Annotated in this window: 47 protein-coding genes; 44 read left to right on the top strand and 3 right to left on the bottom strand. The window is 44.7% G+C overall.

Annotation, left to right across the window (positions count from 1 at the left end; genetic code table 11):
* A partial coding sequence (locus AS888_RS25540; RefSeq protein ID WP_260320135.1) for a transposase occupies positions 1 to 254 on the top strand: 254 nt, incomplete at its 5' end.
* Positions 255 to 405: 151 nt separating this feature from the next.
* Here AS888_RS25540 and uvsE read toward each other — a convergent pair.
* A complete protein-coding gene (gene uvsE / locus AS888_RS06245) occupies positions 406 to 1,359 on the bottom strand; it encodes a UV DNA damage repair endonuclease UvsE (protein ID WP_061141307.1) in 954 nt (317 codons plus the stop codon).
* A 23-nt stretch (positions 1,360 to 1,382) separates the two neighbouring features.
* Complete coding sequence (gene cls / locus AS888_RS06240; RefSeq protein WP_260320133.1) at positions 1,383 to 2,585, bottom strand: cardiolipin synthase; 1,203 nt, start codon at positions 2,583 to 2,585, stop codon at positions 1,383 to 1,385.
* A gap of 301 nt (positions 2,586 to 2,886) precedes the next feature.
* Between cls and AS888_RS06235 the strand changes: the two genes are divergently transcribed.
* From AS888_RS06235 to AS888_RS06195, 10 genes are all read left to right on the top strand, one after another.
* A complete protein-coding gene (locus AS888_RS06235) occupies positions 2,887 to 5,016 on the top strand; it encodes a (Fe-S)-binding protein (protein ID WP_061141810.1) in 2,130 nt (709 codons plus the stop codon).
* Positions 5,017 to 5,190: 174 nt separating this feature from the next.
* On the top strand, positions 5,191 to 6,381 hold the full coding sequence (locus tag AS888_RS06230) for an acetyl-CoA C-acetyltransferase (RefSeq protein ID WP_061141306.1): 1,191 nt from the start codon (positions 5,191 to 5,193) through the stop codon (positions 6,379 to 6,381).
* Positions 6,382 to 6,410: 29 nt separating this feature from the next.
* Positions 6,411 to 7,262 carry a 3-hydroxybutyryl-CoA dehydrogenase gene (locus tag AS888_RS06225; RefSeq protein ID WP_061141305.1) on the top strand — a complete coding sequence of 284 codons (852 nt, stop codon included), beginning with the start codon at positions 6,411 to 6,413 and terminating at the stop codon, positions 7,260 to 7,262.
* A 45-nt stretch (positions 7,263 to 7,307) separates the two neighbouring features.
* On the top strand, positions 7,308 to 8,438 hold the full coding sequence (locus tag AS888_RS06220; RefSeq protein ID WP_061141304.1) for an acyl-CoA dehydrogenase: 1,131 nt from the start codon (positions 7,308 to 7,310) through the stop codon (positions 8,436 to 8,438).
* 30 nt (positions 8,439 to 8,468) lie between these two features.
* Complete coding sequence (locus AS888_RS06215) at positions 8,469 to 9,608, top strand: acyl-CoA dehydrogenase (protein ID WP_061141303.1); 1,140 nt, start codon at positions 8,469 to 8,471, stop codon at positions 9,606 to 9,608.
* 113 nt (positions 9,609 to 9,721) lie between these two features.
* On the top strand, positions 9,722 to 10,372 hold the full coding sequence (locus AS888_RS06210; RefSeq protein ID WP_061141302.1) for a TetR/AcrR family transcriptional regulator: 651 nt from the start codon (positions 9,722 to 9,724) through the stop codon (positions 10,370 to 10,372).
* 11 nt (positions 10,373 to 10,383) lie between these two features.
* Complete coding sequence (icmF, locus tag AS888_RS06205; protein WP_061141301.1) at positions 10,384 to 13,650, top strand: fused isobutyryl-CoA mutase/GTPase IcmF; 3,267 nt, start codon at positions 10,384 to 10,386, stop codon at positions 13,648 to 13,650.
* A gap of 140 nt (positions 13,651 to 13,790) precedes the next feature.
* Positions 13,791 to 13,940 carry a hypothetical protein gene (locus tag AS888_RS26335; RefSeq protein WP_221408568.1) on the top strand — a complete coding sequence of 50 codons (150 nt, stop codon included), beginning with the start codon at positions 13,791 to 13,793 and terminating at the stop codon, positions 13,938 to 13,940.
* 198 nt (positions 13,941 to 14,138) lie between these two features.
* Entirely contained in the window at positions 14,139 to 14,732 is a 594-nt protein-coding gene (gene rpoE, locus AS888_RS06200; protein ID WP_311316466.1) for a DNA-directed RNA polymerase subunit delta, read from the top strand.
* Between the two features lie 413 nt (positions 14,733 to 15,145).
* On the top strand, positions 15,146 to 16,753 hold the full coding sequence (locus tag AS888_RS06195; protein ID WP_061141299.1) for a CTP synthase: 1,608 nt from the start codon (positions 15,146 to 15,148) through the stop codon (positions 16,751 to 16,753).
* 303 nt (positions 16,754 to 17,056) lie between these two features.
* On the opposite strand, the gene AS888_RS06190 is transcribed toward AS888_RS06195, so the two are convergent.
* Positions 17,057 to 17,590 carry a DUF2529 domain-containing protein gene (locus tag AS888_RS06190; RefSeq protein ID WP_061141298.1) on the bottom strand — a complete coding sequence of 178 codons (534 nt, stop codon included), beginning with the start codon at positions 17,588 to 17,590 and terminating at the stop codon, positions 17,057 to 17,059.
* A gap of 280 nt (positions 17,591 to 17,870) precedes the next feature.
* Between AS888_RS06190 and AS888_RS06185 the strand changes: the two genes are divergently transcribed.
* The 33 genes from AS888_RS06185 (at position 17,871) to AS888_RS06025 (ending at position 49,140) form a co-directional block, all read left to right on the top strand.
* On the top strand, positions 17,871 to 18,242 hold the full coding sequence (locus tag AS888_RS06185; protein WP_053348452.1) for a response regulator: 372 nt from the start codon (positions 17,871 to 17,873) through the stop codon (positions 18,240 to 18,242).
* Positions 18,243 to 18,488: 246 nt separating this feature from the next.
* On the top strand, positions 18,489 to 19,346 hold the full coding sequence (locus AS888_RS06180) for a class II fructose-bisphosphate aldolase (protein WP_061141297.1): 858 nt from the start codon (positions 18,489 to 18,491) through the stop codon (positions 19,344 to 19,346).
* Positions 19,347 to 19,533: 187 nt separating this feature from the next.
* Positions 19,534 to 20,184, top strand: coding sequence for a fructose-6-phosphate aldolase (fsa, locus tag AS888_RS06175; RefSeq protein ID WP_061141809.1), 651 nt, complete (start codon positions 19,534 to 19,536; stop codon positions 20,182 to 20,184).
* A 212-nt stretch (positions 20,185 to 20,396) separates the two neighbouring features.
* A complete protein-coding gene (locus tag AS888_RS06170; RefSeq protein WP_061141296.1) occupies positions 20,397 to 21,680 on the top strand; it encodes a UDP-N-acetylglucosamine 1-carboxyvinyltransferase in 1,284 nt (427 codons plus the stop codon).
* A 101-nt stretch (positions 21,681 to 21,781) separates the two neighbouring features.
* Complete coding sequence (glpX, locus tag AS888_RS06165) at positions 21,782 to 22,744, top strand: class II fructose-bisphosphatase (RefSeq protein WP_061141295.1); 963 nt, start codon at positions 21,782 to 21,784, stop codon at positions 22,742 to 22,744.
* Between the two features lie 326 nt (positions 22,745 to 23,070).
* A complete protein-coding gene (rho, locus tag AS888_RS06160) occupies positions 23,071 to 24,360 on the top strand; it encodes a transcription termination factor Rho (RefSeq protein WP_061141294.1) in 1,290 nt (429 codons plus the stop codon).
* Positions 24,361 to 24,510: 150 nt separating this feature from the next.
* The gene (gene rpmE, locus AS888_RS24910; protein WP_053348458.1) at positions 24,511 to 24,711 is read left to right on the top strand and encodes a 50S ribosomal protein L31; all 201 of its coding nucleotides are present in this window, start codon (positions 24,511 to 24,513) and stop codon (positions 24,709 to 24,711) included.
* A 138-nt stretch (positions 24,712 to 24,849) separates the two neighbouring features.
* A complete protein-coding gene (locus AS888_RS06150) occupies positions 24,850 to 25,455 on the top strand; it encodes a thymidine kinase (RefSeq protein ID WP_061141292.1) in 606 nt (201 codons plus the stop codon).
* 180 nt (positions 25,456 to 25,635) lie between these two features.
* Positions 25,636 to 26,091, top strand: a complete 456-nt coding sequence (locus AS888_RS06145; RefSeq protein ID WP_061141291.1) for a hypothetical protein — start codon at positions 25,636 to 25,638, stop codon at positions 26,089 to 26,091.
* A gap of 150 nt (positions 26,092 to 26,241) precedes the next feature.
* The gene (gene prfA, locus AS888_RS06140) at positions 26,242 to 27,321 is read left to right on the top strand and encodes a peptide chain release factor 1 (protein WP_185113040.1); all 1,080 of its coding nucleotides are present in this window, start codon (positions 26,242 to 26,244) and stop codon (positions 27,319 to 27,321) included.
* Entirely contained in the window at positions 27,314 to 28,183 is an 870-nt protein-coding gene (gene prmC, locus AS888_RS06135) for a peptide chain release factor N(5)-glutamine methyltransferase (protein ID WP_311316465.1), read from the top strand. The genes prfA and prmC overlap by 8 nt, the downstream gene beginning before the upstream one ends.
* A 133-nt stretch (positions 28,184 to 28,316) precedes the next feature.
* The gene (spoIIR, locus tag AS888_RS06130; protein WP_061141290.1) at positions 28,317 to 29,201 is read left to right on the top strand and encodes a stage II sporulation protein R; all 885 of its coding nucleotides are present in this window, start codon (positions 28,317 to 28,319) and stop codon (positions 29,199 to 29,201) included.
* A gap of 280 nt (positions 29,202 to 29,481) precedes the next feature.
* Entirely contained in the window at positions 29,482 to 30,534 is a 1,053-nt protein-coding gene (locus AS888_RS06125) for an L-threonylcarbamoyladenylate synthase (RefSeq protein ID WP_061141289.1), read from the top strand.
* A gap of 78 nt (positions 30,535 to 30,612) precedes the next feature.
* Positions 30,613 to 31,179, top strand: a complete 567-nt coding sequence (locus tag AS888_RS06120) for a manganese efflux pump MntP (RefSeq protein ID WP_061141288.1) — start codon at positions 30,613 to 30,615, stop codon at positions 31,177 to 31,179.
* 188 nt (positions 31,180 to 31,367) lie between these two features.
* Positions 31,368 to 31,811, top strand: a complete 444-nt coding sequence (locus AS888_RS06115) for a low molecular weight protein arginine phosphatase (protein WP_061141806.1) — start codon at positions 31,368 to 31,370, stop codon at positions 31,809 to 31,811.
* A gap of 22 nt (positions 31,812 to 31,833) precedes the next feature.
* Positions 31,834 to 33,123: a methyl-accepting chemotaxis protein gene (locus AS888_RS06110; RefSeq protein ID WP_061141287.1), complete on the top strand. Its 1,290-nt coding sequence runs from the start codon at positions 31,834 to 31,836 to the stop codon at positions 33,121 to 33,123.
* Between the two features lie 127 nt (positions 33,124 to 33,250).
* Positions 33,251 to 33,697, top strand: a complete 447-nt coding sequence (gene rpiB / locus AS888_RS06105; protein WP_057911903.1) for a ribose 5-phosphate isomerase B — start codon at positions 33,251 to 33,253, stop codon at positions 33,695 to 33,697.
* 81 nt (positions 33,698 to 33,778) lie between these two features.
* Positions 33,779 to 34,372: a TIGR01440 family protein gene (locus AS888_RS06100; protein WP_185113038.1), complete on the top strand. Its 594-nt coding sequence runs from the start codon at positions 33,779 to 33,781 to the stop codon at positions 34,370 to 34,372.
* A 521-nt stretch (positions 34,373 to 34,893) separates the two neighbouring features.
* Positions 34,894 to 36,135: a serine hydroxymethyltransferase gene (locus AS888_RS06095; protein WP_061141286.1), complete on the top strand. Its 1,242-nt coding sequence runs from the start codon at positions 34,894 to 34,896 to the stop codon at positions 36,133 to 36,135.
* A 219-nt stretch (positions 36,136 to 36,354) separates the two neighbouring features.
* Positions 36,355 to 36,984 (top strand): uracil phosphoribosyltransferase, encoded by a 630-nt coding sequence (gene upp / locus AS888_RS06090; RefSeq protein ID WP_061141285.1) that lies wholly within the window; start codon positions 36,355 to 36,357, stop codon positions 36,982 to 36,984.
* 24 nt (positions 36,985 to 37,008) lie between these two features.
* Complete coding sequence (wecB, locus tag AS888_RS06085; RefSeq protein WP_061141284.1) at positions 37,009 to 38,151, top strand: non-hydrolyzing UDP-N-acetylglucosamine 2-epimerase; 1,143 nt, start codon at positions 37,009 to 37,011, stop codon at positions 38,149 to 38,151.
* A gap of 305 nt (positions 38,152 to 38,456) precedes the next feature.
* Entirely contained in the window at positions 38,457 to 40,679 is a 2,223-nt protein-coding gene (locus AS888_RS06080) for a S8 family serine peptidase (RefSeq protein ID WP_081092358.1), read from the top strand.
* A gap of 286 nt (positions 40,680 to 40,965) precedes the next feature.
* Positions 40,966 to 41,334 (top strand): ATP synthase subunit I, encoded by a 369-nt coding sequence (locus AS888_RS06075; RefSeq protein ID WP_061141282.1) that lies wholly within the window; start codon positions 40,966 to 40,968, stop codon positions 41,332 to 41,334.
* 22 nt (positions 41,335 to 41,356) lie between these two features.
* Positions 41,357 to 42,073, top strand: coding sequence for a F0F1 ATP synthase subunit A (atpB, locus tag AS888_RS06070; protein ID WP_061141281.1), 717 nt, complete (start codon positions 41,357 to 41,359; stop codon positions 42,071 to 42,073).
* Between the two features lie 74 nt (positions 42,074 to 42,147).
* Positions 42,148 to 42,372: a F0F1 ATP synthase subunit C gene (gene atpE / locus AS888_RS06065; protein ID WP_061141280.1), complete on the top strand. Its 225-nt coding sequence runs from the start codon at positions 42,148 to 42,150 to the stop codon at positions 42,370 to 42,372.
* Between the two features lie 152 nt (positions 42,373 to 42,524).
* On the top strand, positions 42,525 to 43,043 hold the full coding sequence (atpF, locus tag AS888_RS06060; protein ID WP_061141804.1) for a F0F1 ATP synthase subunit B: 519 nt from the start codon (positions 42,525 to 42,527) through the stop codon (positions 43,041 to 43,043).
* Positions 43,040 to 43,576 (top strand): F0F1 ATP synthase subunit delta, encoded by a 537-nt coding sequence (locus AS888_RS06055; protein ID WP_061141279.1) that lies wholly within the window; start codon positions 43,040 to 43,042, stop codon positions 43,574 to 43,576. Before atpF ends, AS888_RS06055 begins: the two co-directional genes overlap by 4 nt.
* A gap of 24 nt (positions 43,577 to 43,600) precedes the next feature.
* Positions 43,601 to 45,109: a F0F1 ATP synthase subunit alpha gene (atpA, locus tag AS888_RS06050; protein ID WP_061141278.1), complete on the top strand. Its 1,509-nt coding sequence runs from the start codon at positions 43,601 to 43,603 to the stop codon at positions 45,107 to 45,109.
* A gap of 37 nt (positions 45,110 to 45,146) precedes the next feature.
* Positions 45,147 to 46,007 (top strand): F0F1 ATP synthase subunit gamma, encoded by an 861-nt coding sequence (locus tag AS888_RS06045; RefSeq protein ID WP_061141277.1) that lies wholly within the window; start codon positions 45,147 to 45,149, stop codon positions 46,005 to 46,007.
* 92 nt (positions 46,008 to 46,099) lie between these two features.
* The gene (gene atpD / locus AS888_RS06040) at positions 46,100 to 47,497 is read left to right on the top strand and encodes a F0F1 ATP synthase subunit beta (RefSeq protein WP_061141276.1); all 1,398 of its coding nucleotides are present in this window, start codon (positions 46,100 to 46,102) and stop codon (positions 47,495 to 47,497) included.
* 25 nt (positions 47,498 to 47,522) lie between these two features.
* Complete coding sequence (locus AS888_RS06035; RefSeq protein ID WP_061141275.1) at positions 47,523 to 47,924, top strand: F0F1 ATP synthase subunit epsilon; 402 nt, start codon at positions 47,523 to 47,525, stop codon at positions 47,922 to 47,924.
* Between the two features lie 338 nt (positions 47,925 to 48,262).
* On the top strand, positions 48,263 to 48,637 hold the full coding sequence (locus AS888_RS06030) for an NADH-quinone oxidoreductase subunit A (protein ID WP_061141274.1): 375 nt from the start codon (positions 48,263 to 48,265) through the stop codon (positions 48,635 to 48,637).
* Positions 48,628 to 49,140: a NuoB/complex I 20 kDa subunit family protein gene (locus AS888_RS06025; protein WP_061141273.1), complete on the top strand. Its 513-nt coding sequence runs from the start codon at positions 48,628 to 48,630 to the stop codon at positions 49,138 to 49,140. Before AS888_RS06030 ends, AS888_RS06025 begins: the two co-directional genes overlap by 10 nt.
* The last annotated feature ends 13 nt before the right edge of the window (positions 49,141 to 49,153 follow it).

Genomic DNA, 49,153 nt, shown 5'->3' with positions numbered 1-49,153 from the left:
ACTCAGAGGTAGGACGCCCAAGTATTGATCCAGTTATTTTAGTTAAACTGACTTTCATTCAATATACCTTCGGTATTCGTTCCATGCGTAAAACGATTGAGCGTGTATTCGCAGATGCAAAAGAAAAGCATGGTATGCGTTGGACTACTTTAAGGGGACTTAAAAAATTGTCGATGCAGGCGATGCTTACTTTCGCTGCCATGAATTTAAAGAAGATGGCCACTTGGACATGGCAAGGTCCTAAAACGGCTTAACATAGTGGCTCGAAGAGCCCAAATCTCGTAACCTTTGGTCAAAATTTCAAAGGAATTTCAAAAGGGGTTCGGGATTTTTTAATTCCGAACCCCTTTTGTCTACAAACTGTAGCGACTGTTCCTAATGGGAACAGTCGCTTTTTTTGGACTTTCAGCATTCGACGGAGCCACCGCTGACCCTTTTTACACCGCGGACCTTGGCGATTTCTTCGATCAGCTGCAGCATGGCCCGATCCTTCATCTTGGCTTCGATCATGAAATCGACATCCTGCCTAAGCTCCCTAAGTGCTTTGAACAGGGGCATGATGAATTCCATATCAATATAATCAGCATGCGAGCGAAATTCACTTAATGATTTCGGGGAAGAAATATGGATCTTTGGGACCACTCCTGCGTTGCTCCACGTCTTGATGACCTCGGTGAGCAGCTCGTTAAGGGGCTCATCTGATAGGTTGGCCAGATGGTGGTGGTAATCGAAGACGAGCGGGATGCCTTCCCTTTTACATACACGGAGGGTTTCTGAGGCTGTATAGGTTTTATCGTCATTCTCGAAGGTCATTCTTGCCTTGACATGCTTTGGAAGCAATCTAAGGTTGTCATGGACCCTTACTAACGCTGACTCTTTATCACCATAGGCCCCGCCGACATGGATATTGATGAAAGAGGAATCGGCAATTCCCATGGCATCGAACATGTTATAGTGAAACTCCATATCCTTTACGGCATTATGTGTAATTCCTGGTTTGGGGCTCGTGAACAGCGTAAACTGGTTGGGATGAAAGCTCACCCGCATGTTATGTGCGGTAACCCATTCGCCAAGCTGCTTCCATTCCTTTTTGAAGGGAGTGACGAAATCCCATTCCACATCTGGGTGTGTGGCTAAAGGAACGATGGAGCTGGACATCCGGTAGATTTCTATTTGGTGGGCCGTGTTATATTGAAGGACCCTAAGGGTATTTTCAATGTTCTGCCTCGTCACACTCAGGAGCCGGTCCATTCCCGCTTCCGGGCCGAGCTCGCTATATCGCTTGAATGTAAGCGTCTTTGCTGGGGAGGCCTCCCATAAACAGGTCGCGTTGGATACAAATCCAAATCTTATCTTCATTTGCATTTTCTCCTTATACGATGTTAAAGAAAAGGGGAAAGGATGGAAGCCAGCGATTCTTTGGCTGTACGAACAAGATTCATGGAAGAAAGCTTGTCCCCGTTCATCAGCTTCGATTCCGCAACGTCCACTGCCAATTCCTTTTCTACATCTTCTATGAATGTCCGGTCATAAATCAAACAGTTGATTTCCCCATTTAAAAAACAACTTCGTTTATCAAAGTTAGCTGTCCCGATATCACAAATTGTATCATCAATCAGTATCACTTTAGAATGGTAGAACCCTCTCTGGAATTGCATGATGGCAGCTCCTTCTTTTATCAATACCCGGAAATAGGGAAATGAAGCCTCTTTTACTAGGGCATGATCGGAATTTTCGGGAACGATGACCGTTACGGAAACATTGCGTGAAAGGGCCTCCCTTAATTCATGAAACAGGGAGTTGCTTGGAATGAAGTATGGCGTGCCGATGATGATTTTTTCTTTAGCCTGACGAATCAAGCCAATCAAGGTCTGTTCTAAATCGCATCCATTCGTGACAACGACCTGATGTGCCTGCGACCCGGCTTTCAGGTTGGGAAAATATGCCGGTGTTCCCCGAAGATCCTCGTTTGTATCGTGAAACCAGTCCGAAAGAAAGACTTCCTGAAGGTCCTTGACCCCTTCCCCCGTCATTTTTAAATGGTAATCCCGCCAAGGGTTCAGCTTGTCCCCTTGATTTATATATTCCCTGCCGATATTAAAGCCGCCAAGATAGCCGATTTTCCCATCAATCACCGTGATTTTTCGATGATTCCTTTTTTGTATCGTATAGAAAAGAAAGGGGAGTTTCGGTTTAAAGCTGAAAGAAAAATGAACGCCGCTTCGTTTGAGCTGCCGAATGGTTGTCCTCGATATTTGCTTGCTTCCAACCCAATCGGCCAAAAGCCGTACCTCCACGCCCGTTTCCGCTTTCGTTTGCAGCAGCTTCAAAAAGTCCTTGCTGAACTGATCGTTTTTCACGATATAAAAAAGGATATGGATGGAATCCTGAGCGCGTTTGATTTCTTCCGTGAAATCCTCAAACAGGATTTTCCCTGACGTGAACACGGTCATCTCGCTTTTCCGAGGCGGATAGTTCGTGTTCGCTGCCTCCTTCGTATATCGCTTATGCCCCAGCTTTAAATCTATCAAGCACCAAGTGAAGATCAATAATATAATGGAGGCAAGCGTCGTGATTATCTTCAAAAAAATCCCCCCTACATGATTTACATGTAGTTTGGCTCTAATTCCCTGTTAGTAACCATAGAATGGAGTGAAGGGAATAGGCTTTTTTTATGTTATGGAAGGGAAAATATCCAGAATTGTCGAACTATAATGATTAGGGTGGAGAAAATCACATTTATTTTATAAAGAAAAAAGTTGACTGAATGCTCATTCATTATATAATGGAGGTAATCAAATTTCAGGAAAATGCCAAATTTTCTATTTATTAAAATGGTTGCCTGGCATTTTACAATTTACGAAGAGGGGGAAGGACTGCATGGAAATGAATGGCTTACTGTGGATCAACTTGATTGCTTTTCTACTTGTAACCGCTTACGCCGCTGGTTTATTTATCTATTTGATTAGAACTCGTTTAGCATATATAAAACTTGGCAAAAAAGTGGAATTCGATAACCGTGTAAAAGATCGTTTGGTTAAAATTGGGGTTTATGTATTTGGTCAGAAAAAGCTCTTCAAAGATAAAAAGAGCGGAATCATCCATGCGATGCTATTTTATGGCTTCATTTTAGTGCAATTTGGTGCACTTGACTTTTTCATTAAAGGGTTAAGGCCAGGGTGGCATTTGCCGTTAGGACCTCTTTATCCAGCCTTTACCTTCTTCCAGGAAATCGTGACGCTCACGGTTCTGGTGGCAATCCTTTGGGCTGGTTACCGCCGTTATGTTGAAAAGCTTGTCCGCCTGAAAAGGGATTTCAAAGCGGGATTGGTTGTCATCTTCATTACCGGCATCATGATTACCGTACTGCTGGGGAATGGAATGGGAATGATTTGGCATGAACATGATGCAACCTGGTCAGAGCCAGTCGCATCAAGCATAGCCTTCCTATTCGGCTGGATGGGAACAGCCGCAGCTACTGCCGTGTTTTATGTAGCTTGGTGGATGCATCTAATGATCATCTTATCGTTCCTTGTTTACATCCCGCAATCGAAGCATGCACACTTGATTGCCGGTCCGATCAATGTATTCTTGAACCGTCTGGACAATCCAGGGAAATTGAAGCCGGTCGATTTGGAAGAAGAGATCCTGGACAAAGAAGGCAACCAATATTATGGTGCCAAATATATCGAGGATTTGACACAATACCAAATGGTCGATCTTTATGCCTGCGTGGAATGCGGGCGCTGTACGAATATGTGTCCGGCAACCGGTACCGGGAAAATGCTGTCACCGATGGATATCATCATCAAGATGCGTGACCATTTAACGAATACAGGAGCTGCTGTAACAACGAAGCAGCCATGGGTGCCATCCTTTGTGTTCGGCAATACCACTGGAAATAAGATCGCTCTTGCCAGCAGCGGCGAGGGAGCCCAGGAATCGGCCGCAGCAATTGAAAGCTACAGCCCGAGCCTTATTGGCGAAGTCATTACGGAAGAAGAACTATGGGCTTGCACGACCTGCCGTAATTGTGAGGATCAATGCCCGGTAATGAATGAACATGTCGACAAAATCATCGATATGCGCCGATATTTAGTGCTGACCGAAGGCAGGCTTGATCCTGATGCCCAACGTGCAATGACCAATATTGAGCGTCAAGGAAACCCTTGGGGGCTGAACCGTAAAGAGAGAGAAGATTGGAGAACCTTGAGGGAGGATGTCAGTGTTCCTACCGTGAAGGAATTGCAAAAGGCAGACGAAGAATTCGAATATTTATTCTGGGTCGGTTCAATGGGATCTTACGATAACAGAAGCCAGAAGATTGCCCTTTCCTTTGCCAAGTTAATGAATGAAGCGGGCGTCAAATTCGCGATTCTGGGAAATAAAGAGAAAAACTCAGGGGATACCCCGCGTCGATTGGGTAATGAGTTTGTTTTTCAGGAGCTTGCCATGAAGAACATCGAAGAGTTCCAGAAGAACGACATCAAGAAAATCGTGACGATCGATCCGCATGCCTATAATATTTTTAAAAATGAGTATCCGGATTTTGGCTTGGAGGCGGAAGTGTACCACCATACGGAACTGCTTGCAAAGCTCGTCAGCGAAGGCAGGCTGGTGCCGCAATATCCAGTTAATGAAACGATTACTTTCCACGATTCCTGCTACTTGGGAAGGTACAATGAGGTATATAGCCCACCGCGTGAAATCCTGCAATCGATTGCTGGCGTGAAACTGATCGAGATGGAGCGCAACCGTGAAAAGGGCATGTGCTGTGGTGCCGGAGGCGGTTTGATGTGGATGGAAGAGGAAACAGGAAACCGCATTAATGTGGCGCGTACGGAACAAGCACTTGCCGTCAGCCCGACCGTTATCAGCTCGGGATGTCCTTATTGCCTGACCATGCTATCTGATGGGACGAAAGCAAAAGAAGTCGAGGAAAACGTTAAAACGTATGATGTAGCCGAGCTTCTCGAAAAAGCGATCATTGGTGAAAGCAAACCGATCGCATCTTAATCAATATATGATTGCCTGCTTCTTATATGATCGCTTTGAGGAAGCAGGCGATTTTTTTATTTAAATATTTAAATTATTGTCAAAATTATGTAAGATAATATTAAGCGCTTACATAACGTTCGGCTCCTTATTGAGCGAGCGTTCAATCAATTTTAATTGAGGGAGGAAATAAGGATGGCAAAAACAGTGATAATCAGTGGTGTGAGAACGCCCTTCGGTAAATTTGGCGGAGGCCTTAGCAGTTTTACGGCATCACAGCTTGGCGGGATGGCGATCAAGGAGGCACTTGAACGGGCTGGAATCGAGGGCGGGCAGGTCGATGAGGTAATCATGGGGAATGTGCTTCAGGCAGGTCAAGGGCAAATCCCTTCACGTCAGGCAGCCCGACATGCCGGTATTCCTTGGGAAGTGAAAACGGAAACGATTAATAAAGTATGTGCATCAGGGCTTCGCAGTGTCACAATGGCCGATCAGATCATTCGTTTAGGTGATGAGGAAATCATTGTTGCCGGGGGAATGGAGTCCATGAGCAATGCACCTTACATTCTTCCGAAGGCACGCTGGGGCTTAAGGATGGGCGATGCGCAGATGAAGGATACGATGATATCCGACGGACTTAGCTGCAGTTTCACAGGGGTACATATGGGCACTTACGGAAACAGTACTGCCGAGGATCTTGAAATTACCCGTGAGGAACAAGATGGCTGGGCTTACGATAGCCATCAAAAAGCGCTTAAAGCGATGGATGAAGGCATACTGGCAGAAGAAATCGTTGCCGTACAGGTTCCGGTCAGAAAAGGGGATCCGATTACGATCGAACATGATGAAGGACCAAGAAAGGATACATCTGCCGGGAAGCTCGCCAAATTAGGGCCTGCTTTTAATAACGAGGGAACGATTACGGCAGGGAATGCACCAGGAGTCAATGATGGAGCGGCGGCTCTCATATTGATGAGTGAGGAACGTGCCGAAAAAGAAGGGAAAGCTCCATTTGCTTATATTTTGGCACATGCCGAAGTGGCAGTTGAAGCGAAGGACTTCCCGAAAACGCCTGGCTTGGTCATAAATGAAATCCTGAAGAAGGCAGGCAAATCGGTGGAAGACATCGATTTATTCGAAGTGAATGAAGCATTTGCAGCTGTGGCACTGGCCAGCGGGAAGATTGCCGGCGTCGAGGCGGAAAAAGTGAATGTCAATGGAGGTGCAGTGGCCTTAGGTCACCCGATCGGGGCAAGCGGTGCCCGCATCATCATCACGCTCATGCATGAGTTGAAACGCCGTGGCGGGGGACTGGGCATAGCAGCGATCTGCAGTGGCGGCGGCCAAGGAGATGCGATCTTAATCGAGGTGCCAAAGCAAAGTTGATAGTTTCATAGATGATGAGGAGGGTTTTCATGAACATTCAAAAAGTGATGGTCATCGGTGCGGGACAGATGGGGTCTGGCATCGCCCAGGTTTGCGCAATGGGGGGCTATGAGGTTCTCTTGCATGATTTACAAGCTGAATTTGTGGAAAAGGGCTTAGGAACGATCACCAAAAACCTTTCGCGACAGGTCGAAAAAGGGAAAATGAAGGCCGAGGATAAGGATGCAGCCCTTTCCAGGCTGACGTCATCGACTGATTTGCAAAATGCAGCCGAGGTGGATTTGGTGATTGAAGCTGCAGTGGAAAATATGGAAATAAAAACGAAGCTATTTGCCGAGCTGGACCAAATCGCGCCACAACATGCCATACTTGCCACCAATACTTCTTCACTGCCGATTACCGAAATAGCAGCGAGCACGAAAAGGCCTGCCAATGTCATCGGCATGCATTTCATGAACCCGGTTCCAGTGATGAAGCTAGTGGAGGTCATCCGCGGTCTTGCTACAGCCGATGAAGTATATCAAAAGGTGGAAAAGATGGCCGAATCCTTGAACAAGGTGCCGGTGGAAGTGAATGATTTCCCCGGTTTTGTAGCGAATCGGATTTTGATGCCGATGATCAACGAGGCCATCTATACGCTATATGAGGGCGTTGCCACTAAAGAGGCGATTGATGATGTGATGAAGCTCGGGATGAACCATCCGATGGGACCGCTTACGCTAGCTGACTTCATTGGACTCGACACATGCTTATATATTATGGAAACCCTTCATCAAGGGCTGGGCGATGATAAATACCGTCCGTGTCCGCTGCTAAGGAAATATGTAAAAGCTGGGTGGCTGGGCAGGAAATCAGGACGTGGCTTTTACGAATATAACTGATAACTGATCATTGAAAAGCATCTGCAGCTAGGGAGGAATGAAGGAATGGATTTCAAGTTTACAGAAGAACAGCAAATGATGCGGAAGATGGTAAGTGATTTTGCGGAGAAAGAAATTGCCCCTCATATCGACGCCATGGAAAAAGGCATGTTTCCGAAAGCGATCCTGCAAAAAATGGGCGATCTTGGCTTGATGGGAATTCCGATCCCCGAACAATACGGTGGCGCGGGGATGGACTTCATGTCTTATATCATCGCCATCAACGAGATTTCCAAAGTAAGCCCCACCCTAGGTGTCATATTGTCCGTCCATACTTCTGTTGGAACGAATCCGATCGTTTATTTTGGAACCGAGGAGCAGAAACGAAAGTATGTGCCTAAGTTAGCCGCAGGACAATATTTAGGCGCATTTTGCTTGACCGAGCAAAGCTCCGGCTCCGATGCTGCGAGTTTGAAATCGAAGGCTGTAAAAAAAGACGGTCTATATCGAATAAATGGATCCAAAGTATTCATCACGAATGGCGGTGAGGCGGATGTGTTTATCGTTTTTGCCTCAACCGATCCGAAGGCCGGCAGCAAGGGAATCTCTGCCTTCATCGTCGAAAAGGGGACGCCTGGCTTAATCATCGGTAAAGACGAGCGTAAAATGGGGCTTCATGGCTCGAGCACCGTGCAGGTGACCTTCGAAGATATGAAAGTGCCTGAGGGCAATCTGCTTGGAAAAGAAGGTGAAGGCTTCAAGATTGCGATGGCCAATCTGGATGCCGGCAGGATCGGGATTGCGTCCCAGGCGCTGGGAATTGCTGAGGGTGCCATGGAACATGCCGTCCAATATGCAAAGGACAGGGTGCAGTTCAACAAACCGATTGCATCGCAGCAAGGGATTGGCTTCAAGCTGGCGGAAATGGCCACCGGCATAGAAGCTTCCAGATTACTTGTCTACCGGGCGGCGTTTTTACGCTCAGAGGGCTTGAAGTGCGGCAAGGAGGCTGCGATGGCTAAGCTATTCGCTTCGAGGACGGCCGTCGAGGTGGCGATAGAAGCTGTCCAAGTATTCGGAGGTTATGGATATACGACGGAATATCCCGTAGAACGCTATTTCAGGGACGCAAAGGTAACGGAAATATATGAAGGCACCAGTGAAATCCAAAGAATGGTCATCAATAAGAATCTTTAAATACATCGAAAAGGGCAGGGGAAGAATATCATGCAGTTTAAATTGACCGAAGAACATGAAATGATCAGAAAAATGGTGCGCGATTTTGCGCAGAATGAAGTGGCTCCTACGGCTGCCGAGAGGGATGAAGAAGAACGATTTGACCGTGAAATTTTTGATAAAATGGCCGAACTTGGTTTGACGGGAATTCCGTGGCCGGAGGAATACGGGGGAATCGGGAGCGACTATTTGGCGTATTGCATTGCGATCGAGGAACTTTCCCGAGTCTGTGCTTCCACTGGGGTTACGTTATCAGCCCATACATCTCTTGCAGGCTGGCCAATCTACAAATTCGGATCCGAGGAGCAAAAGCAAAAATATCTTCGCCCGATGGCACAGGGTGAAAAAATCGGCGCGTATGGCCTGACTGAGCCTAGCTCAGGATCCGACGCAGGCGGCATGAGAACGACCGCGAAGCTTGTTGGTGATGAATATATCATCAACGGTTCGAAGATTTTCATTACGAACGGCGGAATTGCAGATACCTACGTTGTCTTTGCTTTGACAGATCCCGAATCGAAGCAAAAAGGAACGAGTGCTTTCATCATCGAAAGTGACTTCCCGGGTTTCAGTGTTGGTAAAAAAGAGAAGAAGCTGGGAATCCGTTCATCACCGACAACGGAAATCATTTTTGATGAATGCCGGGTGCCGAAGGCAAACCTGCTTGGCAAGGAAGGGGAGGGCTTTAAAATCGCGATGATGACGCTTGATGGGGGCCGTAACGGAATAGCCGCCCAAGCTGTAGGCATTGCCCAGGGTGCATTGGATGCCGCGGTCAATTATGCAAAAGAGCGCGTCCAATTCGGCAAGCCCATCTCTGCACAGCAAGGAATCGGTTTTAAACTGGCGGATATGGCAACCGGGGTTGAAGCATCAAGATTATTAACCTACCAGGCTGCCTGGTTGGAATCCGTGGGTCTACCATATGGAAAAGAGTCGGCCATGTCGAAACTATTCGCTGGTGATACAGCCATGAAAGTAACGACGGAAGCCGTACAGGTTTTCGGTGGTTATGGCTATACAAAGGATTATCCAGTAGAACGGTATATGCGCGATGCGAAAATAACCCAGATCTACGAAGGTACACAGGAGATTCAGAAGCTGGTCATTTCAAGGATGGTTACGAAATAGAGTTGAAAATGAGGTTTTCCGCTTGAGGCACCGCCTTGACGGAATGCCCTTTTCAATTTATTGGAGAATGTCTTTGTTGGGTATATGATTCGCTTCATAAAAGGGGTTTGAAAATGGAAAAAAGAGAAGTACTTGCGTCTGTGAAGGATGAGCGGCTGGTGGAAAAAAGACGTACCCAAATGATCAAAGGGGCGGTGACCCTTTTTAAGGAAAAGGGATTCCATCGGACGACTACCAGGGAAATTGCCAAAGCGGCTGGCTTTAGTATTGGTACGTTATACGAGTATATCCGAACCAAGGAAGATATTTTATATCTCGTTTGTGACTTTATTTACGATGAAGTTCAGGAAAAGCTTCAAAAAGAAATCGATCAGAGTGATGGGACACTTGATAGTTTGAAGATGACAATCGCCTATTTTTATAAAGTGATGGATGATATGCAGGACGAAGTGCTGGTGATGTATCAAGAGGTGAAGGCGTTGACGAAGGATGCCCTGCCTTACGTGCTGAACAAAGAAATCCGAATGGTGGGCATGTTCGAAAAGGTCATAACGAAATGTGTTGAGAACGGGGAACTTTTGCTGACGGAAAAACAAATCAGCCTTCTTTCGCATAACATCTTTGTCCAGGGACAGATGTGGAGTTTTAGAAGATGGGCTTTGCATAAAGAGTATACGCTTCAAGAGTACATCGATGTGCAGACGCAATTATTGATTCAAAATGTATCATTTCATAAAAGTGCTGATATCAAGTCGTTTCAATAAGGGGGAGCTATATGAGTACCGTTGAAGTGTATAGACCGAAAAACCATATCAGATTCGTGACAGCTTCGAGTTTATTCGATGGCCATGACGCATCGATCAACATCATGAGAAGGATCCTGCAGTCGAGCGGGGCAGAGGTCATTCATCTAGGTCATAATCGATCTGTTGAGGAGATCGTGAATGCAGCCATACAGGAAGATGTTCAAGGCATCGCGATGTCATCCTACCAAGGGGGCCATGTAGAATATTTTAAATATATGTATGACCTGTTGAAGGAAAGGGGAGCCGAGCATATTCGGATTTTTGCCGGAGGTGGCGGGGTCATCATTCCGAGGGAAATCAAGGAGCTGCATGAATACGGGATAGCCCGTATCTTCTCCCCTGATGAAGGGCGGGCATACGGCCTCCAAGGCATGATAAATGTATTGATGGAGGAATGTGACTTCTCCACGGTCAAACCTTCTTTGCAGGAACGCTTTGATGAGCTGATCACAGGCGGGACGAATGCGATTGCCCAATATATCACTTTCGCTGAAGGCAGGCTTGAGGCTACGGAGGAAGCAGCCGCAGCAGTGGAAAGCCTATTCGAACAAATCAAGACGTCTGAAAGGAAGGTGCCTGTTCTAGGGATTACAGGAACGGGCGGCGCGGGTAAAAGTTCATTGACCGATGAATTGATCCGGCGTTTCCTTAACGAAATCAAGGATAAGAAAATCGCCATACTGTCCGTCGATCCGACAAAACAAAAAACGGGCGGTGCCTTGCTGGGCGACAGGATCAGGATGAACGCGATTTTTTCAGAGCGTGTATATATGCGGAGCCTGGCCACGCGTCATTCGAAAAGTGAGCTGTCCTTGGCGATTAAAGATGCCATATCCGTCGTGAAGGCAGCTGGCTTCGATCTAATCATCGTCGAAACGAGCGGAATTGGCCAGGGCGATGCAGAAGTTGCCGAGATTTGTGATGTGTCCATGTATGTGATGACAAGTGAGTTCGGCGCACCTTCCCAGCTGGAAAAGATCGATATGATCGATTATGCAGACTTGATCGTCATTAACAAATATGAGCGCAAAGGCTCTGAGGATGCAAAAAACCAAGTTCAGAAACAATATCAACGTAGCAGGACCCTTTTTGATCAAGATCCATCGGAAATGCCGGTTTATGGCACGATCGCCTCCCAATTCAATGACCCGGGGACCAATGCATTATTCGCTGCCCTGATAGAAAAACTTAATGAAAAAGCAGGGACGGAATGGAGCACTGCCTTTTCGAAGGAAGCGGATGTTTACAAGCAAAATGTCATCATTCCGAATGACCGCCGTTATTATTTGCGGGAAATAAGCGATACGGTCCGGACGTATCATAAACGCTCGGCGGAGCAAGTCCGCATCGCCCGCAGGCTTTTCCAGCTTGAAGGTGCCATTGAGGCGGTAAAGGAAAATGATAACGACAAAGAAATTCTTGCGTCTTTGGAAGATTTGAAAAAAGAAACGGCTGCCAAGTTATCCCCCGAATCGAAAAAATCGCTCTCGGGCTGGAGCGATTTAAAAGAAAAATATGCAGGGGAGCAGTTTGTAACGACGATCAGGGACAAAGAAATCGTCACGAAGCTAAAAACGAAAAGCTTATCGGGTTTAATGATCCCGAGAGTGTCCCTGCCTAAATTTGTTGATTACGGTGAGATTTTGGCGTGGATATCCCGTGAAAATGTTCCGGGCTTCTTCCCGTATACAGCTGGAGTCTTTCCATTCAAGCGTGAAGGGGAAGATCCAAAACGGCAATTCGCCGGTGAGGGATCCCCGGACCGGACCAACCGCCGATTTCATTATCTATCCAAGGATGATACTGCTAAACGGCTTAGTACGGCTTTCGATTCCGTAACATTATATGGCGAGGATCCTGATCATCGTCCAGATATCTATGGCAAGGTAGGGGAAAGCGGCGTTAGCATTTGTACGTTGGATGACATGAAGAAACTGTATGCAGGTTTTGATCTTTGCCACCCATCAACATCCGTATCCATGACCATCAATGGACCGGCACCGATCATATTGGCCATGTTCATGAACACGGCAATCGAACAACAGATCCAACGAAAGGCGGAAGAGCTCGGCCGACCGCTTACGGATATGGAGGTACAGGAAGTGGAGGCCTTCACTCTTCAGACGGTACGCGGAACAGTTCAAGCGGACATCCTGAAAGAGGACCAAGGCCAGAATACATGCATCTTCTCCACGGAATTTGCATTAAGGCTAATGGGGGATATCCAAGCCTATTTCATCGATCATAAAGTCAGGAATTACTATTCTGTATCCATATCCGGTTATCACATTGCCGAAGCCGGGGCCAATCCGATTTCACAACTGGCCTTCACTTTGGCGAATGGCTTTACGTACATCGAATATTACTTGAGTCGCGGAATGAATATCGATGATTTCGCCCCGAATTTGTCGTTTTTCTTCTCGAATGGGCTCGATGCTGAATATACGGTCATCGGAAGGGTGGCAAGAAGGATTTGGGCGACGGTCATGAAGGATAAATATGGTGCGAATGACAGGAGCCGGAAGCTGAAATACCATATACAAACATCAGGCCGCTCCCTTCATGCGCAAGAAATAGATTTCAATGATATCAGAACGACACTTCAGGCTTTGATGGCCTTACAGGACAACTGTAACTCCCTGCATACGAATGCTTATGATGAAGCCATCACGACGCCTACCGAAGAATCTGTACGCCGTGCCATGGCCATTCAAATGATCATTACGAAGGAGCATGGGCTTTCAAAGAATGAAAATCCGATTTCCGGCTCCTTCATTGTCGAGGAATTGACGGATATGGTTGAGGAGGCCGTCCTTCAGGAGTTCGATCGCATCAATGATCGAGGCGGCGTTCTTGGCGCTATGGAGACGCAGTACCAGCGGGGCAAAATCCAGGATGAATCCATGCATTATGAAATGAAAAAGCATACCGGGGAATTGCCGATCATCGGGGTCAATACGTACCTGAATCCAAATCCTCCTTCCGAGGATGCCGTCAACAGCATGGAAATTGCCCGTGCAACAAAGGAAGAAAAGGAAGGGCAAATCAAAAACTTGCGGGCATTTCAGGAAAGAAATAAGCAGTTCACCGATGAAGCCCTAACCAGGCTGAAGGCCGCGGCCATGAATGGTGACAATATTTTTGCCGAGCTCATGAATTGTGTGAAAGTGGCTAGCCTTGGCCAGATAACCCGTGCGTTATATGATGTAGGCGGGCAATATCGCAGAAATATGTAAGGATGGGCAAAAAGGGACTCCGTATCGAAGGGGTCCCTTTTTCTCAATAACGATAGCCCCTTTTTTGGCAAAATGTAAATTTCCCCTTATAATAATTTGGAAAAGGGGCAAAAATGATGAATCAGCCCCAGTGGAGCTGAATGAACCTGGAAATGCTCGAATTAATAATTGGTTCCTTTTTTGCCATCATTCTTTTATATGAGCATCGATTGGGTGCCATCTCCTTTTTCATCATATCCTTTGCCTTTTTTCACGGCAGCTTATCGTCAAAAATCGCAGAAAGAAAGTAAATGACCAAGCACTCCCCATAGCAGGGGCATTAAGGTAAATCTGTGAAAGTATCAGATAGAACTAGCATAAACCCATTTGGATTGTTTATAATGGAGTATATGTCTAGCAGGAATTGTCGTTATTTTATCGAAATACTGTTTTAGATTATTTTTTTATGTGAAAAAACACGGAAGCCAGTGTTTGAATAGAGAAGGGAAGTGCGGAATTTGAGTTTAAAACAATACTCAAAAGAGCAATTATTGGAAATGTCCTTAATAGAGATGGCATATGATTTGTTAGTGGAAAGAAATGAACCGATTCCATTCAAAGACCTAGTCAGTGAGTTAGCTTCGCTGCATCATTTATCCAAAGCTGAAGTGGCAAAAAAAATTGCCCAATTCTACACGGATTTAAATGTGGATGGCCGTTTCACTTCACTTGGGGACAACCGTTGGGGATTGAAAACATGGTACCCGGTTGATCAAATCGAAGAAGAAGTCGTCCATGTCGTTAAACCGAAAAAGAAAAAGAAAGCGAAAAAGGCTGCTGTCGTTATCGATGATTTCGATGAGCTTGATGATGAAGATCTTGATTTCGATGAAGATGTCGATGATCTGGACGAGGATGAGGATGACGACGATGATGATGATATCCTAGGTTCTCCAGTTATCGATGAAGTCCTTTTGGATGATGACGTGGAAGATGATGACGATTTGGAAGAAGAAATAATTGAAGACGATGCATTTGTCCTGGAAGACGATGAGGACGAAGATGAAGAGGAAGAAGAGCTAGATGAAGAGAACGAAAAATAAATAATCGCCCTTGACTTTTTGAGGCGAAATTTGTAGAATCATTTTTGGGCTCCTTTAAAAAGGACACAATGATTAAATTATATCGCTCCCTTACTTTTTTGTAAGCGGAGCGTTTTTGTTTTTAATGATGGAATGGATAAATGACATCATTTTTTTATTTTTAAAAATGATTTCTCGTAGAATTGTAAAAACTATGGAGAACCTATTTATGTTTTACTGTCATTTGCGGAAGTTTAACCTTGTTCATGCATCGTGCATGACTCTCACTAAAGACCTTTAAGTGATTAATGGCATACCGCTTTACGTCTTTTGGCTTTTGACCGCTAATTTGGCGGTGTATTGGTGCAAGTTCCAGTTTACCTGTATATCAAGCAGCAGGATCGGAAGAAAACATTCTATTAGGAGGATATGAGATGACAAAATATATTTTTGTGACAGGTGGAGTAGTTTCTTCCTTAGGAAAAGGGATAACGGCCGCTTCTTTAGGAAGACTTTTGAAAAATAGGGGATTGAATGTGACGATCCAGAAATTTGACCCGTATATCAACTTGGATCCAGGTACGATGAGTCCATACCAACACGGTGAAGTGTTCGTTACGGATGATGGCGCGGAGACGGATTTGGACCTAGGTCACTATGAGCGGTTCATCGATATCAACCTTGGCAAACACAGCAATGTGACAACAGGGAAAATTTATTCAACCGTCCTTAGAAAAGAACGCCGCGGCGACTATTTGGGCGGAACGGTACAAGTCATCCCCCACATCACGAATGAAATTAAAGAGCGGGTTTTCCGTTCAGGCAATGAAACGAATGCGGATATCGTCATTACGGAAATCGGCGGTACGGTAGGGGATATCGAATCTCTTCCATTCCTTGAAGCGATTCGCCAAATCAAAAGTGATATCGGAATCAACAATGTTATGTACATTCACTGTACACTTGTCCCTTATATTAAAGCTGCTGGTGAAATGAAAACGAAACCGACACAGCATAGCGTGAAGGAATTGCGCAGCCTCGGCATTCAGCCGAACATCATCGTTGCACGTACAGAAAGCCCGATCTCACAAGATATGAAGGATAAAATTGCTTTATTCTGCGATATCGATAAAAAGTCGGTTATCGAATGTCTGGATGCAGATACGCTTTACTCCATCCCGCTTGCCCTTCAAGCGCAAAATATGGACCAAATCGTTTGCGATCACTTGAAATTGGATTGCGGCGAGGCGGATATGGAAGATTGGAAGGAACTAGTCAAAAAGGTTACTTCTTTATCGAAGAAAACGAAAATCGCGCTTGTCGGAAAATATGTGGAGCTGCAAGATGCTTATCTTTCTGTAGTGGAAGCACTTAAGCACGCAGGCTATGCGTTTGACGCCGATGTCGAAATCGACTGGGTCAATTCGGAAGACGTAACGAAAGAAAATGTTGCTGAGCTTCTTCAAGATGCAGACGGCATCCTTGTTCCGGGCGGTTTTGGAGATCGTGGCATCGAAGGGAAAATTGCTGCGACAGAATATGCCCGTACGACAAAAACACCATTCTTCGGAATCTGTTTAGGCATGCAATTGGCGTCCATTGAATATGCGCGCAACGTTTTAGGATTGCCGGAAGCCCATTCTGCCGAGATTCAAGCGGATACTCCAGATCCAATCATCGATCTTCTTCCAGAGCAAAAGGATGTAGAAGATTTGGGCGGTACACTTCGTCTTGGTTTATATCCATGTAAGCTTATCGAGGGCACCAAAGCTTACGAGGCTTATAATGACGAGGTTGTGTATGAACGTCACCGTCACCGTTATGAATTCAATAATCATTACCGTCAGGCGATGGAAGAAGCAGGCTTCGTCTTCTCTGGAACAAGCCCAGATGGCCGTCTGGTCGAGATCGTTGAATTGAAAGATCATCCTTGGTTTGTGGCTTCTCAATTCCATCCGGAATTCACATCACGCCCTAACCGTCCACAGCCACTATTCCGTGACTTTGTCGGGATGTCCTTAAAGCGCAGCGAAAAACTTTAATAAATAAAAAAACAGCCTCTAAGGCTGTGTCAGACTGCAGGCAAACTCGATGATTAATCGAGCTTGCCTGCAGTTTTTTTGTTTAGGTTTTGATGAAGGTTGAAAACTGTCTGCCCAGATGCAGCTGTTGGGAAAAAGTACAAAAAGTGTGTGAAAAACGCAATTTTTAAGAGAACCGGACTCAAATTCAATGCCAAGCCCAAACTCGCGAGAAAAGTGGCGGGGACTGTTAGCTTCGGTCCGATTATAAATCAAAAAGGTACCGGGATAGATCATTCCGATACCTTTTGTAGTTCAAGAAGGTTAGTCTTCTTCATTTTGATATTCTTGGATAATTTCCTCAAGAGTGAATTTAATTCCGTAATAAGCGAAAAGGGCAGCAATGAGGGTGGGGTAGCCATAGCGGTTTCCAGCTTCATCGGGAATCAGTCCACGGTGGATCCGTAAGTCGATATGTACGTCAGCCAGTTCCGTAAGAGAGTCCTCATCGGTCGCTGCGGAGGTGGAAACGGCGACAAAGGGTATATCTTTTTCTTTAAGGGCTTTGGCAAGCTTCAATGCTTCGCTGTCATCGGATTTCCGGCTGAAAATAAGGAATCGATCTTCTCTTGAAATAGTTTCGCCGTGTTCATATCTTTTTGCTTTCGGAAAGGGCTCCGCCCCGTCCATCGCCTCGGCCGTGACGCCTTGCATTTCACCAAAGCCTTGTATGAAGATGGAGCCATCCCCAACCGCGGCCTGAGCCAGCAGACGTCCGGCATCCTCCATTTCAAAGGCTTCATTATCCATCATTTTTTTAAATATACCGCTTAGCTGTGTCGAGAAAATTTTTAACATGATCAGGGACTCCTTTTAAAAAATATTCCCTTTATTATAAAGGACTTTCCGCTGCATTGACAGGCTTCTGGATTTTTGGTCAGTATGGATCGATTTGCTGAATAGGTCAGAAAAACCAAAAAATAAAAATTCCTTTTAGCTATGTGGCAGGAATTTTGTTACAATTATCGAATAGGAACATAGAATTCAAGTTTGTGAAAATGTGAAAGTAAATACATGTTTGGGTAATATGCCGGTTAGGCTGATATTTTTATAAATCGGAAAGAGGAGAGGTGATAAAATGTCAGGGAAGATATTGATAGTTGATGATCAATTCGGCATCCGTATTTTATTGAACGAGGTTTTACATAAAGAAGGGTATGATACATTTCAAGCCGCAAATGGAATCCAAGCCCTGGAAGTCCTGAATAATCATTCACCGGATCTTGTATTGCTCGATATGAAGATTCCTGGAATGGATGGAATAGAGATCCTGAAACGGATGAAAGTGGTCGATCCCGATATCCGGGTCATCATCATGACCGCTTATGGGGAACTTGATATGATTCAAGAAGCGAAAGATCTAGGGGCGATGACCCACTTTGCAAAACCTTTCGATATTGATGATATTAGAAAAGCGGTTCGTGAATACCTACCGATTCAGTCAAGCTGATGGTTTTGAACGGATGATACTATTGGCTATATGGTTGCCGCGGCTATCTTTTTCAAGATGTGCCGCGTTTTTTTGGAATAAATTTTAATGCTCGGGATAGTGTATTTGTTGCTGTTTTTTTGATGTATTGATATGCTACAAGAGGAAAGATATTCTGATCGATAAGCGTATGCTACTTCGATATTAGGGAATATCTAGAAAGAAATAACTTTAACATAATTACACCCATCAGTAGGAGGAAATCAAATGCCTTTAGTTTCTATGAAAGATATGCTCAATAAAGCTCTTGAAGAAAAGTATGCAGTAGGTCAATTCAATATCAATAACCTAGAGTGGACTCAAGCTATTCTAGCCGCTGCGGAACAAGAAAAATCCCCGGTCATCCTTGGTGTTTCCGAAGGGGCTGCCCGTCATATGGGTGGTTTCAAAACGACTGTCATGATGGTTCAAGGGTTATTGGAAGATATGAAAATTACAGTTCCTGTGGCCATTCACCTTGACCATGGTTCAAGTTTTGATAAATGTAAAGAAGCGATCGAAGCTGGATTCACTTCAGTAATGATCGATGCGTCACATCATCCGATCGAGGAAAACATCGAAACGACGAAGAAGGTTGTTGAATTCGCCCATGCCCGTAATGTATCCGTTGAAGCGGAAGTAGGTACGGTTGGTGGACAAGAAGATGATGTAATTGCTGATGGCGTCGTGTACGCAGACCCTCAAGAATGTGAACAATTGGTCAAAGAAACGAATGTCGATTGTTTCGCACCAGCTTTGGGATCCGTTCATGGACCATACAAAGGTGAGCCGGATCTTGGTTATAAAGAAATGGAAGAGGTACGTGATTTAACGCAAAAACCACTAGTTCTTCATGGCGGGACAGGCATTCCGACAAAGGATATCCAAAAAGCGATTTCGCTTGGAACATCCAAAATCAACGTGAATACGGAAAATCAAATTGTATTCACGAAAGCTGTACGTGACGTCCTTAACAATGATTCTGAAGTGTATGATCCACGTAAATTCATGGTTCCTGGCCGTGAAGCGATCAAAGAAACGGTCATTGGCAAAATCCGTGAATTCGGTTCCAACGGTAAAGCATAACATCACATCCGACGTAGGGCTCGAAACCCATATCTCTTGGATGATGAAGGCAATAACTCCATTGGTGGGATCTTCCCCCCAATGGTTTCTTTTAGATTCAGGATTAATGGGGGTTCTATTTTTTGAACAATTAGAATTCAAGGGGAATTTAGAGAAAGAAAAAACGATTACATATGGAGGGTATTTTATGAAATTCTTTATTGATACAGCAAACATGGAAGAAATCAGACAAGCGCATGAACTTGGCGTTTTAGCAGGAGTTACGACTAATCCGTCCCTAGTGGCAAGAGAAAAGGGCGTTTCCTTCCATGATCGTTTAAAGGAGATCACCAGCCTAGTGGAGGATTCCGTTTCTGCTGAGGTCATTGCGCTAGATTTTGAAGGAATGATGGCTGAAGCGAAGGAACTTGTTGCGATTGCGCCTAATATCACGATCAAGGTACCGATGACTCCGGATGGTTTAAAGGCTGTTGCTGCGCTGACGAAACAAGGTGTCAAAACAAACGTGACCCTTATTTTCAGTGCCAACCAAGCATTATTGGCAGCGAGGGCAGGAGCGACTTATGTATCGCCGTTTTTAGGGCGTTTGGATGATATCGGTCAAAACGGCCTGCATTTGATTTCGGACATTGCTGACATTTTTGCGATCCATGATATCAAGGCGGAAATCATTGCCGCTTCCATCCGCCACCCGATGCATATTACGGATGCTGCTCTTAAAGGGGCCCATATTGCAACGATTCCTTATAAAGTATTGATGCAATTATTCCACCATCCATTGACTGACAAAGGAATCGAAGCGTTCTTGAAGGATTGGAATTCTCGTACAGAAGCATAATGCCTTACCGCTAAGTCGCTATAGATTGCATCGGTCGAATGGAAAATAACATAATTTAGAAATTTTTATCATTTTTTTACATGATTTTTCTACTTTTGTGTAAACTAAGAAACTAGATAGTAAATGTTGTCGGATTATGCAAATTTCTTGTGGAAAAATATTACTTTTTTTGAAAGCGGCTTCTAAGTGCTTAGCGTGGAAGGGAGTTTATTATGGAAAAACTTAAAATTGCCGGTGGCTACCCTTTAAAGGGGAGCATTCGTGTCAGCGGAGCAAAAAATAGTGCGGTCGCCCTTATTCCTGCAACGATTTTAGCGGACTCACCTGTAACGATTGAAGGCTTGCCTGATATCTCGGATGTACAAATGCTAAAAGAGTTGATGGAGGAAATTGGCGGTGAGGTTTCCTTTGATGATGGAGAAATGACTGTCAATCCCAGCAGGATGATATCAATGCCTCTTCCCAATGGAAGAGTGAAGAAGTTGCGTGCCTCCTATTATTTAATGGGTGCGATGCTTGGTAAATTCAAAAAGGCAGTGATAGGCTTGCCGGGGGGCTGTCATTTGGGACCCCGCCCCATAGATCAGCACATCAAGGGTTTTGAAGCACTGGGTGCACAAGTGACGAATGAACAGGGGGCCATTTACCTTAGGGCCGACGAGTTGAGGGGAGCACGCATCTATTTAGATGTCGTCAGTGTCGGGGCAACCATCAATATCATGCTTGCGGCCGTGTTGGCCAAAGGGCGAACCGTGATCGAGAATGCTGCGAAAGAGCCGGAAATCATTGATGTTGCCACTCTTTTAACCAATATGGGTGCGAAAATCAAAGGTGCCGGAACGGATATCATCCGCATTGACGGTGTCGAGAGCTTGCATGGGTGCAGACATACCATCATACCAGACCGGATTGAGGCAGGGACCTTCATGATCTTGGCAGCTGCTGTCGGTGAAGGCATCTTGATCGATAATGTCATACCCCAGCATTTGGAGTCATTGACAGCCAAAATGAGGGAGATGGGTATAAACATTGAAGCTGGCGACGATCAGATATTCGTCTCACCGGGTGAAAAATATAAAGCGGTTGATATCAAGACGCTGGTATATCCAGGATTCCCGACGGATCTCCAGCAGCCGTTCACGTCCCTTTTGACAAAAGCGAGCGGCTCCAGCATGGTGACCGATACGATATATGGGGCGCGCTTCAAGCATATCGATGAATTGCGCCGCATGAATGCAAAGATCAAGGTCGAGGGACGGGCAGGCATCATCGATGGTCCCGTTCAGCTTCATGGTGCAAAAGTGAAGGCGAGTGATTTGCGTGCCGGAGCAGCTTTGGTAATTGCCGGCCTGATGGCTGAAGGGATCACCGAGGTGACGGGCCTTGAACATATAGATCGTGGTTATAGCCACTTAGTGGAGAAGCTTGCTGGATTAGGAGCGACGATCTGGCGTGAAGAAATGACCCAAGAAGAAGTGGAGCAGCTTAAAAGCTGATCCCTTTTCTTGTTGCCTCACTGTGTTACGTTATATGATATAATGTGTTATACTAATATATATATATAAATCATGCTAGTGTACATAAGGGGGAGCGGGAAATGGAAAGAAGTTTATCGATGGAGCTTGTTCGCGTAACGGAAGCGGCGGCCTTGAATTCTGCACGTTGGATGGGAAGAGGAAAGAAAGATGAAGCGGATGATGCAGCAACGAGTGCCATGCGCGATGTGTTCAATACGATTCCCATGCAAGGGACGGTTGTAATCGGTGAAGGGGAAATGGATGAAGCGCCGATGCTCTATATTGGCGAAAAGCTTGGTACCGGTCTCGGACCGCTAGTGGATGTCGCGGTCGACCCTTTGGAAGGCACCAATATCGTGGCATCGGGCGGCTGGAATGCATTAGCCGTATTGGCGATAGCGGACAAGGGGAACTTGCTGCACGCCCCTGATATGTATATGGATAAAATTGCCGTTGGTCCTGAGGCTGTTGGCCAGATTGATATCAATGCTTCTGTACTGGACAACCTTAAGGCTGTGGCAAAGGCAAAGAATAAAGATATCCAAGATGTCGTAGCAACGGTTTTGAACCGGGATCGTCACTCGAAGATCATTCACGAGCTTCGTGAGGCGGGAGCGCGGATCAAGTTGATCAATGATGGAGATGTAGCGGGTGCCATCAATACGGCCTTCGATCTTACTGGTGTTGATATCTTATTCGGTTCAGGCGGAGCTCCGGAGGGCGTCATTTCAGCCGTTGCCTTGAAATGCCTGGGCGGGGAAATCCAAGGCAAGCTTCTTCCGCAGAGTGATGAAGAAGTGGAACGCTGTGGGAAAATGGGTCTTGATCTAGGAAAGGTCCTCAGGATGGAAGACCTCGTTCGCGGAGATGACGCCATTTTTGCTGCAACAGGTGTGACTGATGGTGAACTTTTACGTGGTGTCCAATTCAAAGGGCATTATGGCGAGACGCAATCCGTAGTCATGCGCGCAAAATCTGGAACCGTTCGTTTCATCGATGGACGCCATAGTCTAAAAATTAAACCGAATGGTTTGATCGACTGAGGCATTTTTCAGAAAAAGTCCCCAGGGAAAGCGAGCGGTTTCATCGCTCGCTTTCTCTATAAAAAAATTTAAGTTGAATAATTAAAATAAAAAAAGTAAAATAAAGCTTGGTCTACTATTAATTGATTACTATATATAAAATCTGCCCTTTCACTCCAAACTTCTAGCAGCCTTCAAATCATTTTCTTCTTTACATGTAAAAATGTATCATCCTTTCTAAGAAAACTCTGGTCGGGTACATGGATTGCGGTTTTTCTTCCATCTAACAAACCATTTCTTTTTTTGTATGGGTGAAAACGTTTAATTAATAAAAGTGTGGTGTCATAATGAATTTAACTATTTCTAATTTAGAAAACATGAAACTTAAGGATCTCTATGAGCACGCCCGTGAATATAAAGTTTCCTATTACAGCAAACTTTCAAAAAAGGAACTTATTTTCGCCATCCTGAAGGCACAGGCCGAGCAGGATGGTCTCCTGTTCATGGAGGGCGTTCTTGAGATCATCCCTTCAGAGGGGTTCGGTTTCTTGCGGCCAATCAATTATTCTCCAAGCTCGGAGGATATTTATATTTCCGCTTCCCAAATCCGCAGATTCGATTTGCGCAATGGTGATAAGGTTTCCGGTAAGGTAAGGCCGCCGAAGGAAAATGAACGCTATTACGGATTGCTCCATGTCGAGGCCGTCAATGGCGATAATCCGGAGTCGGCGAAAGAGCGTGTTCATTTCCCGGGCTTAACACCGCTGTATCCAAACAGGCAAATCAAGCTGGAAACTACGCCCAAGAACTTATCGACTAGAATTATGGATGTCCTGGCACCGGTCGGTTTTGGCCAGCGCGGTCTGATTGTTGCACCGCCTAAGGCTGGGAAGACGATGCTTATCAAAGAAATTGCCAATGCGATAACCACGAACCATCCTGAATCGGAATTGATCGTCCTTTTGATCGATGAACGGCCGGAGGAAGTGACGGACATTGAACGTTCCGTTGCCGGTGACGTGGTTAGTTCAACGTTCGATGAAGTGCCGGAAAACCATATCAAGGTTGCGGAACTGGTGTTGGAACGAGCGATGCGCCTCGTCGAGCATAAGCGGGATGTCATCATCCTTATGGACAGCATCACCCGTCTGGCCCGAGCTTACAACCTTGTCATCCCGCCGAGCGGGCGTACGTTATCAGGGGGGATTGACCCTGCTGCCTTCCATCGCCCAAAACGCTTTTTCGGTGCGGCTAGGAATATCGAGGAAGGCGGCAGCTTGACGATCCTTGCTACGGCACTGGTGGATACCGGTTCAAGAATGGATGATGTCATTTATGAAGAATTCAAAGGCACTGGTAACATGGAGCTGCATTTAGACCGTGCCCTTGCTGAAAGACGCATCTTCCCGGCAATCGATATCCGCCGTTCAGGAACACGTAAAGAAGAGTTGCTAATTCCGAAAGATCGACTCGATAAACTATGGGCGATCAGGAAGACGATGTCAGACTCACCCGATTTCTCGGAGAAATTCCTTCGCCGTCTAAAACAGACAAAAGGCAATGAAGAATTCTTCAGTAAACTGGATGAAGAGATGTCCGAGAGGAAAAAGGGACCGGCAAGCATTAAACGTTCTTAAAACCGGGAAAGAAACAAACTGTTGCACAACTAGTTTTAAGTTGCTATAATGGGTTCATGTGTTTTTACAATAAATGTGAGGGTGTTTTAGACTCACCTTGAAGTATATAACTCTGTTTCGAATGATTCAGGGCAGAAGGAGCTGAAAAGAATGAAAACTGGAATTCATCCAAATTACAAGCTTTCAAAAGTATCTTGCTCTTGCGGAAACACTTTTGAAACTGGTTCAGTTAAAGAAGAGATCAAAGTTGAGACTTGTTCAGAGTGCCACCCATTCTATACTGGTCGTCAAAAATTCGCTGAAGCTGGCGGACGTGTTGATCGTTTCAACAAAAAATACGGTATTAAATAAGCCGGACTTTTTAAAAAACAGGCAAGTATTTTTCTTGCCTGTTTTTTCTTTTCTGTAAACAAGCAACAATTTATATAAAGCCGGGTCCACTTCAATTTTGGCCAATGGATCGACAGGTGGAAGGGAGTAGCTGTTTCCATGTATGTAATGAAACAAACAGGCTGGATCGAGCTTATTTGCGGAAGCATGTTTTCAGGTAAATCTGAGGAATTGATTAAACGAGTCAGCCGTGCTCAATTTGCCAAAGAGCAAATAGCTGTTTTTAAACCAGCTATAGATAATCGCTATGCGGAAGAGGCTGTCGTATCACATAATGGCTCTTCAGTGATGGCAAAGCCGATTGCCCATTCAACAGATATCTTTAAGTTTTTGGACAAGCCCTTGGATATCATTGCAATAGATGAAGTTCAATTTTTTGATCATGAAATTATCGGGGTTGCCCAGCATCTTGCGGACAGCGGTTATCGAGTGATTATGGCTGGACTCGATCAGGATTTCAGAGGTGAGCCATTCGGTCCTATGCCGGTTCTATTATCGTTAGCAGAGTCTGTGACTAAGCTGCAGGCTGTGTGTGAAGTGTGCGGATCACCTGCGAGCAGGACGCAGCGCTTGATCGATGGCAAGCCGGCCTCCTATGATGAGCCGATCATCCTTGTGGGTGCATCGGAATCATACGAGCCCCGCTGCCGTCATCATCATGAAGTTCCAGGTAAGCAGGAAGCTGGGATTAAAGAGCATATTTAAATCAAGGGTGCCCTATGGTCGAATGAGATCTTAGGGCGTTTTTTTATTGGAATGAACATGCGAAGGACCGGTGATCCAGACCAATACATGGAAGGCGAACAAAAGATTAATTATAGTCCCATTTTGGGAAAGCTAACGAGGAAATGATCTTGTTGATCAACCAAAATGGAGGGTGAAAATATGAAGTTGAAAATGATATGGATGGCGGTTATTGTACTTACTGTCCTGACGGCATGCGGTCCAAATGACAAGGCAATCAATAATGAATCGGAATATGGCGATCAAAGCCGTGATGGCAAGGATTTTGTCGGCAGCGGTTTAAAGCATGTATCCAATAAGGATTGGGAAAATGAAGCGGAACGGCCTTCCGATCAGATCCTCAACACGCCTGATCATACATCCAACAATTCCCCATCCATGGGGCAGGAGATAGCTGTTATACGGGATGCCGTTAAGTCTGAAACGGAGTATGAAGCAGGGTCGGTCTGGATTAACGGCAATACCATACATGTTACGGTCCATGATAAGGGTAAAATCAAGGACGATCACGAAAGAAATGAAGAAAAGAAGCGACTGGAAGATCTGATTACGGGTGTGGTGCCTCAATACAAAATAGATGTTGAATTAAAGAAATGACCATATTCTTGAATCCTCTTTGACGTTGATTATTCACCTATACTATAATTAACCTAGAAGTGAACTGAGCTGGGGCACTGAACGACTTATTTATAGTGAAAAAAGATGGATTACTTCCGATTCATATCGTTGAATCGGGAAATTTATGAGGTGAATGATTTGTTTGATCGATTGCAAGCAGTAGAAGATAGATATGAAAGATTGAATGAACTTTTAAGTGACCCGGAAATCATCAATGACTCCAAGAAATTAAGGGAATACTCCAAGGAGCAATCCGGCATTCAAGAAACCGCGTCGGCTTATAAGGAGTATAAAACGGTTCGTGGGCAACTCCAGGAAGCCAAGGCGATGCTCGATGACAAACTTGATGCGGATATGCGTGATATGGTAAAAGAGGAAATCAACGAGCTTGAAGAGATGATAAAAGGTCTTGAAGATAAGTTGAAAATATTGCTCATTCCAAAGGATCCGAACGATGATAAAAACGTAATCATGGAAATTCGCGGCGCGGCAGGCGGGGATGAAGCGGCTTTGTTTGCCGGCAGCCTATACCGCATGTATAGCCGTTTTGCCGAGGTGCAGGGCTGGCGTACAGAGGTCATCGAGGCAAGTCCCACTGGGCTTGGGGGCTACAAGGAAATCATCTTCATGATTAATGGAAATGGCGCTTATTCTAAATTGAAATTCGAAAATGGGGCCCATCGCGTTCAACGGGTGCCTGAAACCGAGTCTGGCGGGCGGATTCACACCTCTACGGCCACGGTCGCCGTTTTACCGGAAGCGGAGGAAGTGGAAGTCGAAATCCACGATAAGGATGTTCGGGTCGATACGTTTGCTTCAAGCGGTCCTGGAGGGCAAAGTGTCAATACGACAATGTCTGCCGTGCGATTGACGCATATCCCGACCAATACGGTTGTATCTTGCCAAGATGAGAAATCACAGATCAAGAACAAAGAAAAAGCCATGAAAGTGCTGCGGGCGAGGGTATACGATAAAATCCATCGTGAAGTGCAGGCGGAATATGATCAAAATAGGAAGCTTGCAGTCGGGACGGGTGATCGTTCCGAACGGATTCGTACGTATAACTTTCCGCAAAACCGCGTTACGGATCACCGTATCGGTTTGACGATCCAAAAGCTCGATCAGATCATGGAAGGCAAGCTTGATGAGGTCGTGGATGCTTTGATCATGGAAGACCAATCTTCCAGGCTGGAAAATGCAGATGAGTGATTCTGCGCTGAAAGTGTTCGAAGCCCTTAAATGGGCTTCTTCTTTTTTAAAGGAGAATGATCGTGATGCCAATGCCGGAGAAATCCTATTGCAGCATTTCTTGAAACAAACCCGCTCCATGCTGTTGGCGAACCTGCATGATGAGCTAAGTGAAGCTGATTTTGGGCGTTTTAAGGAGGCTGTGGAACTCCATGTTGAGGGAACGCCGATCCAATATATAATCGGCAGTGAAGAGTTTTATGGACGGACCTTCTGCGTGAATGAAGAAGTGCTGATACCGAGGCCTGAAACGGAGGAATTGATTTATCATGCACTCCGTATGATGCCGTCCCTTTTTAATAAGCGCGAGAAGCTCCGTTTAGCGGATATCGGTACCGGCAGCGGTGCAATTGCGATTACGATGAAGCTTGAAGAAACAAGCTTGCTCGTATCGGCAACGGATATAGCGGAACCTTCCCTTGAAGTGGCGAGGGGAAATGCTAGAGCGCTTGGTGCCGAGGTGCAGTTCATGCAGGGAGATTTGCTTTTGCCGTTCATTGAGCAAAACCAAAAGGTGGACATCCTTTTATCGAACCCTCCATATATCCCGATTGATGATCAAAAGTCCATGTCAGTGGTGGTAACGGGTCATGAGCCGCATCGTGCCTTATTTGCCGGCAGCGACGGTCTGGACTTTTACCGCCGCTTTATGGAACAGTTGCCGCTGGTCATGAATGTACCGGGACTGATTGGCTTCGAGGTGGGCGCTGGGCAGGGGCAGGCGGTTGCTGATATGCTGCTGCGGACGTTTCCTGACGCTCGGGTATCGGTTGAAAATGACATCAATGAAAAAGATCGAATGGTCTTCGCTGCATTAACATGATCCGTCCCTCCTTTGGGACGGATTTTTTTGTTTGGCTTGCATATGGAATCTACCTGCTTACCATTTTTTTTATTTTACTAGTTTAAGATAGATGGAAAATGGTGAGACTGATTCATGTGAGGGGGCGAAGGCGATGAAAACTAAACATTTAGCCATTATTTATCTAGTAATCTTAACGATAGGAACGATTGTAAGTATATATATGCCGAAAGCGGAAGTGGTCGGTGCCGAAGAAACCAAGGTGATCCCGGATGAGGCAATCCGCCTGAGGATACTAGCAAATAGCGATGAAGAAAAGGATCAAGCAGTCAAAAGGTTGATTAGGGATGAGGTTAATAAGGATATCACGAAGTGGGTCCAGGAGCTTACCTCCTTGGATGAGGCGAGGGATGTAATTACCTCTCATCTGCCTGATATTCAAGCCAAGGCGGAGGCGGTCGTAAAGGAGAATGGCTTGGAACAGTCAGTGAAAGTCGATTTTGGCCAAGCGGAATTTCCGACAAAACTTTATGGACAATACTTATATCCGGCCGGGGAATATGAAGCCGTGATCATCACGCTCGGCGAAGGTGAAGGCGCGAATTGGTGGTGTGTCTTGTTTCCGCCGTTATGCTTCCTTGATTTTTCAAATGGGACGGCAGTGAGCCAAAGTCCGATAACGGAGGAAGAAGAGGAAGCGCAGTCAGCCTCGAGGGGCAAGGTGTATGCTGCAACGAAGGAAGAACAGAACTCTGCTCCATACGAACAAGCAAAAGCGGAAGTCACCGAGGAACAGGGAAAAGCGCCAGAGGAGCAGAATAAGGAAGAGGTCGCAGCGGAATCGGCAAGACCGGCAGCACAGGTGGATACAGTGAAGGAAGAAGCTGTGAAATCAGAGGGAAATGCGAAGGCGGCGCCAGAGGAGGAAGAAAAGCTGGCAAAATCGACTGAACAGAGCCAACAATTGTATGAAGGGGAAAAGGAGCCCGAGGTGGAAGTGAAGTCATTATTCGCAGAAATTTTCAATGATCTATTTTAAAAAGAGGGCAATGACCCTCTTTTTTAGTTATTGAACAACATATCCACAGAGTTATTAACAAAATATCGAAAAAGTCTGTCATTAATCATTAATATCCACAAACTTATCCACCGTTTCGATATGCTTATCCACAATTTGTGGATAACGCTTGAATTCTGTGTATACTTCTTTTATACTTTCAAAGTACTTTTAAGTAAAATCTATGCGATTTAATGAAAATATCGCTCATATAAAAGCGATTGGATAAAAAAAGAAATGGTAAAAGGCGATGGTGTTTAAAATGAAAACGAAAGTTTGGTCAGTGGATAAAAATGTGGATAATTTACAAAGTTATCCCCAAATTACAGAATCGGCTGAATTGTTAAAGGCCGGCCAAGTGGTTGCTTTTCCTACAGAGACCGTTTATGGACTAGGAGCGAATGCCAAAAGTGACGAGGCGGTGAAAAAAGTGTTTGAAGCGAAGGGCCGTCCAAGTGATAATCCTTTGATCGTCCATATAGCCTCTAAGGGGCAACTGGAGGATATTGTTGAAGACATTCCCGAAAAGGCTCGCAGGCTTATGGCTGAATTTTGGCCAGGACCTTTGACATTGATCTTGAAACATAAACCGGGCAAGCTATCAAACCTTGTGACAGCCGGATTGAACACGGTTGGCGTCAGGATGCCCGATCATCAGGTTGCCCTCGGCATCATTCGCACGAGTGATCTGCCTATTGCTGCTCCCAGCGCCAATACTTCAGGCAAACCAAGCCCTACTTCGGCTAAACATGTCGAGGATGACTTATTCGGGCGGATTGCAGGCATAGTCGATGGAGGCACGACAGGTGTAGGGGTGGAATCCACGGTTCTTGATTGCACGGTGGAGGTCCCGATTATTTTAAGGCCCGGCGGGGTGACTCTGGAACAACTGAAGGCCGTCATCGGCGATGTGCAGCAGGATGTCGCTTTGAAGAATCAGGATACGGCCCCAAAGGCTCCAGGCATGAAATATACTCACTATGCACCGAAAGCCCCTCTATATTTAGTCAAAGGTCATCCAGCTTTCCTGCAAAGGCTCGTCGATGAAAAAAGAAAGGCAGGGCTCAGGGTGGGCATCATAACGGCTCTTGAGCACGAAGCTGATTATAGGGCGGATCATGTGGTTGTCCCTGGTTCATTGGCGGAATTGGATACTGTTGCCACAGGGCTATATGATGCTTTGCGTCAGTTTGATGAGCTGGATGTGGATATCATTTTTAGTGAAAGTTTTCCTGAATCAGGTATTGGTGCTGCAGTCATGAATCGGCTTGAGAAGGCGGCAGGTCACCAAGTCATTGACGAATGGCATGTATAAATAAGCGCTGATTTTTATCCTTCTATTTCTTTTCGGACATGCATAACATGTAGTAGGCACGTCCGAGGGAGGATTGGGATGAATACATTTGCTGGAGAAATCATCACCTTATTGCTTATGGCATTCGCGTTGGGAATGGATGCCTTTTCAGTCGGTCTCGGCATGGGAATGTTTAAGCTGAGATTGAGGCAAATATTTTCTATAGGGCTGGTTGTAGGCATTTTTCATATTTGGATGCCTTTGCTTGGTATGGGGGCAGGGCGTTTCATTTCCGATAAATTTGGAACCTTTGCCACATATGCAGGTGGTCTTTTGCTGATCATACTTGGAATACAAATGTTCATTCCGGGTAAAAAGGATGAATCTGGTTCAAGGGAAAATAAGATGCTGGCGCCTGTTGGAAAAGGCCTGTTGATTTTCGCCTTAGGTGTAAGCTTGGATAGCTTTTCGGTAGGCTTGACCCTGGGGATTTACGGTGCAAAAACGGTTGTGACCATCCTTTGTTTTGGGATTGCTGCCACCCTTTTGACGTGGGCAGGTCTTTTACTGGGAAGAAAAATGCAGGGGTTGCTCGGTGTTTATAGTGAGATTCTTGGCGGCAGCATCCTATGTGCATTTGGTTTGAAATTATTGTTCTCGTTATAAATAAATCCAACATCATATTCGTCCTTCCTCAACTGTTCCGTTTCTGGGGCGGTTTTTATTTTTGTTTCTGGTTAAGGGCGGAAACGCTCAATCATGGGCAAAGGGGATTTTATATAGGCAGTGTCGTTTTTTTTTTGACTATAAAAAATCTGCGAAGGCTTATAATGGATAAAAAGGGAGGCTTTAAAATGATCCGAATATTATTTGTATGTACAGGCAACACATGCAGAAGCCCAATGGCAGAAGCGATTTTGAAGAATAAGAACCTTCCGGGTGTGGAAGTGAGGTCAGCTGGCGTCTACGCCTCCGCTGGACAAAGTGCTTCGATGCACGCTAGTCATATTCTCGTTGAAAATGACATTGTCCATAATCATCGATCGAAGCCTCTAACCAAAGAGGAAATGGAATGGGCGACTCATATTTTCACCATGACCCAAGGGCATAAAGCCGTCATCATCAGTGGACACCCCAATATGATCGATAAGACTTTTACTTTAAAAGAGTTCGTTCTTGACGATAAATATGATAGAGACATAATCGACCCATTTGGAGGTTCGGAAGGCATTTATCGGGAAACGTTCAAGGAGCTGCAAGATTTAATTGAAAAATTGGTCATGAGGCTGCAAGAGTAAGAAGTCTACAGGGGGAAATAGCATGGTGGGAAATTCGGGTTATAAGTTTGGTTTGAGAAAAAAATTAGTTATCTTCATCACGGTCCTCGCTCTGATCACCTACTCGATCTCAGCGTTTTTCATCTTCGTGGTCCAGCCCATGTTTTTTGCCAACATGAATTCACTTAGTTTTGGTGCAGGGACACTTTTATTAGGGATATTGTGGTCAGGGATTCTTGCGTTTTTTGCAGCAGGTGTCATTACCAAGCCTTTGAAAAATTTGGAAAAGGCCGTGCTGATTGCCGCCGATGGCAGCATTAATGAAGCGGTTGTACTGCCGAAGACGGATGATGAAATCCGTTCATTGGGCATTGCCTTCAACCATATGCTCTCTAACCTGCGGGAGATGGTTCGGAATATTGAAGCGAATTTCCATGAGACGAATGAAAAGGTCATCCATATTTCTCAAGAATCATCAAAAGCATCGGAACAGGCAGAAAACATGGCAACGACGATCGGGGAAATTTCGAAAGGGGCGGAAACCTCAGCCGCTTCCATCATGAATACGGCCGAATCGATTGACGAGGTCAGCATTTTAGCCCAGGAGGTTCAAACAAAAGCGCAGGAGTCCGTCGGTCTATCAGGTGAAATGGCTGCAGAGCTCATCAAGAGTAAAACGGTAGTCAATTCCTTGGTCGACGGCATCAATCAGCTTGCATATGGAAACCAACAGTCTTTGGAATCAGTCGAGCGCTTGGAGGAGCATGCAAAAAAAGTGGAACAAATCATCGGGCTTGTCGGAAATATCGCGGCACAGACGAACCTGCTTGCACTGAATGCCTCCATCGAAGCAGCCCGGGCGGGGGAGCATGGAAAAGGTTTTGCAGTTGTTGCTGAAGAAGTCCGGCTGTTAGCGGATCAAAGTGCTAAAGCTGTGCAGGGCATTTCGAACTTGGTTCAAAACATTCAGGTTGAAGTCAGGGCTGTCGTCAAGCAGATAAGTGATCAGGTCAAAACGGCAAATGAAGAGGCTCAAAAGGGGACGGAAACGGATATAGCTATAGAAGGCATGACAAAAACGGTACATAATGTTGTCGCTGCGGTAAAAGATATTACAGAGCTTATTGATCGTCAAATGGAAAGTGTAGAGGAAACATCCAGGCAGTCCCAGGAAGTGGCTGCCATTGCTCAGGAGACTTCTGCTGGAGCGATGGAGGTTATGGCTGTGACAAACGAGCAGGTAAACATGATGGAAAATGTCGAAAAATCGGCGTTGGAACTCAAAAACCAAGCGGAAAATCTGAAAAGCACCATTACACGCTTTCACACTTGAAAATTCCCTGCAGGAGACCGGAGCGGTTTCCTGCTTCTTTTTAGGCATGGACGGCGGCCGCCATCCTTTATCTTTTCACAATTTTGTGACACAATGAAATCAAATAAAAAGCAAGAGGAGGATTTTGATGAAAGTTGCGATTGCCTCGGATCATGGTGGAATTCATATCCGTGAAGAAATCAAGAATTTAATGAATGAGTTACAGATCCCGTTTGAGGATTTTGGCTGTGAATGCAGTACGTCAGTCGATTATCCGGATTATGCTTTGCCTGTTGCTGAAAAAGTGGCAAAGGGTGAGTTCGATCGGGGCATCTTGATCTGTGGTACAGGGATCGGGATGAGCATTGCAGCGAATAAAGTCAAAGGGATACGCTGTGCTTTGGTGCATGATGTCTATAGCGCTAAATTGACCCGTCAGCATAATGATACCAATATGCTGGCGATGGGAGAGCGTGTCATCGGACCTGGACTTGCCAGGGAAATCGCTCAAACATGGCTGACCTCGGAATTTGAAGGCGGCCGCCATCAAAATAGGATCGGAAAAATAGCCGACTATGAAGGAAAACATAGCTGAAGCGTAAATCCTTGAAAAGGATATGCAGTGATTTGACTTTTCTTCGGATAGCAAGTTTTCTTATTGAAAGGATGCGTTTTCATGTCAAGTGGAGCTAAAATTTCAAATGAACTTGAGAGATGGGAAAACCAGTTTCGGGAACTTTTGCATGAGTTTCAAGAAGAGGCGGCCTTGAAAGAGAAACAACTGTTGGTCATTGGCTGCAGTACAAGTGAAGTGGTGGGAAAACGGATCGGCACGGAAGGAACGCTCGATGTTGCCGGGATGATATTTTCCGTTGTGAGCGATTTTCAAGAAAAAACCGGTGTCCAAGTGGCCTATCAATGTTGCGAGCATCTTAATCGGGCCTTGGTCTTGCAAAGGGAAACGGCTGTGCGAAGAGGGTATGAAGAAGTGTCCGTCATACCGGTCAGGACGGCAGGCGGATCAATGGCAACATACGCCTTTCAACAATGGAAAGATGCCGTAGTCGTGGAGCATATTAAAGCGGAAGCGGGCATGGATATTGGGGATACCTTCATTGGTATGCATTTAAAGCATGTGGCCGTTCCGCTTCGATCTGCCATCAAGGAAATAGGGCACGCACATGTGACGATGGCAAAAACCCGCCCCAAACTTATCGGCGGGGAGCGGGCCGTCTATCAGGACATTTCCGTCAACAAGAGTTGTCATTGAGTAGACGGTTGGCACGCACGCCTGGTCTCGTTTGAGGCATGTTCCGTTTATAAGCAGGGTTTCGGAGGTCTCATTCCGGAACCCTTTTTGATTATTTGGATGGCCTGCACAAGAAACAAAGGTCCTGATCCGAGTGGAAAGTGACGTTTTAAGGGTAATATCTGAAATCCTTCGTGAAACCGACATCGCCTGACTGTAGACAAGCTCCATCAAGCCATGCCATTTTTAAATCGTCATAAATGGAAGGGATCTGTATTTCAGGGGGGATGGAAGTCATTTTAGCTTGTGAACCTAGGTTAAATGAAGTATTATACAAAAATAATAAGTTAAATACGAACATTTACAAATGTAAAAACATTTAACGTTCGATAAAATTACACTATCACTTCTAAAATAGACATGTTAAAATGGAGTAGAATTTTCTAATTATTATGGGACAGGCTTTTTCATGTCTTTATGAAGACATGTTGCACATAAATACTAAAAAGCGAATCACGCACATTTTGAGGAGGAATTACGGAATGAATCGTTTAGCCAAGCAAGATGAGCAAGTGTTTAACGCAATTCAACTGGAATTAGGGCGTCAAAGAAGTAAGATCGAGCTTATTGCTTCTGAAAACTTCGTGAGTGAAGCGGTCATGGAAGCTCAAGGATCGGTCCTAACCAATAAATATGCAGAAGGTTACCCTGGAAAACGTTATTATGGCGGTTGTGAGTATGTCGATATCGTTGAGGATCTGGCCCGTGATCGTGCAAAAGAGATTTTCGGCGGAGAGTATGTGAACGTACAGCCGCACTCTGGGGCTCAAGCCAATATGGCGGTATACTTCACGGTACTTCAAACAGGCGACACGGTGCTTGGCATGAACCTTTCCCATGGGGGACATTTAACACATGGCAGCCCGGTAAACTTCAGTGGCGTCAATTATAATTTTGTAGAATATGGTGTAGACGAAAAAGACCACCGTATCGATTATAATGATGTATTGGAAAAAGCGCGTCAGCACAAACCAAAAATGATCGTCGCAGGTGCGAGTGCGTATCCACGAGAAATTGATTTCAAGCGATTCCGCGAGATTGCAGATGAAGTTGGAGCATATTTGATGGTGGATATGGCCCATATCGCAGGTCTTGTTGCTGCAGGATTGCACCAAAGTCCTATCCCTTATGCTGATTTCGTAACGACAACAACTCACAAAACACTTCGCGGACCACGCGGTGGGATGATCATTTGTAAAGAAGAATTTGGCAAGAAAATCGATAAATCAATTTTCCCGGGTATTCAAGGCGGACCATTGATGCATGTAATCTCCGCTAAAGCTGTTGCATTCGGCGAAGCGCTTCAAGAAGATTTTAAAGTGTATGCACAGCAAATCATCGACAACGCCAAACGCTTGGGCGAAGGTTTGAAAAAGGAAGGGTTCACCCTTGTTTCTGATGGGACGGACAATCACTTGATTCTTCTTGATGTACGCTCTACAGGATTGACTGGAAAAATCGCTGAGCACGTTCTTGATGAAATCGGGATTACGGTTAACAAAAATGCGATTCCTTATGATCCGGAAAAACCATTCGTAACGAGTGGTATTCGTATCGGTACCGCTGCTGTGACATCGCGTGGCTTCGGTTTGGAAGATATGGATGAAATAGCATCGATCATCGGACTTGTTCTGAAGAATAATGAAGATGAGGCTAAACTTGAAGAAGCGAAACAACGTGTGGAATCGTTAACGAGTAAGTTCGAATTATATCCTTCATTGTAATATCCGAGCCGCTCCTTTTTTAGGAGTGGTTTTTTCTGCGGATTATAATTGAAGAATCTGAATTGTGAAAATAGGTCTGACATCTAAACCTTTATTGAAGATTGAACCTTTTTTCTGTAAAATAGGTTGAAGTGAATTTAAAGGCACGAAAATTTTTCTATTCAAATAGGGAAATCATAAAAAGAGCAAAATTAAGCAATGGAATTGGAGAGATGCCAAATGGGAAAAGTTTTTGTTTTCGATCACCCGTTAATTCAACACAAATTAGCCTATATACGCGATATAAATACAGGAACAAAAGAATTCCGCGAACTAGTTGATGAAGTGGCTTCATTGATGGCGTTTGAAATCACAAGGGATATGCCGCTTGAAGAGGTGGAAATCCAAACACCGGTAAGCACAGCGAAGGTGAAAATGCTCTCGGGTAAAAAAGTGGGGATCGTTCCAATCTTGCGTGCGGGCATAGGGATGGTGGACGGAATCATTAAATTGATTCCTGCTGCCAAGGTCGGACATGTCGGTCTATACCGTGATCCGGAAACATTGAAACCTGTCGAATATTATGCGAAAATGCCGAGTGATTTGGCTGAGAGGGAATGTATCGTCGTTGATCCAATGCTAGCTACCGGCGGTTCTGCCATCGAAGCGATCCACTCCATTAAAAAGCGCGGTGCGGTCAATATTAAATTCATGTGCCTGATTGCAGCTCCAGAAGGTGTGGATGCATTAAAAGAAGCTCATCCTGATGTGGATATTTATATTGCAGGACTTGATGAGAAGCTGAATGAACATGGTTACATCGTTCCAGGTCTGGGAGACGCGGGAGATCGTTTATTCGGCACAAAATAATGGATGGAAACTGAGGTGTAACGAATGAACGAACCGATAAAGGTCATGACAATTTTCGGTACGAGACCGGAAGCCGTCAAAATGGCTCCGTTAGTTTTGGAATTCCAAAAACACCCAGAACATTTCAAGCCGATCGTTGCCGTTACGGCTCAACATCGTCAAATGTTAGATCAAGTTCTTGAATTATTCTCGATCCAGCCGGATTATGACCTGAACATCATGAAGGATAGGCAAACACTTGCCGATATCACAACGAGGGCATTAAACGGTCTTGATTCCATCATGAAGGAAGCCAAGCCTGATATCGTCCTTGTCCATGGTGATACGACTACAACGTTTGTCGCCAGCCTGGCTGCCTTTTACAATCAGGTCGTCATTGGCCATGTAGAAGCGGGGTTGCGCACTTGGAATAAGTATTCCCCATACCCGGAAGAGATGAATCGCCAACTTACCGGGACGATGGCGGACTTGCATTTTGCTCCGACTTCAAAAGCGGAAGCGAATCTGTTGAACGAAAACAAGAAGGACAATATCTTCGTGACGGGGAATACGGCGACTGATGCTTTAAAAACGACGGTACGGTCCTCATACAGCCACCCCGTTTTAACTGGATTGGGAGAAGACAAGCTCATTTTACTGACTGCTCATCGCCGCGAAAATCTAGGGGAGCCGATGCGGAATATCTTCAGGGCTGTCAAGAGACTCATTGCCGAGCATGATGACATTCAAGTCGTTTACCCAGTCCATTTAAATCCACTTGTTCAGGAACTGGCAAATGAAATTCTCGGAGAGGAATCCCGGGTTCATTTAATCGAGCCATTGGATGTATTGGATTTTCATAACTTCGCTTCAAGGGCATATTTGATCATGACCGACTCTGGAGGCATCCAAGAAGAAGCGCCGTCACTTGGTGTACCCGTCCTTGTTTTAAGGGGTACGACTGAACGTCCTGAAGGGATATTGGCTGGTACTTTAAAATTGGCGGGCACTGATGAACAGATGGTCTTCAATATGGCACATGAATTACTGACGAACGAAGAAGAACATGAAAAAATGTCCAAGGCTTCGAATCCGTATGGTGATGGGAATGCTTCAGCTCGTATAGCGGAAGCGATCCGTTACTATTTCAAGCTAGTGGATGTACCGCCAACTAGATTTGATTCATAATGAAGGATAATTTTAGACTGCAGACAAACTCGATTTGTCTGCAGTTTTTTTGTTTGGATGGTTGGACTTTACCGTTGCATTCCATTGCGCGTGAAAAAGAAGGGCGCGTTTCGTTTCACTGGGGACCATCGTGAGTTACTTGCATAGGTCAGCTATATTGCCGGTGATTGCTTCAAATTCAAGAATGGGGCTGGGAAGTAGAAAAATAAAAAGGAAAAGCGATACTGCTTTTCCTTTTTATTTGCATACTCCAAGGTTGTTGAGAAAAGCTAACAGCTAAGGGGATGATTATGTTGAAGCTGGTAATGAAATTGTTCATATATATAACTGTTTTTCTTCTATTATTTACTTATTCATATGAAAAGGAAGCGGCATCCATCATTTTGCCGCCGTTGCCCAAGTTAACCGAATCTAAAAAAGTGACGGTCGTTGTCACGATGGATCAAGCTATTGAGCGAAAAAAAATCAGTGAACTGCTTGGGAAATATCCAACTCTCCAGTTACGGACGGTTTATTCGGTTGCGCTTAATGGTTTTTCGTTACGGGGAAGCCTCAATGAGATCGAACGGCTTAAAAAGGAAAATGATATCCAGGCGGTTACGGAGGTTTCCACGTATCATGCTGTCTTGGATGAAAGTGTCCCATACATAGGAGGAGAGAGGGTGAGAGCTTTCCTTGATGAGGAGAACCATCGAATCACCGGAAAAGGAGTCAAAGTTGGGGTGATCGACACAGGGATTGATTATACACATCCGGATTTACAACGGGCTTATCGGGGAGGGAAGGATCTGGTTGATGGTGATGGAGATCCGATGGAAACTAAAAAACAGGGTGAGCTGGATACATTACATGGAACGCACGTTGCAGGTATCATAGCTGCCAATGGAAAACTGAAGGGCGTAGCCCCGGAAGCGGAGATTTATGCATATCGGGCGCTGGGTCCAGGCGGTGCTGGGGATACCGAGCAAGTTTTGACGGCTATCGAGTCGGCAATGAAGGATGAGATGGATGTATTGAACCTATCTCTCGGCAATAACGTAAATGGTCCGGATTTACCGATATCGCTTGCGTTGAATAAGGCGGTCGAAAGCGGCATCGTAGCCGTGACTTCGAATGGAAACTCCGGTCCGGAGGTATGGACTGTCGGTTCTCCAGGAACCTCGGAAAAAGCGATTTCCGTCGGAGCATCCACTCCTCCTTTAAAGGTTCCGTTCATGGTTTACGGCCTAGGTTCGAAAAAGCATCATACGCGCTTGCATTCATTTCAAGGGTCGAGGAAATGGAATCTGGCGTTTTCCGAAGAGGTGATGGATGGCGGTCTTGGAGATGAAAAAGACCTGAAGCATGCCCAGGATAAGATTGTGTTGCTGGAGCGCGGGGTACTCACTTTCCAGCAGAAGGCATCCAATGCGGCGAAGGCGGGTGCCGAAGGAGTGATCATCTATAATAATACGGGCGGGACCTTTACAGGAAGCCTGGAAAAAGAAATGAATATCCCAGTAGCTTCTATTAATAGAAGAGATGGGTTGCGCCTTAAGAAAGTCATGGAGCAAGAGCATAGTCATACCGTTCGCTTCTTATATAAAAACGAACAAGATCGGCTCGCTGATTTTAGCTCAAGAGGTCCGGTGACAGTATCATGGGGAATAAAGCCGGACGTATTGGCGCCTGGAGTCGAAATTGAAAGCACCATTCCTAATGGATATATGTCCCTCGACGGAACCAGCATGTCAGCTCCGCATGTGGCAGGAGCGTGCGCGTTGATTTTGCAAAAGCATCCGGACTGGAACCCCGATCAAGTGAAATCGGCATTGATGAGCACATCCAAGCCATTAAGGAAATCTGCCGGCGAATTTTATCACACATATGAACAAGGGGCGGGACGCATCCAGATCGACGAAGCCTTAAAGGCGGACACGCTCTTGAATCCAAGCTCGTTATCATTTGGGATGTATACGAAAAAGGGTGGAATTGAAGAGCATCATGAAACGATATTGATCGAAAATACGGGAACGAAGATGAGGAACTATTCGTTTAAAGTGCCACTAAAGGAGAAGGGGCTCACATGGGAGCTGCCGAAATCCCTTACTTTGAAGCCGAAGGAAAAGAAAAGGCTGAAAGTGGGGCTTCAGGTAAACCCGGCTGATTTGGAAAAGGGAGTCTTCGATGGCTACCTTCTTATAATGGAAGGAACGAAAAGAATTTCCCTTCCCTATTTATATGTGAAAGAAGAGCCTGATTATCCAAGGGTGATGGGTTTTGATTTTGGACAAGGAGATCAAGCTGGAACTTATCGTTACGAAATGTACCTTCCGAGGGGGGCCGACGAATTCGGGATTGCCCTTTATGAGGAAGATAGCTTAAAATTTGCAGGATATCTGGATTGGTCGAAGCCGGCACCTTCTGGTTTGATCAAAAAGAATGTCCTGAGGAAGAACTTGCCACCTAAAGGAGTGTATAAAGCAATTATCTTTGCAAGGAGGAATGGAAGGGAAGATCGGGTGGAAAAGACGTTACATATTGAGTGAACATAAGACAATATGTAAAATAAATCGGATGTCAATAGCATAAAAAAGATAATTTGTGAACGTTTCGTTAATAATTACAAACCTGTGACAAATTTCACTAACCACTCATTGACATTGATTCTAGCCTATTGTATGCTAACAAAGGATGTAGAATGAGAGGGGTTTCATACGTCAATAACGTGACAAATAGGAGTGCTTTTTCGACTCTCTATTTGGACTTATTACGGGCAAATTTACCTTGCTAACCCACAGATCTACAATATTTCTAGGGAGATTACATGATAAAATGCTAGAATTGGAAAAAATGTTCAATAGGCAGCTGAAATACATGCTGTATCTAATGGGTATTTATGTGATTGGGGTGGCATTCACATCATATGATTCAGTCTTCCAAGGATTGTTGCTTGGTACTGCCTTCAGCCTGTTTATTTTTTGGTCCATGGTCAAAAAAAACAAAAAGTTTGCCCAAGAAGTAGCGGAGGGTAAAAAAACGCGCTCACTTGGTAGTTTAACTAGAATGTCTGTGGCGGGTTTAGCTGCAATTATCGCATTGAAGTATCCCTATGAGTTTCAAGTGGTCTGCGTGGTTGTGGGATTAATGACGGTTTATTTTGTCATTATGATAGATTTTTTTATACAAAACATACGTAGGTAGTAAAGAAGAGAGGTGAATACTGTTGAATCATGAAGCTCCTATGTGGGAATTTATGGAGACTGGAATACATTTCAACTTGGCTAATGTGCTAATGATGACTATCGCAAGTCTCATCGTCTTCATTATTGCTGTAACAGCAACTCGTAAACTTGCGATGAAGCCAACAGGAATGCAAAACTTTATCGAATGGGTTATGGATTTTGTGAAAAACATCATCAACAGCAATATGGATTGGCGTACGGGTGGTCAGTTCCTTATGTTGGGAATGACATTAATATTGTACGTATTTGTTTCGAACATGCTAGGATTGCCTTTCTCCGTTGTAATAGGAGGAGAGCTTTGGTGGAAATCACCTACATCTGATCCAGCAATAACTCTAGCCTTGGCAGTCATGGTATTGGGATTGACCCATTATTATGGTATCAGGATGAGAGGTATGAAGAATTATGCAAAAACTTACGTCCAACCAATGGGTTTCTTGTTTCCGTTAAAGATTATTGAAGAGCTTGCCAATACGTTAACTCTTGGATTGCGGCTATACGGAAATATCTATGCGGGTGAGTTACTATTAACCTTACTGGCTGGTCTAGGCACAAGCAGCGCATTTGGTGCGATTGGTGCTGCCATTCCAATGTTGGCTTGGGAAGGGTTCAGTGTGTTTGTCGGCTCCATCCAAGCATTCATTTTCACTATGTTAACAATGGTTTATCTTTCCCATAAAGTAAGTGACGACCATTAATTATAAGTATTGTTCATTTTGAACATTATATTGATCAAAAAAAATAAAACAACATTTCAAGGAGGAAATTTATCATGACAGGTTCTTTAGGTCTTATAGCTGCTGCTATCGCAGTTGGATTAGGTGCACTAGGTGCGGGTATTGGTAACGGTCTTATCGTTGGACGTACAATTGAAGGAATGGCTCGTCAGCCGGAAGCTCGTGGTATGCTTCAAACGACTATGTTCGTCGGTATCGCTTTAGTTGAAGCATTACCAATCATCGCGGTAGTTATCGCGTTTATTGTTCTAGGTAAATAAGATAACTTGAAAGAGTTCCATAATGGCGAAGATGATCCAAGGAGAACCTTCGCCATTGCTCTGTGTTAAAGTGAATAATTATTATGGCAGGATACTGTCAATTGAAAATACAGAACTTCAATAGTGAATCTCATGAAGGGAGTGAACCGAGCGTGTTAACAAGCAATTTTGTACTTGGTCAAGCAGGCCACTTTAATGGTGGAGATATCTTATACCAACTTTTCATTTTCATCGTATTGTTAGCGTTGCTTAAAAAGTTTGCATGGGGTCCATTGATGGGCATCATGAAAGAACGTGAAGCGCATGTCGCAAACGAAATCGAAGCAGCTGAAGTTAGTAGAAAAGAAGCGCTGAAGTATCTGGAAGAACAGCGTGAAATCGTAAAACAATCTCGCACAGAAGCGGGACAACTTATAGAGAATGCTAAACAACAAGGTGAGGCTCAACGCGAAGATATCATTAATCAAGCGCGTGCTGAAGCTGAACGTGTTAAGGAATCAGCAAAACGTGAAATCGTACAAGAGAGAGAAAAAGCAGTTGCCGCATTGCGCGAGCAAGTTGCATCTTTATCTGTCATGATCGCATCTAAGGTGATTGAAAAAGAACTATCACAAGCTGATCAAGAAAAATTAATAAATGAATATATTCAAGAGGCAGGAGAAGGTAAATGAGCGATATAACTGTAGCAGGACGTTATGCTGTAGCTCTTTTCCAAATTGCGAAAGAGCAAAATCTCATTAACCAACTTGAAGAAGAGCTTCGCATAGTGCATGAAGTTTTCACGAAGGATAAGGAGCTTTTAAGTTTCTTGGCTCATCCTAAAATGACTGGCGATGCAAAACGTGAAGTGATGAAAAATGCCTTTGCAGGAATATCACCTTCCGTTCAAAATACTGTAATGCTAATGGTTGAGCGCCATCGCACAGCTGAAGTCGCTCCCATGGCAGCAGAGTTCATTGAACTAGCCAATGAAGAAAACTCAGTTGCGGATGCGACTGTCTATACAGTCAATCCTTTAACTGAAGCTGAAGCGGAAGCTGTGTCTTCAGCTTTTGCTGCAAAAATCGGCAAACGGAATCTACGCATTACCAATATTACGGATAGCACGATCATTGGCGGAATGAAGCTCCAAATCGGCAACCGTATTTATGACGGGACGATCAGCGGTAAGCTAGATCGCCTTAGCAAACAACTATTAGGTTAATATTCACAGATAGGGGTGAAATTCATGAGCATCAAAGCTGAAGAAATCAGTGCGCTGATTAAAAAGCAGATTGAAAACTATCAGTCGGAAATTAAAGTAAGCGATGTGGGTACAGTCATCACGGTTGGTGATGGTATCGCACGCGTTCATGGTTTAGATAATGCAATGTCTGGGGAGCTCTTAGAATTTTCCAATGGTTCAATGGGTTTAGCACAAAACCTGGAGCAAAATAACGTAGGTGTTGTTATTCTTGGACCGTTCAGAGACATTAAAGAAGGCAGTGAAGTACGCCGTACGGGCCGTATCATGGAAGTGCCTGTAGGAGAAGAATTAATCGGACGTGTCGTGAATCCGCTTGGACAGCCATTGGATGGCCTTGGTCCAATCGCTACAACGAAAACTCGTCCAATCGAAAGCCCTGCAACTGGTGTAATGGACCGTAAATCAGTTCATGAACCACTGCAAACAGGTATTAAAGCAATCGATGCATTGGTTCCAATCGGTCGCGGACAACGTGAGTTAATCATCGGTGACCGTCAAACTGGTAAAACATCCGTTGCGATCGATACAATCCTTAACCAAGCTGACCAAGATATGATCTGTATCTATGTGGCTATCGGACAAAAGGAATCAACGGTTCGTGGAACAGTTGAAACGCTTCGTAAAAACGGTGCATTGGATTACACAATCGTAGTATCTGCATCAGCATCTCAACCGGCACCACTTTTATACCTAGCTCCTTATGCTGGTGTGACTATGGGTGAAGAGTTCATGTTCGCTGGTAAGCACGTTCTTGTCGTGTATGATGATCTTTCGAAACAAGCATCTGCATACCGTGAACTTTCCTTGCTACTTCGTCGTCCTCCAGGCCGTGAAGCATTCCCAGGGGATGTATTCTACTTGCACTCCCGTTTACTTGAGCGTGCAGCAAAATTGAACGACACTTTAGGTGCTGGATCAATCACTGCACTTCCGTTTGTTGAAACACAAGCAGGCGATATCTCTGCTTACATTCCAACAAACGTTATCTCCATCACGGATGGACAAATCTTCCTGCAATCCGATTTGTTCTTCTCGGGTGTTCGTCCTGCGATCAACGCTGGTCTTTCCGTATCCCGTGTTGGTGGATCTGCACAAATTAAAGCGATGAAAAAAGTTGCCGGTACATTGCGTTTGGACTTGGCTTCTTACCGTGAATTGGAAGCATTCTCTCAATTCGGTTCAGATCTGGATGCTGCAACACAAGCAAAACTTAACCGTGGTGCTCGTACAGTTGAAGTTCTTAAACAAGATCTAAACAAACCGATTAAAGTTGAAAAACAAGTCATGATTTTCTATGCTTTGACTAAAGGTCATTTAGATGATATTCCAGTTTCGGATATCCTTCGTTTTGAAGAAGAATACTATGTGTTCCTTGATCGTTCTCATCCGGAATTATTAGATCACATTCGCACAACTAAAGGTCTTCCTGAAGACGCTGCTGTCGTTGCTGCCATTAACGAGTTCAAAAAGAACTTCGTTATTTCTGAATAATAAGGTCTAACTAATTTTTAAAGGGTGGTGAGAATGAATGGCCTCTTTACGCGATATTAAGTCTCGGATTACTTCAACGAAAAAGACGAGTCAAATTACAAAAGCGATGCAGATGGTATCTGCTTCTAAAATGAACCGTGCCGAAGCTAATGCTAAAGCATATGTTCCATATATGGAAAAAATTCAAGAAGTGGTATCCAGTATTGCGAACGGAAGTACGGGTGCCTCTCATCCAATGCTTACTTCACGTCCAGTTAAGAAAACCGGATACTTGGTTATCACATCGGACCGTGGTTTGGCTGGGGCCTACAATAGTAGCATCCTTCGCCAAGTTCATAAGACCATTCTTGAACGCCATAAATCCAATGATGAGTTCGTCATTATCGCAATCGGAAGGGTTGGCCGTGATTTCTTTGTCAGCCGTAATATGCACGTAGAGCTTGAAGTAATTGGAGTTCCCGATCAGCCGTCTTTCGCTGACATCAGCTCCCTTGCAAAATCCACAGTGAACTTATATTTGAATGAGCTGTGTGATGAGCTTTATATGTACTATAACCATTATGTCAGCCCGATCCAGCAGGAAGTAACGGAAACGCAAATCCTTCCGTTATCTGACTTTGATACTTCCAATTCAACATTGACGACTTATGAATTTGAACCGAATGCGGAAGAAATCCTTGAGGTATTATTGCCTCAGTACGCTGAAAGTTTGATTTATGGTGCTTTGTTAGATGGTAAAGCAAGTGAGCACTCTGCACGTATGACTGCAATGAAAAATGCAACAGATAATGCAAAAGAGTTGATTGACTCACTTTCATTACAATATAACCGTGCACGTCAGGCAGCGATCACTCAAGAAATCACCGAGATTGTCGGCGGTGCAGCTGCTCTAGAATAGAACCATTAAAGGGGCGGTCAGCCCGGACTAGGCTTGGCTGTCCCATAATATCGATACGATAGTCGTTATAAGCAACGTTAGGAGGGAAAACGATGAATATAGGACGCGTTACTCAAGTTATGGGTCCGGTTGTTGACGTGAAATTCGAAGACGGACAACTTCCTAAGATCTATAACGCGTTAAGAATCGAAAATACAGCGTCTGGTACAGGACTAACTCTTGAAGTGGCCCTTCAACTAGGTGATAATACAGTTCGTACTGTAGCAATGTCTTCCACTGATGGGTTAACCCGTGGTGCAGAGACACTTGATACAGGAGCTCCAATTTCCGTTCCTGTAGGTGAAGTTACTCTAGGTCGCGTTTTCAACGTTTTAGGGGAAAACATTGACCTATTCGAACCACTTACAGCAGAGGTGCGTCGTGATCCGATTCACAGACAAGCACCAACTTTCGAGGAATTATCAACACAAGTTGAAATTCTTGAAACGGGTATTAAAGTAGTAGATTTACTTGCCCCTTATATCAAAGGTGGTAAAATCGGTCTCTTTGGTGGAGCCGGTGTTGGTAAAACTGTACTTATCCAAGAACTTATCAATAACATCGCACAAGAGCACGGCGGTATCTCCGTATTCGCTGGTGTAGGTGAGCGTACTCGTGAAGGTAATGACCTTTTCTACGAGATGACTGATTCCGGTGTTATCAAGAAAACAGCGATGGTATTCGGACAAATGAACGAGCCACCTGGTGCACGTATGCGTGTCGCTTTAAGTGGTTTGACAATGGCTGAATATTTCCGTGACGAACAAGGACAAGACGTTCTTTTCTTCATCGATAACATCTTCCGTTTCACGCAAGCAGGTTCCGAGGTTTCTGCCCTACTAGGCCGTATGCCTTCTGCTGTAGGTTACCAACCAACCCTTGCAACGGAAATGGGTCAACTGCAAGAGCGTATCACTTCAACGAATAAAGGTTCCGTTACTTCCATTCAAGCGATTTATGTACCTGCCGATGACTATACGGATCCGGCTCCGGCTACTACTTTCGCTCACTTGGATGCAACAACTAACCTTGAGCGTAAACTTTCTGAAATGGGTATCTACCCAGCGGTTGATCCGTTGGCGTCATCTTCTCGTGCTCTTAGCCCGGAAATCGTTGGAGCTGAGCATTATAAAGTGGCACGTCAAGTTCAATCAACTCTACAGAAATATAAAGAACTTCAAGATATCATTGCGATCTTGGGTATGGACGAATTAAGCGAAGACGAAAAAGTTATCGTTGCCCGTGCTCGTAGAATCCAAAACTTCTTGTCACAAAACTTCCACGTGGCTGAACAATTCACTGGTCAAAAAGGATCTTATGTACCAGTTAAAGAAACAGTCCAAGGATTCAAAGATATCCTAGCTGGAAAATATGACGACCTTCCTGAAGATGCTTTCCGTCTAGTTGGCCGCATCGAAGAAGTTATTGCTAAAGCAAAAGAAATGGCTTAATTAAAGGGACCTAGGAGGGAATGAAATGAAGACCATTAAAGTCAATGTTGTTACTCCCGATGGCCCAGTATATGATGCAGAAGTTGAAATGGTAAGCACTAAAGCTAAAAGCGGTGAGATGGGAATCATGGCTGGACACGTTCCAACCGTAGCCCCGCTTACCATTGGTGCTGTCCGTCTTAAGAATGGAAGCAACACAGACTATGTAGCTGTAAATGGTGGCTTCTTGGAAGTCCGCCCTGATGTGGTAACCATTTTGGCTCAATCTGCTGAAAGAGCTGAAACTATCGATCTTACACGTGCTCAAGCAGCAAAGGCACGTGCAGAACAAAGATTGCAAAATAATGATGGATCGAATGATGTCAAAAGAGCTGATCTAGCTCTTAAACGTGCCATCAACCGAATCCAAATTGCAGAAATGCGATAACCATATATGGTGAAAACACCTGAATGAACCAACCGGTTCATTCAGGTGTTTTTTTCTTTCTTGTCATGGAAGGTCGTAATGGGAAAAAATCTGCTGAAATCCCTCGAATGATGGAACAAACTATTTTCCATATAAATCCTCCACTCGTCGACATCTGATAGTCAAAATGTTATAATGTATACGCTTACATTTTTACTTCCACCCCCCCTCTCGCCACGTTGCTTCTAAAAGATTGCTACTCTGCATAAATATTTAAAACGGCATCCAACAAAAAAGAAGACAAGCAAATTGAACATGTATCCATTAACTTTTGAATGATCCATAAAAGGGAGATGAATATGGGACAGCTGCATTTATACCAAAATAATTATTTAATCGTATTTGTTTTTCTTTGTCTCGGGATATTATTACCTGTTATTGCACTGTTTCTTGGCAAGCTGCTTAGGCCTTACAAACCGACGGATATGAAATATACGACGTATGAAAGCGGTATCGATCCTTTTTCGGATTCAAGGGTCCAATTCAATGTTCGATATTATTTATTCGGATTGATGTTCGTCATTTTTGATGTAGAGACGGTCTTTCTCTACCCGTGGGCAGTGGCCTATGATGAGCTAGGTTTGTTTGCGCTTATTGAAATGCTATTTTTCGTCATCATCCTGATGCTAGGACTAATTTATGCTTGGAAAAAGAAGGTGTTGAAATGGAATTGAGATTAGACGACCTCACCCCTGCCGAAATGGAAGAGATGCGGCAAAGCATTTTTTTATCAACGCTTGAACAAATTAAGGGCTGGGCTAGAAGCAACTCCCTCTGGCCAATGACATTCGGTTTAGCATGCTGTGCAATTGAAATGATGGGTGTGGGCTCCTCACATTACGATTTGGATCGTTTCGGTTCTTTTTTCAGGACGTCACCCCGGCAATCTGATGTCATGATCGTTTCAGGTACGGTAACGAAAAAAATGGCACCAATCATAAGTAGATTATATGACCAAATGCCAGAACCTAAATGGGTCATTGCCATGGGCTCCTGCGCAACGGCAGGGGGTCCGTATGTGAAGTCCTACTCGGTGGTCAAAGGGGTTGATCAAATCGTGCCAGTCGATGTATATATCCCCGGTTGTCCCCCAAATCCGGCAGCTCTTATTTATGGAATCAATAAATTAAAAGAAAAAATCCGTTACGAGGCGAAAACCGGAAAGCGGGTGATATAGATGAATGAGGATC

This window comes from Peribacillus simplex (assembly GCF_001542915.1).
In the GTDB taxonomy this organism is placed as follows: Bacteria; Bacillota; Bacilli; order Bacillales; family DSM-1321; genus Peribacillus; species Peribacillus simplex_B.
Note: the sequence above shows the minus strand (reverse complement) of the source record. Positions and strands in the feature narration are given on the sequence as shown.

What these genes read in the sequence shown, in the direction of transcription:
- uvsE (WP_061141307.1), bottom strand. Translation starts at nt 1,359, where the DNA reads ATGAAGATAAGATTTGGATTTGTATCCAACGCGACCTGTTTATGGGAG.
- AS888_RS06235 (WP_061141810.1), top strand. Translation starts at nt 2,887, where the DNA reads ATGAATGGCTTACTGTGGATCAACTTGATTGCTTTTCTACTTGTAACC.
- AS888_RS06230 (WP_061141306.1), top strand. Translation starts at nt 5,191, where the DNA reads ATGGCAAAAACAGTGATAATCAGTGGTGTGAGAACGCCCTTCGGTAAA.
- AS888_RS06225 (WP_061141305.1), top strand. Translation starts at nt 6,411, where the DNA reads ATGAACATTCAAAAAGTGATGGTCATCGGTGCGGGACAGATGGGGTCT.
- AS888_RS06220 (WP_061141304.1), top strand. Translation starts at nt 7,308, where the DNA reads ATGGATTTCAAGTTTACAGAAGAACAGCAAATGATGCGGAAGATGGTA.
- AS888_RS06215 (WP_061141303.1), top strand. Translation starts at nt 8,469, where the DNA reads ATGCAGTTTAAATTGACCGAAGAACATGAAATGATCAGAAAAATGGTG.
- AS888_RS06210 (WP_061141302.1), top strand. Translation starts at nt 9,722, where the DNA reads ATGGAAAAAAGAGAAGTACTTGCGTCTGTGAAGGATGAGCGGCTGGTG.
- icmF (WP_061141301.1), top strand. Translation starts at nt 10,384, where the DNA reads ATGAGTACCGTTGAAGTGTATAGACCGAAAAACCATATCAGATTCGTG.
- AS888_RS26335 (WP_221408568.1), top strand. Translation starts at nt 13,791, where the DNA reads ATGAACCTGGAAATGCTCGAATTAATAATTGGTTCCTTTTTTGCCATC.
- AS888_RS06195 (WP_061141299.1), top strand. Translation starts at nt 15,146, where the DNA reads ATGACAAAATATATTTTTGTGACAGGTGGAGTAGTTTCTTCCTTAGGA.
- AS888_RS06190 (WP_061141298.1), bottom strand. Translation starts at nt 17,590, where the DNA reads ATGTTAAAAATTTTCTCGACACAGCTAAGCGGTATATTTAAAAAAATG.
- AS888_RS06185 (WP_053348452.1), top strand. Translation starts at nt 17,871, where the DNA reads ATGTCAGGGAAGATATTGATAGTTGATGATCAATTCGGCATCCGTATT.
- AS888_RS06180 (WP_061141297.1), top strand. Translation starts at nt 18,489, where the DNA reads ATGCCTTTAGTTTCTATGAAAGATATGCTCAATAAAGCTCTTGAAGAA.
- fsa (WP_061141809.1), top strand. Translation starts at nt 19,534, where the DNA reads ATGAAATTCTTTATTGATACAGCAAACATGGAAGAAATCAGACAAGCG.
- AS888_RS06170 (WP_061141296.1), top strand. Translation starts at nt 20,397, where the DNA reads ATGGAAAAACTTAAAATTGCCGGTGGCTACCCTTTAAAGGGGAGCATT.
- glpX (WP_061141295.1), top strand. Translation starts at nt 21,782, where the DNA reads ATGGAAAGAAGTTTATCGATGGAGCTTGTTCGCGTAACGGAAGCGGCG.
- rho (WP_061141294.1), top strand. Translation starts at nt 23,071, where the DNA reads ATGAATTTAACTATTTCTAATTTAGAAAACATGAAACTTAAGGATCTC.
- rpmE (WP_053348458.1), top strand. Translation starts at nt 24,511, where the DNA reads ATGAAAACTGGAATTCATCCAAATTACAAGCTTTCAAAAGTATCTTGC.
- AS888_RS06150 (WP_061141292.1), top strand. Translation starts at nt 24,850, where the DNA reads ATGTATGTAATGAAACAAACAGGCTGGATCGAGCTTATTTGCGGAAGC.
- AS888_RS06145 (WP_061141291.1), top strand. Translation starts at nt 25,636, where the DNA reads ATGAAGTTGAAAATGATATGGATGGCGGTTATTGTACTTACTGTCCTG.
- prmC (WP_311316465.1), top strand. Translation starts at nt 27,314, where the DNA reads ATGAGTGATTCTGCGCTGAAAGTGTTCGAAGCCCTTAAATGGGCTTCT.
- spoIIR (WP_061141290.1), top strand. Translation starts at nt 28,317, where the DNA reads ATGAAAACTAAACATTTAGCCATTATTTATCTAGTAATCTTAACGATA.
- AS888_RS06125 (WP_061141289.1), top strand. Translation starts at nt 29,482, where the DNA reads ATGAAAACGAAAGTTTGGTCAGTGGATAAAAATGTGGATAATTTACAA.
- AS888_RS06120 (WP_061141288.1), top strand. Translation starts at nt 30,613, where the DNA reads ATGAATACATTTGCTGGAGAAATCATCACCTTATTGCTTATGGCATTC.
- AS888_RS06115 (WP_061141806.1), top strand. Translation starts at nt 31,368, where the DNA reads ATGATCCGAATATTATTTGTATGTACAGGCAACACATGCAGAAGCCCA.
- AS888_RS06110 (WP_061141287.1), top strand. Translation starts at nt 31,834, where the DNA reads ATGGTGGGAAATTCGGGTTATAAGTTTGGTTTGAGAAAAAAATTAGTT.
- rpiB (WP_057911903.1), top strand. Translation starts at nt 33,251, where the DNA reads ATGAAAGTTGCGATTGCCTCGGATCATGGTGGAATTCATATCCGTGAA.
- AS888_RS06100 (WP_185113038.1), top strand. Translation starts at nt 33,779, where the DNA reads ATGTCAAGTGGAGCTAAAATTTCAAATGAACTTGAGAGATGGGAAAAC.
- AS888_RS06095 (WP_061141286.1), top strand. Translation starts at nt 34,894, where the DNA reads ATGAATCGTTTAGCCAAGCAAGATGAGCAAGTGTTTAACGCAATTCAA.
- upp (WP_061141285.1), top strand. Translation starts at nt 36,355, where the DNA reads ATGGGAAAAGTTTTTGTTTTCGATCACCCGTTAATTCAACACAAATTA.
- wecB (WP_061141284.1), top strand. Translation starts at nt 37,009, where the DNA reads ATGAACGAACCGATAAAGGTCATGACAATTTTCGGTACGAGACCGGAA.
- AS888_RS06080 (WP_081092358.1), top strand. Translation starts at nt 38,457, where the DNA reads ATGAAATTGTTCATATATATAACTGTTTTTCTTCTATTATTTACTTAT.
- AS888_RS06075 (WP_061141282.1), top strand. Translation starts at nt 40,966, where the DNA reads ATGCTAGAATTGGAAAAAATGTTCAATAGGCAGCTGAAATACATGCTG.
- atpE (WP_061141280.1), top strand. Translation starts at nt 42,148, where the DNA reads ATGACAGGTTCTTTAGGTCTTATAGCTGCTGCTATCGCAGTTGGATTA.
- AS888_RS06055 (WP_061141279.1), top strand. Translation starts at nt 43,040, where the DNA reads ATGAGCGATATAACTGTAGCAGGACGTTATGCTGTAGCTCTTTTCCAA.
- atpA (WP_061141278.1), top strand. Translation starts at nt 43,601, where the DNA reads ATGAGCATCAAAGCTGAAGAAATCAGTGCGCTGATTAAAAAGCAGATT.
- AS888_RS06045 (WP_061141277.1), top strand. Translation starts at nt 45,147, where the DNA reads ATGGCCTCTTTACGCGATATTAAGTCTCGGATTACTTCAACGAAAAAG.
- atpD (WP_061141276.1), top strand. Translation starts at nt 46,100, where the DNA reads ATGAATATAGGACGCGTTACTCAAGTTATGGGTCCGGTTGTTGACGTG.
- AS888_RS06035 (WP_061141275.1), top strand. Translation starts at nt 47,523, where the DNA reads ATGAAGACCATTAAAGTCAATGTTGTTACTCCCGATGGCCCAGTATAT.
- AS888_RS06030 (WP_061141274.1), top strand. Translation starts at nt 48,263, where the DNA reads ATGGGACAGCTGCATTTATACCAAAATAATTATTTAATCGTATTTGTT.
- AS888_RS06025 (WP_061141273.1), top strand. Translation starts at nt 48,628, where the DNA reads ATGGAATTGAGATTAGACGACCTCACCCCTGCCGAAATGGAAGAGATG.